At 38.7% G+C, this 57,671-nt stretch carries 50 protein-coding genes, 2 tRNA genes and 1 riboswitch (1 of these 53 running past the window's edge); of the genes, 13 read left to right on the forward strand and 39 right to left on the reverse strand.

Annotation, left to right across the window (positions count from 1 at the left end; translation table 11 throughout):
• Positions 1-180: 180 nt before the first annotated feature.
• From E7413_02900 to E7413_02980, 17 genes are all read right to left on the reverse strand, one after another.
• Positions 181-2,418, reverse strand: a complete 2,238-nt coding sequence (locus E7413_02900) for a hypothetical protein (GenBank protein MBE7018811.1) — start codon at positions 2,416-2,418, stop codon at positions 181-183.
• 57 nt (positions 2,419-2,475) lie between these two features.
• Complete coding sequence (locus E7413_02905; GenBank protein ID MBE7018812.1) at positions 2,476-3,513, reverse strand: S-layer homology domain-containing protein; 1,038 nt, start codon at positions 3,511-3,513, stop codon at positions 2,476-2,478.
• A 167-nt stretch (positions 3,514-3,680) separates the two neighbouring features.
• Positions 3,681-3,917 (reverse strand): YlmC/YmxH family sporulation protein, encoded by a 237-nt coding sequence (locus E7413_02910; GenBank protein MBE7018813.1) that lies wholly within the window; start codon positions 3,915-3,917, stop codon positions 3,681-3,683.
• A 100-nt stretch (positions 3,918-4,017) separates the two neighbouring features.
• Positions 4,018-5,406 carry an MATE family efflux transporter gene (locus tag E7413_02915; GenBank protein ID MBE7018814.1) on the reverse strand — a complete coding sequence of 463 codons (1,389 nt, stop codon included), beginning with the start codon at positions 5,404-5,406 and terminating at the stop codon, positions 4,018-4,020.
• Between the two features lie 101 nt (positions 5,407-5,507).
• Entirely contained in the window at positions 5,508-6,200 is a 693-nt protein-coding gene (locus E7413_02920; GenBank protein MBE7018815.1) for an N-acetylmuramoyl-L-alanine amidase, read from the reverse strand.
• Positions 6,201-6,280: 80 nt separating this feature from the next.
• A complete protein-coding gene (locus E7413_02925) occupies positions 6,281-6,907 on the reverse strand; it encodes an MBL fold metallo-hydrolase (protein MBE7018816.1) in 627 nt (208 codons plus the stop codon).
• A gap of 11 nt (positions 6,908-6,918) precedes the next feature.
• Complete coding sequence (locus E7413_02930; GenBank protein ID MBE7018817.1) at positions 6,919-9,501, reverse strand: GTP-binding protein; 2,583 nt, start codon at positions 9,499-9,501, stop codon at positions 6,919-6,921.
• Positions 9,502-9,612: 111 nt separating this feature from the next.
• Positions 9,613-11,034: a type I glutamate--ammonia ligase gene (gene glnA / locus E7413_02935; protein ID MBE7018818.1), complete on the reverse strand. Its 1,422-nt coding sequence runs from the start codon at positions 11,032-11,034 to the stop codon at positions 9,613-9,615.
• A gap of 70 nt (positions 11,035-11,104) precedes the next feature.
• Entirely contained in the window at positions 11,105-12,328 is a 1,224-nt protein-coding gene (locus E7413_02940; protein ID MBE7018819.1) for an MFS transporter, read from the reverse strand.
• 11 nt (positions 12,329-12,339) lie between these two features.
• On the reverse strand, positions 12,340-13,161 hold the full coding sequence (locus tag E7413_02945) for a vancomycin resistance protein (protein ID MBE7018820.1): 822 nt from the start codon (positions 13,159-13,161) through the stop codon (positions 12,340-12,342).
• A 141-nt stretch (positions 13,162-13,302) separates the two neighbouring features.
• Positions 13,303-13,815, reverse strand: coding sequence for a transcription repressor NadR (locus E7413_02950; protein MBE7018821.1), 513 nt, complete (start codon positions 13,813-13,815; stop codon positions 13,303-13,305).
• Positions 13,816-13,833: 18 nt separating this feature from the next.
• The gene (gene nadC / locus E7413_02955; GenBank protein ID MBE7018822.1) at positions 13,834-14,685 is read right to left on the reverse strand and encodes a carboxylating nicotinate-nucleotide diphosphorylase; all 852 of its coding nucleotides are present in this window, start codon (positions 14,683-14,685) and stop codon (positions 13,834-13,836) included.
• On the reverse strand, positions 14,678-15,952 hold the full coding sequence (locus E7413_02960; protein ID MBE7018823.1) for an L-aspartate oxidase: 1,275 nt from the start codon (positions 15,950-15,952) through the stop codon (positions 14,678-14,680). The genes nadC and E7413_02960 overlap by 8 nt, the downstream gene beginning before the upstream one ends.
• Positions 15,952-16,860 (reverse strand): quinolinate synthase NadA, encoded by a 909-nt coding sequence (gene nadA / locus E7413_02965; protein MBE7018824.1) that lies wholly within the window; start codon positions 16,858-16,860, stop codon positions 15,952-15,954. The genes E7413_02960 and nadA overlap by 1 nt, the downstream gene beginning before the upstream one ends.
• A gap of 335 nt (positions 16,861-17,195) precedes the next feature.
• On the reverse strand, positions 17,196-17,495 hold the full coding sequence (locus E7413_02970; protein ID MBE7018825.1) for a hypothetical protein: 300 nt from the start codon (positions 17,493-17,495) through the stop codon (positions 17,196-17,198).
• A 153-nt stretch (positions 17,496-17,648) separates the two neighbouring features.
• Entirely contained in the window at positions 17,649-17,951 is a 303-nt protein-coding gene (locus tag E7413_02975) for a hypothetical protein (GenBank protein ID MBE7018826.1), read from the reverse strand.
• A gap of 88 nt (positions 17,952-18,039) precedes the next feature.
• Entirely contained in the window at positions 18,040-18,576 is a 537-nt protein-coding gene (locus E7413_02980; protein MBE7018827.1) for an SHOCT domain-containing protein, read from the reverse strand.
• 667 nt (positions 18,577-19,243) lie between these two features.
• Between E7413_02980 and E7413_02985 the strand changes: the two genes are divergently transcribed.
• Positions 19,244-19,552 (forward strand): hypothetical protein, encoded by a 309-nt coding sequence (locus E7413_02985; GenBank protein MBE7018828.1) that lies wholly within the window; start codon positions 19,244-19,246, stop codon positions 19,550-19,552.
• 492 nt (positions 19,553-20,044) lie between these two features.
• Here the strand turns inward: E7413_02985 and E7413_02990 are convergent.
• Positions 20,045-20,121: transfer RNA gene (locus E7413_02990), tRNA-Pro, on the reverse strand.
• 165 nt (positions 20,122-20,286) lie between these two features.
• Between E7413_02990 and E7413_02995 the strand changes: the two genes are divergently transcribed.
• Positions 20,287-21,024, forward strand: coding sequence for a histidinol-phosphatase (locus E7413_02995; protein MBE7018829.1), 738 nt, complete (start codon positions 20,287-20,289; stop codon positions 21,022-21,024).
• Between the two features lie 113 nt (positions 21,025-21,137).
• Here the strand turns inward: E7413_02995 and E7413_03000 are convergent, their stop codons facing one another.
• Both E7413_03000 and ugpC read right to left on the reverse strand, forming a co-directional pair.
• Entirely contained in the window at positions 21,138-22,070 is a 933-nt protein-coding gene (locus tag E7413_03000) for a calcium/sodium antiporter (GenBank protein MBE7018830.1), read from the reverse strand.
• Positions 22,071-22,427: 357 nt separating this feature from the next.
• Positions 22,428-23,546 (reverse strand): sn-glycerol-3-phosphate ABC transporter ATP-binding protein UgpC, encoded by a 1,119-nt coding sequence (gene ugpC, locus E7413_03005; GenBank protein MBE7018831.1) that lies wholly within the window; start codon positions 23,544-23,546, stop codon positions 22,428-22,430.
• 247 nt (positions 23,547-23,793) lie between these two features.
• Here ugpC and rlmD point away from each other — a divergent pair, with 247 nt between their 5' ends.
• The 3 genes from rlmD (at position 23,794) to E7413_03020 (ending at position 27,396) form a co-directional block, all read left to right on the forward strand.
• Complete coding sequence (gene rlmD / locus E7413_03010) at positions 23,794-25,179, forward strand: 23S rRNA (uracil(1939)-C(5))-methyltransferase RlmD (protein ID MBE7018832.1); 1,386 nt, start codon at positions 23,794-23,796, stop codon at positions 25,177-25,179.
• Between the two features lie 46 nt (positions 25,180-25,225).
• The gene (locus E7413_03015; protein ID MBE7018833.1) at positions 25,226-26,191 is read left to right on the forward strand and encodes a hypothetical protein; all 966 of its coding nucleotides are present in this window, start codon (positions 25,226-25,228) and stop codon (positions 26,189-26,191) included.
• Positions 26,192-26,529: 338 nt separating this feature from the next.
• A complete protein-coding gene (locus E7413_03020; GenBank protein MBE7018834.1) occupies positions 26,530-27,396 on the forward strand; it encodes a hypothetical protein in 867 nt (288 codons plus the stop codon).
• Positions 27,397-27,610: 214 nt separating this feature from the next.
• Here E7413_03020 and E7413_03025 read toward each other — a convergent pair whose 3' ends face one another.
• Positions 27,611-29,029 (reverse strand): HAMP domain-containing histidine kinase, encoded by a 1,419-nt coding sequence (locus E7413_03025; GenBank protein ID MBE7018835.1) that lies wholly within the window; start codon positions 29,027-29,029, stop codon positions 27,611-27,613.
• Between the two features lie 29 nt (positions 29,030-29,058).
• The gene (locus E7413_03030; protein MBE7018836.1) at positions 29,059-29,730 is read right to left on the reverse strand and encodes a response regulator transcription factor; all 672 of its coding nucleotides are present in this window, start codon (positions 29,728-29,730) and stop codon (positions 29,059-29,061) included.
• Positions 29,731-29,838: 108 nt separating this feature from the next.
• Here E7413_03030 and E7413_03035 point away from each other — a divergent pair, with 108 nt between their 5' ends.
• Entirely contained in the window at positions 29,839-30,501 is a 663-nt protein-coding gene (locus E7413_03035) for an adaptor protein MecA (GenBank protein MBE7018837.1), read from the forward strand.
• Positions 30,502-30,605: 104 nt separating this feature from the next.
• Entirely contained in the window at positions 30,606-32,015 is a 1,410-nt protein-coding gene (pyk, locus tag E7413_03040; protein ID MBE7018838.1) for a pyruvate kinase, read from the forward strand.
• Between the two features lie 88 nt (positions 32,016-32,103).
• On the opposite strand, the gene E7413_03045 is transcribed toward pyk, so the two are convergent.
• A complete protein-coding gene (locus E7413_03045; GenBank protein MBE7018839.1) occupies positions 32,104-32,430 on the reverse strand; it encodes a hypothetical protein in 327 nt (108 codons plus the stop codon).
• 115 nt (positions 32,431-32,545) lie between these two features.
• Between E7413_03045 and E7413_03050 the strand changes: the two genes are divergently transcribed.
• Positions 32,546-33,433 carry a LysR family transcriptional regulator gene (locus tag E7413_03050; GenBank protein ID MBE7018840.1) on the forward strand — a complete coding sequence of 296 codons (888 nt, stop codon included), beginning with the start codon at positions 32,546-32,548 and terminating at the stop codon, positions 33,431-33,433.
• 98 nt (positions 33,434-33,531) lie between these two features.
• Here E7413_03050 and E7413_03055 read toward each other — a convergent pair whose 3' ends face one another.
• From E7413_03055 to E7413_03110, 12 genes are all read right to left on the reverse strand, one after another.
• A complete protein-coding gene (locus tag E7413_03055; protein MBE7018841.1) occupies positions 33,532-34,896 on the reverse strand; it encodes a hypothetical protein in 1,365 nt (454 codons plus the stop codon).
• 51 nt (positions 34,897-34,947) lie between these two features.
• Positions 34,948-37,320 (reverse strand): phenylalanine--tRNA ligase subunit beta, encoded by a 2,373-nt coding sequence (pheT, locus tag E7413_03060; protein ID MBE7018842.1) that lies wholly within the window; start codon positions 37,318-37,320, stop codon positions 34,948-34,950.
• A gap of 17 nt (positions 37,321-37,337) precedes the next feature.
• Positions 37,338-38,390 carry a phenylalanine--tRNA ligase subunit alpha gene (gene pheS, locus E7413_03065; GenBank protein MBE7018843.1) on the reverse strand — a complete coding sequence of 351 codons (1,053 nt, stop codon included), beginning with the start codon at positions 38,388-38,390 and terminating at the stop codon, positions 37,338-37,340.
• Between the two features lie 409 nt (positions 38,391-38,799).
• Positions 38,800-39,492 (reverse strand): noncanonical pyrimidine nucleotidase, YjjG family, encoded by a 693-nt coding sequence (locus tag E7413_03070; GenBank protein MBE7018844.1) that lies wholly within the window; start codon positions 39,490-39,492, stop codon positions 38,800-38,802.
• 126 nt (positions 39,493-39,618) lie between these two features.
• Positions 39,619-40,494, reverse strand: a complete 876-nt coding sequence (locus tag E7413_03075) for a hypothetical protein (GenBank protein MBE7018845.1) — start codon at positions 40,492-40,494, stop codon at positions 39,619-39,621.
• A 21-nt stretch (positions 40,495-40,515) separates the two neighbouring features.
• Positions 40,516-40,965: a D-tyrosyl-tRNA(Tyr) deacylase gene (locus E7413_03080; protein MBE7018846.1), complete on the reverse strand. Its 450-nt coding sequence runs from the start codon at positions 40,963-40,965 to the stop codon at positions 40,516-40,518.
• 24 nt (positions 40,966-40,989) lie between these two features.
• On the reverse strand, positions 40,990-41,514 hold the full coding sequence (locus E7413_03085; protein MBE7018847.1) for a GNAT family N-acetyltransferase: 525 nt from the start codon (positions 41,512-41,514) through the stop codon (positions 40,990-40,992).
• Positions 41,515-41,531: 17 nt separating this feature from the next.
• Positions 41,532-42,089: a TIGR00730 family Rossman fold protein gene (locus E7413_03090; protein ID MBE7018848.1), complete on the reverse strand. Its 558-nt coding sequence runs from the start codon at positions 42,087-42,089 to the stop codon at positions 41,532-41,534.
• A 126-nt stretch (positions 42,090-42,215) separates the two neighbouring features.
• Positions 42,216-42,291 (reverse strand) — tRNA-Thr (locus E7413_03095).
• Between the two features lie 137 nt (positions 42,292-42,428).
• Positions 42,429-43,139 (reverse strand): SDR family oxidoreductase, encoded by a 711-nt coding sequence (locus E7413_03100; GenBank protein MBE7018849.1) that lies wholly within the window; start codon positions 43,137-43,139, stop codon positions 42,429-42,431.
• 42 nt (positions 43,140-43,181) lie between these two features.
• The gene (locus E7413_03105; protein MBE7018850.1) at positions 43,182-43,883 is read right to left on the reverse strand and encodes a uracil-DNA glycosylase; all 702 of its coding nucleotides are present in this window, start codon (positions 43,881-43,883) and stop codon (positions 43,182-43,184) included.
• A 23-nt stretch (positions 43,884-43,906) separates the two neighbouring features.
• Positions 43,907-44,383 (reverse strand): hypothetical protein, encoded by a 477-nt coding sequence (locus E7413_03110; protein ID MBE7018851.1) that lies wholly within the window; start codon positions 44,381-44,383, stop codon positions 43,907-43,909.
• A gap of 147 nt (positions 44,384-44,530) precedes the next feature.
• A riboswitch (TPP riboswitch) is annotated at positions 44,531-44,640 on the forward strand.
• 84 nt (positions 44,641-44,724) lie between these two features.
• Between E7413_03110 and E7413_03115 the strand changes: the two genes are divergently transcribed.
• A complete protein-coding gene (locus E7413_03115) occupies positions 44,725-45,291 on the forward strand; it encodes an energy-coupled thiamine transporter ThiT (protein ID MBE7018852.1) in 567 nt (188 codons plus the stop codon).
• A gap of 60 nt (positions 45,292-45,351) precedes the next feature.
• Here E7413_03115 and E7413_03120 read toward each other — a convergent pair whose 3' ends face one another.
• Together E7413_03120 and E7413_03125 are read right to left on the reverse strand one after the other, a co-directional pair.
• Complete coding sequence (locus tag E7413_03120; GenBank protein ID MBE7018853.1) at positions 45,352-47,787, reverse strand: glycogen/starch/alpha-glucan phosphorylase; 2,436 nt, start codon at positions 47,785-47,787, stop codon at positions 45,352-45,354.
• Between the two features lie 167 nt (positions 47,788-47,954).
• Positions 47,955-49,790 (reverse strand): glycoside hydrolase family 13 protein, encoded by a 1,836-nt coding sequence (locus E7413_03125; protein MBE7018854.1) that lies wholly within the window; start codon positions 49,788-49,790, stop codon positions 47,955-47,957.
• Positions 49,791-50,176: 386 nt separating this feature from the next.
• Here E7413_03125 and glgB point away from each other — a divergent pair, with 386 nt between their 5' ends.
• From glgB to glgA, 4 genes are all read left to right on the forward strand, one after another.
• Positions 50,177-52,054: a 1,4-alpha-glucan branching protein GlgB gene (gene glgB / locus E7413_03130; protein MBE7018855.1), complete on the forward strand. Its 1,878-nt coding sequence runs from the start codon at positions 50,177-50,179 to the stop codon at positions 52,052-52,054.
• Positions 52,055-52,161: 107 nt separating this feature from the next.
• The gene (locus E7413_03135; GenBank protein MBE7018856.1) at positions 52,162-53,349 is read left to right on the forward strand and encodes a glucose-1-phosphate adenylyltransferase; all 1,188 of its coding nucleotides are present in this window, start codon (positions 52,162-52,164) and stop codon (positions 53,347-53,349) included.
• Positions 53,350-53,391: 42 nt separating this feature from the next.
• On the forward strand, positions 53,392-54,501 hold the full coding sequence (glgD, locus tag E7413_03140; GenBank protein ID MBE7018857.1) for a glucose-1-phosphate adenylyltransferase subunit GlgD: 1,110 nt from the start codon (positions 53,392-53,394) through the stop codon (positions 54,499-54,501).
• Between the two features lie 24 nt (positions 54,502-54,525).
• Positions 54,526-55,953, forward strand: coding sequence for a glycogen synthase GlgA (gene glgA, locus E7413_03145; GenBank protein MBE7018858.1), 1,428 nt, complete (start codon positions 54,526-54,528; stop codon positions 55,951-55,953).
• Between the two features lie 259 nt (positions 55,954-56,212).
• Here glgA and E7413_03150 read toward each other — a convergent pair whose 3' ends face one another.
• Positions 56,213-56,863: a hypothetical protein gene (locus E7413_03150; protein ID MBE7018859.1), complete on the reverse strand. Its 651-nt coding sequence runs from the start codon at positions 56,861-56,863 to the stop codon at positions 56,213-56,215.
• A 263-nt stretch (positions 56,864-57,126) separates the two neighbouring features.
• Positions 57,127-57,671 carry the 3' portion of a hypothetical protein gene (locus E7413_03155; protein MBE7018860.1) on the reverse strand. The gene runs 430 nt beyond the window's last position, so the window shows 545 of its 975 coding nt (coding positions 431-975); its start codon lies beyond the right edge, outside the window; it ends in the stop codon at positions 57,127-57,129.

Genomic DNA, 57,671 nt, shown 5'->3' on the forward strand with positions numbered 1-57,671 from the left:
TGATATTTTTTAGTAATGCGGTCGCCAAACCATTTACTATTATATCATGAAGGTTTTTCTTTTGCTAAAGCTTTTTTATCTTCCCCCAGTAGAACTGGGGGTTTATCTCCACGCCTAAAGACACCAAACAAAAAAACAGCACTCATAACGAGTGCTGTTTTTTGTTATCTTTTCTGAAAATCAGGATACATTAAATCTTTCTTCGTAGAAAATGTCAGTCCAAGTTTCAACATTGTTTTCTACTTTATGGTCATGCCAGTTACTTGCTTCCAAGATTTCGTAGTATGCCCAATGAGATTCTGCTAAATCAGGATAGGTCAGAACATCTTCGTAGTTAGCTTTGATGTATTCTTTATCTGCTTCACGGTTCAACATTCTGTTGATGATGGTAACCGCTTCAGAACGTTTGATCGGCTGATCAGGACGGAAAGTACCGTCTTCATAACCGATTAACCAACCTTTGATAACAGCAGAATCAATGTATTCTTTTGCCCAATGATTATCTGCAACATCGGAGAAGGTGTTGTCTGCACCGTCTTCTAATTCAAAGAATCTGGAAGCAATCGTAGCAAATTCTGCACGAGTAATATTGTTGTGGGGGCGGAAAGTACCATCTTCATAACCTTCAACAATATCAACTTTGCTTAAATATTTGATGTAGGGCGTTGACCATTCACCATCTTTTACATCGGAGAAGGTGCTTTCGCTGCCATCTAAGAATACCATCTTCTTCACGATTAAACGGGAGAACATTGCAGAAACTTCCGCTCTGGTAACATAATCGTCTGCATCAAAGTTACCGGTATCTCTACCGTGAACATAAGCGATATGTTCTTCAGTAAGGCCAGGAATGCCACCTTCTGCTAAATTAATGGTATCAGTGGTTACATAACTGTCAATCCAACCGGGTTTAGTTGCATAAGTTTTGATGGTGGTTTTATCTGCCACATTGAAGGGACCTTCGTATTTCGGAGAATTTTTGGTGGGAGTAGATCCGTCGGTGGTGTAGTAAATGGTAGCACCGGGAGTTTTGGTTTCTAAAGTAACGGTAATATTTTTATCTGCATCAACTTCAAAAGTAATAGTAGGAGCTTCTACACGCTGAGTAGCAGATGGACCGGACGGTGCAGGTCTGTGGTTTTCTTCAGACACTTTGATATCCAGCTCCATAAACAACTCTTTGGTATTACCGTTTACAGCACCTTCAAAATCGTTATTGGTATCTCTGTATAATTTTAAGATACCTTCGCCTACTTCCGCACCGGTTAATACTAACATACCGGAATCTCTGTCAACAGTTGCAATGTTGATCAAGGTATCCGCAGTATCGGTAACTCCTGCATCTAAGCTGGAAGATAAGCTGGGAACAAATACTAAAGACGCTTCTTCACCACGTTCAAACAGTTTTACCAGTTCATCGGAAATCACTTTTAAGTAAACAGTTTCGCCAACTTTAAAATCAACAACTAAATTATTAGGTTCTACCATATTGATTTTATTGGTACCTGCTACATCAGAATATACTTCCACTTTGGCATCCATAACGCCGGACATAATGGTGTTCATCACGGTTGCCATAACGTCTGCATCATCTGCTTTTAACGCATTGATAGAAGCAACCAGGATTTCAATAAAGGGAGAATTAGTGTTTACAGTGGTACCGGTAACAGTAACCATACCGTTACCAACCATCGCATTGGTAGCCAAACCTAACTGGTCCCCTGCAGGATTGGTCAGTGCAGCTGCAGCAGCATTTCTTACATAAGGATTGATTGCATCAACAAAATCAGCCGCATTGGGAGTGCAATATGCATTTAAGAAAGCTGTAATATTGCCTGCAGCCTGGCTTCTTAAGTTTTTCTGAAAATCAATTACAAATGCACCTAATGCATGTTTGGTCATATAACCATTAGCATCTGCAGGATCATCGAAAGTAACTTTGTTTAAAATATCAGCAGGTTTTGCAGTGGTAGCGCCAATGGTGACATCAGTATAGAAGGTTGCAGCAGCTCTGTTGATATCTGCATCACTGATGTTGTTATCTTTGGTGTTGGGGTCACCAACAGTTCCGTTTTTCGCATTGGTGAAAGTCATCAGTTTGATGAATCCGTATGCTAAAATCTGAGCTTCTTCGTCAGAAACTACAGCAGCATTGGGAGAAGTAATACCACTGACAACAGAAGTATCCACAGTATTGTGATAATTTCTCAGTGCAGTTAACTGATCGATAGACACATTTCTGTATGCACGGATCAAATCTGCACCGTAATTAGTTGTGCTAGGATGACTCTGCATACCTAACAGAACTTCTTTAAATTCCTGTTCCGTCATAGTAGGAACAGTTCCGGCAGCATGAGATACCAATGAAAAAATCGGTAACATCATGATTACCAAAAGCAAAGCAATGATTCTTTTCATAGTTTTTTGCTCCTTTTATAAAAATTATATTTTTAACAATTTAAAAAATACTTTTTGTTATTTGTTTGCAAACTGATAGCAACGGTACAGCATTTGGGCTGCTTCAGCACGGGTAGCCGACATTGTGGGGTTAAAACAATTGAGTTCATTCCCTTGAATAATGCCGTTTTCCTGCAGAGTAATTACTGCAGTTTTAGCATAAGATGCAATATACCTGTCATCTTCAAAGGTTGAATTTCTTGAAGTACTTCTATCAAACATACCGAGCATTTCACCAACACGGAACATCATCACAGCCATATCCTGACGGGTAATGTTGCGTCCAGAACCAAATTGACCGTCTCCGATTCCCAGTACCAACTGACGGCTTGCCATCGTGGTAACATAGGGATAAAACCATGCGTTTTCCGGCACATCAGAAAATGCCGGCTTTTCTGCTCCTGCTTCAATAGCGAAAGCGATACACATCATTTTCGCAAACTGTTCACGAGTAACATTGGATGCGGGAGCAAAAGAAAAATCACTTACCCCGTTGATAATGTCGCGATTAAATAAGTCGGTAATCGCTCCTTCTGCCCAACCATATCCGGCTAAGTCATCAAAAACGTGACTACGTTGACCATTTTCGTCAAATCCTAAAATAATATAGGCTTCCTTAATCAAAGCTTGATACAGTGGCTCAAATTCCGCCGGAATTTCACCGGTCAGCAACATTGCAACCGATTCCGAAGAAAAAGCATCGGTACAAAGCGCAATATATGCAGCCTCCATAGAGGTAGCAGTGTTGATCGTAGTAGTCTTCATACGTTGCTCGAAATTATCTTCCCGCAAAGTATCATTTGCCTTCTCAGCCTCTGCGATGGTCAACACAGTTTGAATCGTTTCTTTCATCTTTGCATCCACAGAAGCATTCGTAATAGAAAGTTCTCTGTACAGCGGAACCGCGCCATATAGCTGCGGTAAAAAATTGGGGTCCTGATATACTCTTTTGAACACTCGCATCACATCTGCATTAGTAATTGCAAAAGCAGGTGCTGTGAACACATTGACAAGCACAATCAGAATGCATAAGAAACGCTTACAAAACATCCTCATATAACGAACACCTCTTACAGAAACAAACACTTCTCAAAACTATCAAACTTCTACCTTCATATAGTAACATAAAAATTATCTAAAGTCAAGTTTTTTGTAGGAATCTCTTACAAATTTTATTGAATTTTATAAAATTGTGATATTAAAATCCTAAAGGATATTTCATCTCATTCCAATTCTACCAGAATAATATCATCCCCTATCTTTTTTATTGTTTCAAAATCAATAATCAACTCCTCATATTTGAAGAAAAAACGAAAAATAGAATTACGACATGGCACTATAAGACTTTTCAGTGTCCCTGTTTGCAAATCAATTTCTGCATCGTAAACAAAACCCAACCGTTTTCCGTTGGATAAATTGATTACTTCTTTTTTCTGAAGTTCTCTAACTCTCTCTGTCATGAAAATCTCTCCTTTTTCTATCGGTAATTCAGTGTATGAAAACAAAACCGATCAAAAGCATGTCCACATAAAAAAAACAGGGCTATACAAGCCCTATTTTTTAAAGAGAATGAATACATTTCCGATAAACACGAATCATAAACAAAACAGATAACAATAAAGATGCAATTTCTGCTACGGGGAATGCCCACCAAACTGCTCTCAGGCCAAACCACTCAGATAACATCCACGCTACGGGCACCAGTACGACAAGCTGTCTGCCCAGGGAAACATAAAGACTGTAGATACTTTTGCCAAGTGCCTGAAACACAGATAAGAAAATGATGCAAACACCTGCAAAAATATAATGCAAACTAATGATCCGAAAAGCCGAAACGCCAATGGCAAGCATTTCAGGCGAAGCACTGAACATTTTTAAAAGCGGAACAGGGAAAATCTGAAAAATTCCCATTCCGAAAATCATAATTCCGCACGCAATTAGGATGCTAAGTCGCATTGTTGCAAGAATACGATGTTTATTTTTGGCGCCATAGTTATATGCGATAATGGGAACCATACCGTTGTTAAGTCCTGTTACCGGCATAATGAAAAAGCTTTGCAATTTAAAATATGCACCAAACACCGCAACAGATGCAGCAGATGTTATAAGAATCTGATTCATACAAAGGGTCATCACAGTACCGATAGACATTAAAAGAATGGAAGGAACAGCTATAGCATAGATACCTCCAACAGTTTTCCTGTCGGGGCGGTAATGAGTGGGATAAATTTTAATTTCTTTGTTGCAACGGATATTAATGATAATCCCCAATGTCATAGATACGATCTGCCCCAGTACTGTTGCCAATGCGGCTCCTGCAATCCCCATTTTCGGAAAACCGAACAGACCGAATATTAAAATGGGGTCAAATATCAGATTAAAGATGGCTCCTGCTAACTGTACTACCATAGAAAGCAAGGATTTTCCGGTTGACTGAAGCAGTCGTTCCATAGTAATCTGCATAAAAATACCAATCGAACCGAAACAGATAACACGAAGATAATCCACGCAATACTGTGCAATTTCAGGATCCTTGGTCTGCAATCCGGAAAAGCCATCTACAAAGAAAATGCCAAATAACAAAAATGCCACATAGCTGAAAGCTGCCAGATAAATACCTGTGTTGGCAACCTTGTTGGCTTTTTCAAACTTTTTCTCACCCAAACTTCGGGACAACAGTGCATTAATACCAACACCGGTTCCTGCTCCCACAGCAATCATCAGATTCTGCACCGGAAAAGCAAGACTAACTGCTGTGAACGCTTTATTATTCGGGTCAATCTGAGCTACAAAAATACTGTCCACAATATTATAGCACGCCTGTACCAACATAGAAATAATAATCGGTAAAGACATACTGATTAACAATTTCGGGATAGGCATTGTTCCCATCTTATTTTCTTTTCGTTTTTCCCCTTCAACCTTTTCGTTGATTTCATTTTTTTCCATAACTTCGCTCATATGATATCCTCCGATTTGATTTACACACAAATAAGAATTCTATCATATAATTAAAAAAATGTCAAATAAAAACGAAAAATATGTGGTTTTTACGGAATATTTTTAATACCGCTGACAATTCCTTCCACCAGCTTTTGCTGATATGTTTCATCTTTTAATTTCTGGAGTTCTTCTTCATTGGAAATGAAACCGCATTCCACCAAAACTCCCGGAATTTGCAGTTTGGAAAAAGTAAGATTTTTATTGGGAAGAGGTTTCTCCATACGATGGTTTTTAGAATCGATTTTTTTCAGCTCCGTCATAATACTGCCAGCATACTGAGCTCCGGTAGGGTCATTTTTTCTGTAAAAAACCTGCGCTCCTTTCACATCGGGAGACTCATATTTGTTCATGTGAATGCTCACGAACAAAATTGCCTTTTCACTGTTTGCAATATTTGCTCTCTTTTTTAAATCCGAATTTTTCTGGCTACGAACCGTAGTTTTCCCCTCTTCATGCAAAGAAACATCTTCACATCTTGTCATGACAACTCGATATCCGTTTTGGGTCAGAACTGCTTCCAATTTTTTTGCAATTTGAAGGTTCAAATCTTTTTCGGGAGTTCCGTCAATCCCGACGCCGCCCCCATCCATACCACCGTGACCTGCGTCAACCACAATTATCTCCGGATTAAGACCTGCAGTGGTAATATCTGTGGGCATAGCTGAAATTACTAAAATACCGCTGACCAAAATTGCCAATAATAATCCAATAATCACATTTTTACGAAACACAAAGAACATAAAAATCCCCACCAGTTTTCCTTGATTTTTTAATAATACAGTATATCAAAGAAACTGTGGGGATATGCATTATTTCATATTTAAGGCAAGATTTTTATCACACGGACTATATCCTTCACCAACGGTTCAAAAGCACAAAAGTCCTCAGGAGTACCCACCAAAGTACCGTAATGGGTAGGAATTACCACTTTAGGTTTCATCTGATTCACCCACTCCGCCGACTCTTTGGGATTCATCGTGTAGGTCCCGCCAATGGGAATCATCGCAATATCACAGGAAATTTCTTCCGGCATTGCATCACAATCACCTGAAACATAGATTTTAGCACCATCGATGGTTATGATATAACCAAGCCATCCGTTTTCTTTGGGATGCATTGGTTTATCCACGTTATAAGACGGCACTGCCTTCACTAAAACACCCTGAACAGAAGTTTCATCGCCTGCTTCCATAAAAACGGCGTTTTCTTTGGTAAACCCATATTCTCCTACTTCACGTTCCATTGACTTCGGCATCACAAATACCGTTTTATCGCAACTGATTTTTTTGATATCTTCCGGAGAAAAATGGTCATAGTGGGCGTGTGTTATAAACACAATATCAGCGTCATTAGTTTCTTTTTGAATTCGAAACGGGTCAAAATACAACACCGGTTCTCCCTCAATACGGATACTGCTGTGTTCATTGATGCTGATTTTTTCTATCATTTTATTCATTTTTAGATTCCTCGTTCTTTCGTTTCTTCTAAAATACCGCGAATAGCGTCCTCGGTCGTTTTTACCTCTTCTAAAAAAGCATCAGCAGAAATTCTTAATGCTCCGTGACCGATAATAATCAGTTGCTCTAAATTATCAGAAGTAGCTACACGAACTTTATGATGTTTTCCAAGCTGCTTGGTCGCTTTTTCAATATACATATCGGCAGTTTCTGCTTCTTTGGTATATACGACACTGATATTGTGAATTTTTTCCACTTCTCCGGGGTTGTTTTTTACCTTGTAAGCATCAAACACCACAATCAGTTCGCATTGGGTAAACCCCTGATAATTGCATAAACGGTCAATCAGGTGTTCTCTTGCCACTTCCAGACTTTCTGAGGCAATTTTCTTTAAATCGTCCCAAGCAAAAATAATGTTGTAACCGTCCACCAATAGGTATTCAGGTCCCTTGGGTGCCTGTTTTACAGGTTTATATTTTGGGGTGGGATCCAAAGGGCGTTTTGCCGGATTTTTCGCTTCATATTCCCGACGGCGAATGGGTCCGTAAGTTTTTTCAAACACTGCTAAGAGTTCGTCATCGCCATATACCCGTTCCAAATACCGTCTGGCGCGTTTTTCGGTAGGTATTTCTCCCCCATCATCTTCATCAGAAATTTTAGCACCATCCAAATGCATATAATCACGAACCTGATTCCATTTAACATAAAATCCTGCTCCATGAGAACAAAACACAGAATCAGGCGTATTTTCGGTGTCATTTTCAGGATTATATCCTATTTCTTCGATAATAAATTCAGCATCTTTACATGGCTCGTACCCTTTCAGGTGACAAACCAACCGACCTGCGCCGTGGGTATAACGAATCACTTCGGTGTGATAATCTCGCATTTTAGAAACAGGTGCACTTCCCTTGAGAACTGCCTTTTCTTCCAAAAATCCTGTCTGCTGACAGTTACCGCCCATATAAGAAATATCGGTCATCGCTTTTCCGACTGAATCTGAGGGCAATTCCAGTTCAAATTCGTACCAAGGCTCTAACAAAATACTTTCCGCACACATGAGTCCCTGACGAACCGCCCGATATGTTGCCTGACGGAAATCGCCGCCCTCAGTATGCTTCTTGTGAGCACGTCCTGTAATCAAGGATATTTTCATATCGGTAATGGGTGAACCCGTGAGAACACCCAAGTGTGTTTTTTCATATAAATGCGTTAAAATCAACCGTTGCCAGTTTTTATCCAATTCATCTTCACTGCAGGAGGTGACAAACTGTAAACCGCTTCCACGGGGCAACGGTTCCAACAAAAGATGCACTTCCGCATAGTGACGAAGAGGTTCGTAATGCCCAACTCCCTCCACAGCGGATGCAATCGTTTCTTTATAGGTAATACTGCCTTGTCCAAAAGTTACATGCAATCCGAAACGTTCTGCAATGACACCTTTTAAAACCTCTAACTGCACTTCACCCATCAGCTGAATTTGAATTTCACGAAGACGCTGATTCCAAAAAATGTGAAGTTGGGGATCTTCCTGCTCTAATACCCGTAATTTTGCCAATGCGGATGCCACATCTGTTCCGTCCGGCAACTCTATACGGTAGCTTAATACCGGTTCCGTCCACATAGGAATACTGTTTCTCTCAAAACCAATACCATCCCCCACACGAAAGTTATCCAATCCTGTTACTGCACAGATTGTACCCGGAAAAACTTCGTCAACAGTCTGGAATTTCTGCCCTGAATAAATACGTATCTGATTGATTTTTTCATCAATTTTTTCGTGATTGGCATCTGTTGTTTGTAAAATGGATTTTACTTTCAAACTTCCGCCGGTGATTTTCATATGAGTTAAGCGGTTTCCCTGCTCGTCCTCAGATATTTTATACACTTTTGCCCCGAATTTTTTAGAAAAGACAGATTCCTCTGTTAAGGTAAGAACACCTTTGATAAATTCATCAATGCCTTCCATTTTTAAGGCAGACCCGTAAAACACAGGAAACCATTTTCGGTTTTTGATTGCTCGTTTTAAGCTTTCTTCCGATATAGTATCAGTTTCTAAATATTCTTCCAGCAAGGATTCGTCCGAACAGGAAATACTTTCTAAGTCTAAATCCTTACTATAATCAATCAAAGACGGATGGAGCCGTTCTTTTAAATTTTGAGACAATTTATCTCGGTCGGCACCGTCTAAATCCATTTTATTGACAAACACAAAAGTGGGAATATGATAACGTTCCAACAGTTTCCACAAGGTTTCGGTATGGCTTTGTACTCCATCGGTTCCACTGACTACTAAAATGGCATAGTCCAGCACACTCATTGTACGTTCGGTTTCGGTAGAAAAATCAATGTGACCGGGTGTATCCAAAAGAGTGATAATGGTATCTGAAAATTCCAAAATAGCTTGTTTGGAGAAAATCGTAATGCCTCGATCACGTTCCATAGAATGAGTGTCCAAAAATGTATCTTTATGATCAACACGTCCTAATTTTCGGATGGCACCGGAACAATACAAAAGGCTCTCGGAAAGTGTTGTTTTCCCAGAGTCAACATGTGCCAATATTCCAAAAACCAAACGTCTCATTGGATTTTTTAATCCTTTCATTATAATATTTTATATTATAATAAAAAAATTTCGTTCTGTCAATAAAAAAGGAGATGTAAAAATCAGGTTTTACATCTCCTAAAAACAGTTTTATAAATTATAATATTTTTCAAATTCTGCAGGATGCGGAATTTTGGATAATTCACTTACCTCTGCACGTTTTGCTTTGATGAAGTTTTTGATGAGTTCTTCGGGGAATACACCGCCTGCAGTCAGGTAGTCGTGATCTTGTTCCAAAGCACCCAACGCTTCATCCAAAGAGGTAGGCAGATGTTTTAATTTTGCTTTTTCTTCTTCGGGCAAGTGGAATAAGTTCATATCGTAGGGTCCCCAACCGTTGGCATGAGGATCAATCTGATTTTTGATACCGTCAATCCCTGCCATTAAAATTGCTGCATAGCAGAAATAGGGATTACAGGTTGCATCGGGGTTACGGAGTTCAAAACGGCGGAGAGTGGGTTCTTTCGCATAGGCAGGAATACGGATTACTGCGCTACGATTAGAGGTTGCATAGCCAACAGTTACCGGTGCTTCAAAGCCGGGTACCAAACGTTTGAATGAATTGGTGCTGGGATTAGTGATCGCACATAAGGATGCAATATGTTTTAACAAACCGCCCATAAACCAATGTGCTTCCTGGCTTAAATTGGAATAACCGTTATCATCGGAAAATACCGGCTGACCGTCTTTTAATAACAACATATGAACGTGCATACCGTTGCCTGCTTCTCCCATAATGGGCTTTGGCATAAATGTTGCAGACAACCCATATTTTCTTGCAACATTATGAATGATATATTTAATCATCATAGTGGCATCTGCCATTTTGGACATCTGGCCTAATTCGGGTTCAATTTCAAACTGTCCCCCCGCCCCAACTTCGGGATGGTGATAGTTTAATTTGATACCTGCTTCTTCCATTAAAAGACACATTTCACTACGTGCTTCGTAGGTGGTATCAAAAGGTTTTGCAATATGATAGTTTTTCTGTTTTGCCACCACATTTCCCAAACCTTCCTGATAACTGTTCCAATGTGCCTGCTGGGCATCCACGGAAAATCCCACGGAATTAGCAGAAACTTCCCAACCTGCCTGATTGAACAGATAAAATTCAAATTCGGGTAAAATGAGCATGGTATCTGCAATCCCGCTGTCTTTTAAATACTGCTCAGCAGCTGCCACAATATTTCTGGGATATTGGGAAAGCGGTCTGTTTGCGGGATTGTCAATAATCATCGCATTGCCTGTCATAGACAATGTGGGAATATCGCAAAACGGATCTACCTGAGCGGTATCGGGATCGGGAATAAATACCATATCACTTTTTTCCACCACGGCATAGCCATAGTTGGAAGCATCAAATCCAATACCATTTTTCATGGTTTTTTCAGAAAAATTCTTGGCAGGAATGGTTACATGGCGGAACTGACCGTTAATGTCCACCATTTTAAAATCCACCATCTTGATGCCATAATCATCAATCATTTTTAAGATATCGCTTACTGTTCTCATCGGGAATTCCTCCTATATGATATTTTTCAATCGCTTGGAATTTCTTTTATTATAGCATATTACTGCAAAATTAGCAAGATATATCAGGAATATTCTTTTGAAATTTTGGGCAAGAAATCAAAACACCCAACACCATTAGGCAAATCCAGATTAAAATGAGATTCCCCCAGCCAATGGACGATACTGCGGAAGAAAACACCACAGTGGAAACTGCTGCCGCAATATAACTGACAAAATCAAGAAATCCCGTTACGGTGGACACACGTCCCGTATCTCTAAGACTGGGGCAATAACGACTCCAGAGCATAGATGCTGCGCCGTTGGATGACATAATGGCAAGCATAAAGCAGATGATGTTTAAGACTGGATTTTTTACGAAATACAGCAACGTAAAGAAAATGGTTGCCGAAATAAACATATAAAACATAGTTTTATCCAGATCTCTTTTTAAAAGTTCATAAATACCAACCGAAATAAATGCCATCAGAGAAATAATAAAGGTGGAAACGGTAAAAATCATTGCCGCCTGATTTGGCGCAAAGCCAAGATGTTCGGAAATATAGGTAGGCATCCAAAATACCACAGTTGTACGGACGACCCCTGTAATTACAGAAATCAGTGTAAAACGAATAATTCGCCGGCGTACAAGCTCACGGATATTCAATTTTTCTTTTTCTTTGGTCTGATATTGACCGTATGTTACAATCCCCTGCTTTTCAAACAACAGAAAAAACAAAAAGACCAAAACCGCCATCACACCCAAAGCAATACTGCTGATTCCAAACACGCTTTGCCACACAAAGACGGAAGCAATCACCCCTGCTAAAGGAGAACCGAAGAAAGAGGCAAAGGTAAATCCCAAGCTGCAACGGGTAGCATATACTGGTTCTGTATTCTCCGCCACCACTTTCATCATAGGTGCATAAATCATTGCCAGAAAAAAGCCGGTCATTCCGTAAATATACTGAGCAATTTCAGGAGTTATTCCTGCCATTTTTGAAAAAATAAAATTGCTGATTCCAGCCATCAGAAGTCCGATACTAATCATATATCTTGCCTTTACACGATCTCCGATAGCTCCGTTAATCAGCTGACCGAAAGCGTAAAAAATAAAATATACGGAAGACACTTTTCCGATATATGCTTCCGAATAACCGCCTGCAATCATCTGAGGTGATACGGTACTTAAAATATTTCTTGCAAAATAGACCGCTAGATAGGACATAGAGCACAAGAAACCGATATAAACTGCATGCAGTGCTTTTTTATTTTGAAAAAGATTTTGTTTTTTCATAAAAATTTCCTTTAATATTCCTGAACATTCAAATGCTTGGTATCATATAACACTTTAGCGTGATTTTTTCGGATACATTCATCCCAAAGTGTGTCACCGGTTTTTCTGTCGACACACTTACGGTAAACATTCCCGATTCGGTAAACATCATCTGCTTCCTTAATAAAACATTCATCTTCCACACGAATTTCATATTGACAGCAAGGTAATTTTTCTGATCGCAATTCACCACAAAGTCGGATATCATTTGTCCACACACAAAGCTGAAAAGTGTCATCTGTTGGATTTTTAAAACGGTAATCCAAATAATTATATGCAATGGAAGTCCCCGTTCCGAAAGGAACTCTTCGGTCGCAATCCGGAAACAAATCAAATCCATCGTGATGATGATGCTCTACAATTTCTAGCGGAGAATGCAAAATCATCCAATGAATTAAATTACTCAGCTGACACATTCCTCCACCGACTCCGGAAGAAACATTGGAATTTGAAATGGTAACGCCGGGTAAATATCCTTGAGATTTCTTACATTTTCCCAAAAGTTTCCACAAAGAAAACACTTCCCCGGGACGAATTAAAATTCCGTTCACGTTGGGCGCAGCAAGCGACAGATTTTTTGCCTTGTTTTCCTGCAGCTTCATATCAACATTTCCCAATGTACGTCTGATAACTGACTGATGCTCTGCCACTAAAACAGGTAATTTATCTGCTGATTTTTTCTTGGCAAACTTCTGTTTGGAAACCAAATCTTTCAAATGTCTGGTTAGTATATTTTTCTGCACAGATAAGCAATAGGTTACAGGCGACAGTTCACAAAACAATTTTCTTTCCATATTAATTTCCTTTTTATTATTTAGGTATATAATATCATATTTTCATAGATATTCTTCTGTTTTCTTGGTATCTCGTCTAAAATATTTTTGTTGCATCCGTTCGGAAACAAAGTCTTCAATATCAAAAAACAAGTCCTCATTTTAAATCCCCGGTGCAATAAATCCTTTTTCCCGCAGAGCAATTTCTATTCTGTCCAACACTTCTTTAGAATCTGCTTTAACGGTATGGTAATGATATCCACCGGTGACCGCCATAAGCTCTGTTGATTTTCCGGTTCTTACCCCTTCTATAAATTGCGCTATGTGATGTCTTGAAGAAATATTAAGAGGTGCAGTCATTTTTCCATATACTTTATGCCATACAAAAACATTTGTAACAATACCGCCGAAATCAATGATGGTATTCAGTTCTTCTTCTGTCTGCTCGCTGGTGTGATACATCTTAAAAGATCTTTCACAATGCGGCGTAGTCTGCATAATGTATCCGCTATGTGTTGAAAGAATTGTATACCCAGCTGCTTTCAGCGCAGCAATATCTTGAACAATAATTTGCCTGGACACACCGAACTGTTCGGATAATTTGCTGCCGGATATTGCCTTTTGTTGCGACATCATATAGGTTGCGATTTCTCTTCTTCTTTGGTCAGCTTTCATAAAATTACCGCCCTTCTATCAGATTGCATGAAGATTTTTCAGTGAAAGGTCAAGAATTTTAGCTGAATGAGTTAATGCTCCGCTCGAAATATAATCCACACCAATATCCGCAAGTCTTGCAATATTTTCTTGTGTTACATTACCGCTGCACTCAGTGATAGCTTTCCCTGCGGTAAGTTTTACTGCTTCCTTCATATCCTCAATGCTCATATTGTCGAGCATAATAATATCCGCTCCCGCTTCTAACGCTTCTTTGAGCATATCCAGGTTTTCAACCTCAACCTCAACTTTGCATACAAATGACGCATATTTCTTGGCCATCCAAACGGCTTCTTTCACGCCGCCGGCAGCGCCAATGTGATTATCTTTGAGCAAAATGGCATCACTTAAATTATATCTGTGATTATGTCCTCCCCCCACCTTTACGGCATGCTTTTCAAATATTCTCATATTCGGTGTTGTTTTTCTTGTGTCAAGAAGCTTTGTATTTGAACCTTCCAAAAGGTCTGCAATCTTTCTGGTATAGGTTGCAATGCCACTCATTCTCTGCAAATAGTTCAGTGCTGTACGTTCCCCTGAAAGAAGAACACGGATATCGCCTCTTACAATACCGAGCTTTTGCCCTTTGGTAACCCTATCTCCATCCTTACAATTAAATGTTACTTCTGTGTTTTCATCAAGGAGTGTAAAAACCCGTTTAAACACATCAAGCCCTGCGATTACACCGTCTTCTTTACAAATTAAATCCACCTCACCTGCTTTGTATTCAGGCATAACGGAATTTGTTGTGATATCTTCACTTGTAACATCTTCTTGCAATGCTGATAAAATCAAATCATCTGCGTTTAATTTCATTGTAATATTATTCATGGCTGTTTTTCTCCTTCTCAATTGAGTTTAAAATTAACTCTTTGTATTCTTCACGATAGTTTTCATAATTCTCCGGGTTTATTTCCGGTAATAAATCATCTTTTAATGAATTGTGATTAAGGTTTATATCTGACGCTGCTCTCTTGGCAAAAACAAGACTTTCCAAAAGCGAATTACTGGCCAGCCTGTTTCGTCCGTGAACACCGTTACACGCAGTTTCTCCAACTGCATAGAGTCTGCCCATGCTTGTTTTACCAAACCCATCTACATCAATACCACCCATAAAATAATGTTGTGACGGAACTACAGGAATCGGCTCTTTGGTTACATCATATCCTTCGCTGCGGCAGTGCTGATAGATATTTGGAAAATGCATCTTGATTTTTTCTTCCGAAATAGGTGCAAATGAGAGCCACACATGCTCTGTTCCTTCTCGCTGCATTTCTGCAAATATTGCCTTTGTCACCACATCACGAGGCTGCAATTCATCAGTAAATCTTTTTCCTTCAGAATTAAGAAGCACAGCTCCCTCACCTCTTACCGATTCCGAAATCAGAAACTCTCTTCCATCTTTTTTGGTAAACAAGGTGGTAGGATGTATTTGTATGTAATCCATATGCTGCAACTGAATATGATACTTAATAGCAAGTGCCAGTGCATCGCCGGTTAAATGACGGTAGTTTGTGGAATGCTCGAAAAGTCCTCCTATACCACCGGTTGCAAGAACAGTATAATTTGCAGTGATTGCCTTGTAATTACCTTCTTCATCGTGACCGATAATTCCTCTGCACTCGTTATCAGCACAAATAAGATCAACCATTGTAAAATTCTCAATGAGTGTTATATTCTTACGGCTTCTTGCAGTTTCCAACAGATGCGAGGTGATTTCCTTCCCTGTTTCATCCTCATGAAAGAGAATTCTCGGTGCAGAATGCGCCCCCTCTTTGGTATAATTAAAAGTTTCTCCATTCTTTTCAAAACGAACTCCGAAGGATACCAAATCTTCAATTACGCTCTGCGATGAACGAATCATAATATCCACTGATTCAGGATTATTTTCATAATGACCGGCTTTCATGGTATCTTCAAAAAAAGCTTTGTAGTCCTCTTCATCTCTCAGAACACAAATACCGCCCTGCGCAAGATATGAATCGCTTTTTCTTGCTATATTTTTTGTTACGATTAAAATGTTTCTGTTTTCTGGAAAATTCAGTGCACAGTATAGTCCTGCAACACCGCATCCAACAATCAAAATATCTGTACTCATTACTTTGCACACTCCAGCATTCTGTCAAGCGGAACAAGTGCTTTCTTTCTTGTTGCTTCATCTATTTCTACAATGTTATTCTCTTTTTCCAAAACGGAAAGTATATTTTCAAGAGTATTTAATTTCATATCTTTGCAACATGGTGCAGGAGATACATAATAAAATTTCTTATCCAGGTTATCTTCTGTCAGTTTAAAATTCACTCCATCTTCCGTGCATATGATAAACTCTTTCTTATCCGACATTTTCGCATAATCTATAATACCTGCTGTACTACCTATATAATCGGACATCTTAAGAATCTCCGGTTCACATTCCGGATGAGTAAGAATTTCCGCTTCAGGATGCTCTGTCTTTATTATTTGTAACTGTTCTTTTGTAATTGCGGCATGAATCGGACAATATCCATCATTTAAAATAATATTCTTTTCGGGAACCTGCTCTGCCACAAATCTCCCAAGATTACGGTCAGGAATAAAGAAAATATTTTTGTTCGGCAGTGATTTAACGATTTTTACTGCATTCGATGATGTTACGCACACATCACTTTGGCATTTCAGCTTAGCGGTTGAATTGATATAACACACAACAGCAAGGTCTTGAAATTGATTTCTCATTTCATCAACGATCCCGGGCTTAACCATATGCGCCATAGGACAATCAGCAGACAAATCCGGCATCAAAACCTTCTTGTCGGAATTTATTATCTTTGCACTTTCGCCCATAAAAGAAACGCCGCAGAAAACAATAATATCTGCCGTGGTTTTCTTGGCAACCTTTGCAAGATAAAATGAATCACCAACATAATCAGCCACTCTTTGTGCTTCTTTTGGGGCATAGTAATGTGCAAGTATGATTGCGTTTTTTTCAGATTTCAGCTTCTCTATTTGTTTTTCCATAATACCAATTCACCTCATAAGCTTCATAAAACATTATTAAACATCTTAACATATAACTTTACATCTGTCAACTTATCTGTAAATTTTTTTTAAGTTTTACATCATGAAAAAAATCTGCCAAATCTGACAGATTCCTGTGAAAAAACCAAATGGTTTGGATATCTTTCTGTTAATATCTTAAACTATTGTAAAATCAAGGCTTTCAAGACTTTATTTTCTGCTGGACAGTTATTTGACAGTTGAGAAAATATTAACAATTTTATTTTCATTTTTATTATACTACATTTTATAATATAATTCAATAATAACAAACAAAAAACAGGGCGTTAAACCCTGTTTTCGTGTTATACGCATATTTTCAATTCTTCTTCATCTTCAAGACCTTTAATAATATGAGTATAGGTATTTATAGTTGTAGAAACATCTTTATAACCTAATAACAAACTGATTTTTTTCGGATTGATTCCAGCTTCAAAAAGCGTTGAACAAAATTGATGTCTAAGGGTATGTAATCCCATTCTTTCAATATTCGCATTTTTCAAGATAATATAAAATTTTTGGTCGCACTCGTTTTGATTAGCATAACCGCCTTTTTTACTATGAATTAAAAGACTTGTATCATCTTTATAAGTTTTCTTTTTCATTTCCAAAAATGCTTCAATGGCTTTTTTCGTTTAGTGGAACTATTCTATCTCTGCCACCTTTGGTAGTATGTTGTAATACAGGATGAAAACCCTTTATACGCTTTCCATCTTTATCTCGGTTAGAAACCCAAACTACATTTTTAGTAATAGATACTATTTTTTGTTCAAATCAACATCTCCATAGGGTAAAGCAATCATTTCGCCAAGCCTTAGTCCAGTATTCAACATAAACTGAAATACCCATCTTGAAGGATACTTGTAATTTCCGTTTTTGTATTGACTAAAACAGGCTGTTTTGAAGCGTTCTAATTCTTCCTTTGTAAAAATCCTTTCCTTTGGTTTGCTTTCTCTTTCTGCCTCAAGTTTATTCTTGTTTGGTTTATGGTCTGCTTCAATAACAGGACTTTTCCTAATTATATCTGTCTGGACTGCGTATAAAAGTAGATTGTATAATATAAAAACCGCCGTTAAAGGCGGTTAAATACAAGGGAAAGAAACAAAATGGCAAAAGCACCGCTTACAGATTGTAGGCGGTGCTTTATATTTATAACCCTAATAATTGTTTTTTCTTTGCGTTAAACTCATCTTCAGTTATAATTCCGTCGTCAAAAAGTTTCTTGTATTTCACAATTTCATCCGCAGCAGATGAGTTGATTTCTTGAACTGGTTGCGTTTGTGGTTGGCTATTTATAGCGGCAACATCTTTTTCGGGTATAACCATCTTAAAAACATTTAAATCTGTATAAGCAAACTTAATATATATTTGATTTGGTAATCTTAAATATACAGCTCGGGTATCGTGAGTTATATCTCTACTTTGTATAGATTTTGGCCCTTTGTTACCAAGAAGAAGTGCTCCAACAGTTCCGCCAACAGCCTTACCTATCATAGCTCCTGGAATAGATGTTCTACTGCCTCCACCGCCACTAATCTTTGTTTCGTGATAAAGTTCTCCATCAAGTTCATAATAAAGAATGTTTTTTAGAGCAATAGCTTTTAGGGGAGAATCGCCCGCTTCCATTTTTCCACCTATAGGGAACAATTTCAGTTTATCGTTATCTTTCCACATATAATATATCATATTCTTTTTTAGACCAAATGCCTTTGAATCCGCTATATTTGTTCCCAACACAGTAACCGTTGTCTGGCAACCAGCTGGAACAACGGACTGCAAAGTCTGTTGGAAGGTATCCAATGCTCTTTTTCGCAACTCATTGTTTATTGGTGCGAACTTACGAAGCGGAATAAACACATAGATAACAGAACCTACACAAGCTAATCCAGGAAAAAACATTCCTTCCGGTGAATCAGTTGAAATAAACCACACATAACTGATTACAAAAACCACTGCAGTAATTATTAATTTCTTCAATAATGGTTCTTTTAATTCTTTAAGTTCCTTATCTGTCATTTTTGAAACATCCATAGTTTAATCCTCCAAACCATAAATTAGTAATATTATATCATAAACATAGGTAAAAGTCCATAATTTAACAAAAAATTGTATAGAACACTTAAAAATTATAAACCCCTACTAAAAAAGCATACTGTATAAAAGGTTGAGACCTTTGGAACATTAGGTTAAAAACCTAATGGCACTTTCGCTAATGTGAACAATAAAAAATAAAAAGATACAGGAGGCTTACTACAAATGAAAAACACCCCCATATTAAACAGAGTAAAAAACAACAATTACACCTTAAAGCATATTTCACAAGCAGATATTGATAAAATAAGTCAAACAAACTTTGTTTGGTTTCTCTTTTGGCTTGATAATGATTATATCACTATCAAACACAATTATTATAGGTTTTCAAATGATGAGAAACAATATTTATTGTTGTCTTGATAACGATTATAAAGGGAAACAATCAACAGACCAAATTAAAAAGCAAATGATAAAAAACACTTATGATTTAAGGAGCATAATTCAAAACCTGATAAAATACAACAACGGGCATTTAATAAAAGATTGGAATGAGTGCTTAAAGTTTTCAAATTATATCGATGTTGATATAAAGCAGTTTTTAGGAATACAGGAAAACAAGCAATTATAAAATATAATGTAGCAGAACGCTACACTCTCTGACCTAAATCAAAGCAAATAACAGGGGCAGAAAAAGAAAGGCAAGAAACAAACAGGAACATAAAAGGCTATCTGTAATTTAAACGCAGATAGCCTTTTTGACAGTTGATTTGACAGTAAATAGAAGAAAAAGCAAGGGTAAATAAGGGGAAATAAGAAGAAACGCACAAAAAAAGAAAACTGCTTAATTCCCTTGAAATAAGCAGTTTTCAAGCACTTTTGATAAGAACACTCAAAATATAACAAATGGTTTAGATGACACTTTATTTCGGTGATATTAAAACTTCGTTGGAGTGTTATTTTTGATAAACCAAAAGTGATCTTGAAACCAATCGGTTTCAGTGATATTATATTGATTCCTTCAACTCAACGAATGGCAACATCATTTACGCAGGAAATATCACTTGTTCCGCAAGAAATAAATATAACTAAAAAAAGCATCGACAAAGTCGATGCTTTTTTCTGGTCGGGATGACAAGATTCGAACTTGCGACCTCTTGAACCCCATTCAAGCACGCTACCAAGCTGCGCTACATCCCGTTACCTAGGATATTATACAGTCTTTATCCCGATTTGTCAAGAGTAAAATTAAATTTTTTTTAATTTTTTTCACTTTTTTTATTTTTTATCGATTTCTTAGTTTTTTTCGCAAAAAGAATTGCCATTTGGCTGCATTTTTGTTATAATATCACCCGAGGTGATACTATGTTTAAATACGAAACACATCTGCACACAACACCCGTGAGCAAATGCGCCGTGGTAACTATACGGCAGATTATGGAATTTTATAAAAAAGTTGGATTTGACGGAATTTTTATCACCAATCATTTTATTGACGGCAATATTTGTCTTGATATCAGAAATGCATCTTACGAAGAACGAATCCGCTTTTATTTTTCCGATTATGAAGAAGCGCTGAAACTGCAAGATGAAATCGGCATCAAAGTGTTTTGCGGTGTGGAATCAACTTATATCGACGGAACCGATTTTTTAATTTACGGTTTGGATAAGGACTGGTTTTTAGCTCATCCTGAAATTGAAACTATGAAAATGAGCGAACTTCTCCCCTATTATATGGAACACGGAGCGTTAGTCATTCATGCGCACCCCTTCCGTGAGGCCGGCTATATTGACCATATTCGTTTATTTCCCCGTTGTGTACACGGAGTGGAAGTGATAAATGCTTCCCGCACCGATTTTGAAAACGACTCCGCAAAAAAATATGCCAAGCAGTACAAACTTTTAGAATTCGCAGGAACTGATAACCACGGTTTTACTTATGAGTATTTAGGCGGAATGCAGAGCAAAACACCCGTAGAAAGTGTGGCAGATTTTATCAATAAGGTAAAATCCGGACAAATGAAAGTGTTTACGCAAGAACTGCACGAACCATATTGCAATGCCGAATTGCACGAACTGGATGAATTTAAAAGTTTAGAATAATAAGAACCCGACCCGATAACGCAATCAAAGATTGCGGTCGGGTGCCCCGGAACCTTGTTGTATTCACAAAAATAAAAAAGCTCTCGGTTGAGAGCTTTTTTATTTTTGATATTTTAGTGTTGCATTGCAATTACTGCAAAGTATGCCGCATAGCTTAGAAGGAACAACCAACCACCCCAGCGATATAACTTTTTATCTTTTGCACAGCAAATCCACAATAACACAACAGCACCGGTTGCCACAAGGGTATCAAAAATAAATTTACTCTGGAACGGAACCGGAATAATCAGAGACGAAATACTAACCACAAAGAGAATATTAAAGATATTGCTTCCCACAATGTTACCGATCGCAATATCCGCATTGCCTTTTCGTGCAGCCATCACAGAAGTGAACAGTTCCGGCAAAGAAGTTCCCAAAGCAACAATTGTCAGACCAATAAAGCGAGGGCTCATTCCCCACATGGTTGCCAAAGCAGTAGCAGCATCAACAGTTACATTACTTCCCCATACAATCAGACCAAGTCCAACAACTGTAAAGATTAACGCCTTCCAAATGGATATTTCTTTGATTTCTTTCTGCTGGTCGTTTTTTTGTTTTAAGGTAGTTACAAATAAGTATACCATATATGCTATAAATACTGCTAAAAGCACCAGTCCTTCCCATCTGTTCAAGGAACCGTCCAGCCCCATAAATAATAGTAGGGATGCTAAAAGCACTACAGGAATATCTACTCGAACGGTGGACTTGGCAACCACCAAAGGTGTGATAACTGCAGATAACCCTAAAATAATCAATACATTCAAAATATTGCTACCAACAATATTACCAATCGTAATATCCGCATTCCCACCCAAAGCGGCAGAAATACTTACTGCGGCTTCCGGGGCGCTGGTTCCCATTGCAACAATTGTTAAACCGATTACCAACTGCGGAATTTTAAACTTAGTGGCAATGCCGGAGGCACCGTCCACAAACCAATCCGCACCTTTTACCAGCATTGTAAATCCGATTGCCAAAAGCAAAAACTGCAATAAAACTTCCATTTTTAAATCTCCTTTTGTATCTTTAGTTTTGAGATTGTGTCTGCAAGAAAGGCACAAAAAAAGGCAGACCTTTCCTGTAAATACTTACAGAAAAGTCTTGCCATTTCATTACAAACCGGATATTCTAAAAGAATATCGTACTGACGGTATCGTAACCATAATGCCAGAGCATTACGCCAGCTACTCCCTTTTCATATTCTCTTAATCAACAATTGTAAGAAACACTTACTTTACCATTATATCATATATTTTCCATTTTGCAAGTGTTTTTGAAATTTTTTTCAACTTTTTCAACGTTATAATAATGCCAATTGAAAAAAGGTCTGCCTAAAATTAGACAGACCTTTTACATTTCAATTAAGAATTTTTGGTCATAGAAAGTTCAGTTTCCGGATCAAACAGATGTAATTTTTCCATATCAAAACCAACCTTGATGCTATCACCAATTTTAGCAGTGGTTCTAGGATTAACTCTTGCAATAAATTTATTGCCGTCTGCTAATAAGTACAGATAAGTTTCTGCACCCATCAATTCGGAAAAGTCTACTTTTACATCGATAGTTGCATTCGGGAAAGCAGAAATGAAGGACTGTTCATCATGAATATCTTCAGAACGGATACCAAATACTACTTCTTTGCCAACATGTTCTTTTACAGCATCGTTAATTTTGCTTGCAGGTAAAGTCAGTTTATTGGAACCGAATACTAATACGTATTCGTTACCTTCTTTTTCCAATTTTGCAGTAGTCATGTTCATCTGGGGGCTTCCCATAAAGCCACCAACAAACATATTTACAGGATTATCATACAGATTCTGAGGAGTATCTACCTGCTGAACCACACCATCTTTCATAACAACGATTCTGGTACCCATAGTCATTGCTTCGGTCTGGTCATGAGTAACGTAGATAAAGGTGGTCTGTAATCTCTGATGGAGTTTACCGATTTCTGCTCTCATCTGTACTCTCAATTTAGCATCCAAGTTAGACAGAGGTTCGTCCATTAAGAAAACCTTAGGTTCTCTAACGATTGCACGACCTAACGCAACACGCTGTCTCTGACCGCCGGATAAAGCTTTGGGTTTTCTTTCCAACAGATGCTCAATATCTAAGATTTTTGCAGCTTCGGTAACTCTTCTTTTGATTTCAGCCTTCGGAACTTTTTTCTGTTTTAAACCGAATGCCATATTTTCGAATACAGTCATATGCGGGTAGAGCGCATAGCTCTGGAATACCATCGCAATATCTCTGTTCTTCGGAGAAACATCATTTACTAAATTATCACCGATATAGAGTTCACCGCTGGTGATTTCTTCTAAACCTGCGATCATTCTTAAGGTAGTGGACTTACCGCAACCGGAAGGACCTACCAAAATAATAAACTCTTTATCTTCAATGTCAAGGCAGAAGTTATCAACAGATTTCTGCTGGCTGCCTTCGTAAACTTTGCAAAGATTTTTTAAAATTAAACCTGCCATTTACAATTTACCCCCATGTTAAAGTTTTCTTACTATGCGACCATTATAACACAGTTGTTTCAAAAATAAAAGTGGTTAATTCACCAAAAATAATAATTTTATTTTATACAATTTGCATAGCACGTCAAAAATAGGGGTTGAAATTGGTCTGCTTTTGTGTTAAAATAACAAACAAGCTCGAAGATTCCATATTTTTTCCACAGAGTTTTCCATAGAACAATTACGAAAGGATAAAAAAGCACTGCTTTTGAACCGGTATATTATGCTAAAGAAAAATGATATTGCAACCATCACGGTAACTGATATTTCTCATAACGGCAGCGGCATCGGAAAAACAGAAGACGGTTTTGTTGTATTTGTGCCGGAACTCCTCATTGGAGAAACTGCCCAAGTGAAAATTTTAAAAGTTCTAAAAAATTCTGCCTACGGAAAAACCGAAAAGCTGGTAGAGACATCGCCCGAACGTATCAACACAGTCTGTTCCGTGGCGAAACAATGCGGTGGCTGTGTTTTTCATCATACTACTTATGCTAACGAATGCAATATCAAACGGCAACTTGTTAAAAACGCATTCCGTCCATTGGGAAACAACATCCCTGAGATTGCTCCCACCGAACCCTCACCAAAACAAGAATCCTATCGCAACAAAATGCTGCTTCCGGTGGGCTACGATAAAGACGGAAATATTGTTGCGGGATTTTATCGGGCAAGAAGTCATCAGATTATCCCCTGCTCCGCTTGTTATATTAGCTATCCTGAATTTTCAGAAATTACCGACTGCATTCTCTCTCATTTGAAAGAGTATAACATTTCTCCCTACACGGAAGAAACGCACTCCGGAATTGTCCGCCATATTTTTATTCGTCGCGGAGAGCATACCGGTGAAATTATGGTGGGCTTAGTTGTCAATCTGAACAAGAATTTAAAAGCCATTTTACATACAGACGAACTAACCCAAAAACTTCTCGCACAAAACCCTAATATAATTAGTATAGCAATCAATATTAACAAAAAAAAGACCAATGTGATTTTGGGAGACGATACCATAACCGTTTACGGTGAAAAATATCTGACTGACACTATGAATGATATTTCCTTTGGTATCTCTCTTCCTTCCTTTTATCAGGTAAACACACTGCAGGCAGAAAAGCTGTACCAAAAAGCACTTTCCCTGTTGGGAGATGATTTTGATACCGTGTTTGATTTGTATTGCGGCATCGGAACTATTACATTAAATATAGCGAAAAAAGCGAAAAAGGTTTACGGAATTGAAAGTTGCGCCCCCGCCGTGGAAGACGCCAAAATGAACCGCGATAAAAATGGTATGACAAATGTGGAATTCATCTGCGGAACTGCAGAGGAAGAAGCTCCAAAGTTGGTAAAGCAAGGAATTATTCCCGATGCAGTGGTATTGGATCCGCCCAGAAGCGGATGCGACGAATCATTGCTTCAAATGCTTAGTGAAATTAAACCTCAAAAAATAGTGTACATCAGCTGTAATCCAGCCACCCTCGCCCGTGATATGAAATATTTAACCGAAAACGGATATCGGGCAAGTACCGTTTATCCCTTTGATTTATTCCCAAGAACTTTCCATTGCGAATGTGTGGTATTAATGTCAAAAACGGAATAAAAACAGTGAAAATTCAACATAAACACACCAGAAAGGACGGTCAACAATGCAACAGTATTCAAATAATCAATCAAAAAAGACGCAACTAGAAAAAGAACTGGATTCCTATACACAACAGCTACTTTCAGAAAACGATCACTATAAAAGAGCGGAATTAGAACAAAAAATTGCAGTTATCAAGGATGAAATCAACAACTCACAGGGCAACAACTTTCCCCAGCAATCTCCCAATGCAGACAGAATGTATCAGGAAAATAAAAAATATAAAATGTTTCTGATATGCACATTAGCTGTGTTATTACTATTGGCAATCATTTGTCTGTTGACTGCTTTACGTTATAATCAAATGAAAAATGCATACACAGGAATCTCTAACCAAGCCGGTCAATACCAGAAAGAAATTGACGAACTGAACAAAAAGCAAGAATCGTCTGAAGAAAAGGAAGAATCTTCAACTCCTGCTCCCTCCTCAACAATCGAACCCAGCGCTGAACCTACCACTGAACCCGATGTCGAAACCACGGCTGAGCCTACTGCCAAACCTACCGCAGAACCCACAGCAAGGCCAACCGCCGCTCCAACAGCAGCACCCACTCCTGAGCCAACAGTTGCTCCAACTACTGCTCCCGCACAAACTTCTCAGCAAACAAGCACCGTGAAATATTATGTGCAAAAAATCCAAAATGGCAAGAGAATTCAGATTGGAGCATACAATGTTTATGATGCGGCAACCAACTATGCATACGAAAACCGCTACAACGGATACAAGGTGTATGATGCAAGCGGCAATTGTATATACGATCCGTACCCGGCATATTCCGAATCCACAACCACAACAGAAAGCAATCTTTACTATGTGCAAAAACCTCACGAAATAGATCCAAATAAAATCATTCTGTTTGGCACCTATTCTTCTTATGATGAAGCAAAAAACGCAGCCAATGCCAACCGCGGCGAAGGCTATAAAGTATATGATGCTAACGGAAACTGTATGTACGACCCCGGTTATTAATTGCAAATAGGAAAATCCAGTTATAAACATATCAAATATATTCCGCAAGATGGTTTTATCATCTTGCGGATTTTTTTAAATCAACTTTGTAACAAGAAAATTTACGTTAAAGTAATATGGGAGCCTTCTATACAGAATCGACAAATATCAACTTTTCTTTGTATAAAAGAGTAGACAATCAAGAAAAAATGTGTTACAATTATAAAGCTGGAGAATGGTATCATTGTAAATCTTTCATCAACCAAAGCGTCAGGACATTCCTATTTGATATCATACCAAATGAAAAATTGCAGACGGTAACCTCGTCATACAACACCCTAAAGAAAGGATAAATCATAATGTCGGAATTCCCTATTGATTCTAAAACAGAAGCAAAACTGATACAACTGGAAAGAGAATTAGACTATTATAACCAAGTACTTCTCACAGAAACTGATTATAAAAGAAAGCTGTCGCTGCAAAAAAAAATCACAAAAATCAACGATGAAATTGCCGGTTTAAAAATCAATACCATCCCCTATCGGCAGCGTTCCAGAGCAGACAGAATGTATCTGGAAAATAAAAAGTATAAAATGTTTCTGTTATGTACGTTAGCTGTATTATTACTATTGGCAGTCATTTGCCTGCTAACAGCTTTACGTTATAATCAAATGAAAGGAACTTATAGTAACACTGCTTACCAAGCTGATCAGTACAAACAAGAAATTGACGAACTGAATAATCAACTGGAAGAAACCGCGCAGTCTTCTTCCCAAACAGCCACACCGGAACCCACGTTGGAGCCGGCTCCGGAACCCACAGTTGATCCAACACCGGAACCCACACAATCCTCTCCTTCAACCTCCAACACAGGAGGCGGGCTTTACTATGTGCAAACAATCCAGGGAGGAAAAAGGGTTCAGATAGGCGCCTTCAAAGTGTATGATAATGCATCCGATTTAGCTTACGAAAACCGTTATAACGGATACAAGGTGTATGACGAAAACGGAAATTGTGTCTACGATCCATATCCCACAGCTTCCCAATTGTCTCCGGAAACAGGTAGCAGTTTATACTACGTACAAAAAATAGAGTATGGCAAAAGACTTCAGATAGGCGCCTTCAAAATTTATGATAACGCAACCAAATTGGCATATGAACATCGCCATGAGGGTTACAAAGTGTATGACTATGATGGGAATTGCGTTTATGATCCCGGTTACTAATTTCACACAGAAAAAATCTGTTGTTTCCTTAAAAAAATATCCACAGAAATAAGAAACCGACCATATAACACAATCAAAGATTTCGGTCGGGTACCCTAAAAACTTGTTGTATTCACAATCAAAAAAAGGGATTCAAGTCAGTTGTTTGACCTGAATCCCTTTTTTGAACCTTTAAAAGGTTTCCCTATCATTACCAACACCACAGAATTTTGAATTACAACTTGATAAAAAATTCCACGCCGTCATCCAGATAACGGAAACCATATTCTTTTTTGTGAGCTTCCATAATTGCTTTTACAATGGACAGGCCCAATCCATTTCCCTGGCTTTCATCGCTTTTATAAAAGCTGGTCCAGATTTTTTCCCGATCTAAAACCTTGGGCGTGGAATTATAAACGCCCAGATAGGAAAAATTTTCATCCTGATACAAAGAAACGCGGATTTCCTTGGGTTCCCCGATATGAGCAATGGCATTATTGAGATAATTGGTAATGACCCGTTCAATAAAGAAACGGTCCGCACACACAACTACATCTTCTTTTATGTTTTCCAGCAACGATATCTGTTCCTTGTCCATCTGTAAACGGAAGGTAGATATCACATCGCTCAGCAGCTCCGACAAATTGAATTTTTCCAATGTAATATTAAGCGTTTGGGATTCCAACTGTGCCACATTCAGAAGATTCTTGACGATATTACTCATTTTCTCGGTTTCATCATAAATAACATCATAATAATAATCCAGCTCGTCTTCCTCGGTAACCATTTTATCTTTTAGCATTTCTGTGTAGGAAGCAATTACCGAAATCGGTGTTTTTAATTCGTGGGAAGCATTCTGCAAAAATTCCTTCCTCATTTTTTCAATTCGCTCTTTGCGGTATAAATCCTGCTGCAGAGACTCATTAGAGGCAGAAAGCATCTGAATATTAGCATATAATCGATCCGACATCATATTGATTTGCTCGCCCAAAACATTAATCTCATCATCCCCTCGAATCTGAAATTTCCTGGAAAAATCCAGATTGGTGATTCGTTTGGAGATATCCAAAATGTCATAGATCGGACGCACAAAATAATTACCGATAAACAGCATAATAATAGCACCAATCAAGCCAATCGCAATCATCACAATCAAAAAGAACTCATGATAAATCTCCATACTTTTATGAATGGATGCAATCGATTTGATTAAAAACAGCTTTCCAAACGGCTCCAATTCAGCCACCATAACCAAATGCTCGGAATCCTCCGCATCCAACACCGTCTGAATAGCGTAATCTCCGCCCGGAACAATTGGAATACTCTGAGCAAAATGCTGCACCAATTGATGTGTAAAATATGCCTTCTGATTACTGTCCATACTGGAACTGGAATACAGAATATCGTGAAAACGATCAGTTACAATAATGGTCATATTAGAATTGGAGGCAGTATACGATAACAACTCTGCTAAATGATGAGGATTTCTATCTGCAGTGGCTTGAATTTTGTGATATGTTTCCCGAAATTCTACCTTTTCCTTCTCGGTATAATACGGCTCCAACAGCACCTTATTGGCAACCAACATTATCATTAAAATGGAAAACACCACCGCAAGAAGCATAAAAACCAATTTTGCTTTTAACGATTTCACAAGTGCATTACCGTTCCTTTTTTATTTTTTTACAAAGCAGCATCAAATTTATATCCAACACTTCTCACTGTTTGGATATAGCTGCCACAATCTAACAATTTTGCTCTTAATTTCTTAATATGAGTATCAATTGTTCTCACATCACCGAAATAATCATAGTGCCAAACATTATTTAAAATATCATCACGGGACAACACAATACCTTTATTTAAAATAAGATATCCCAAAAGTTCAAATTCTTTGTTGGTTAATTCCACTTTCTCTGCTTTGACACTCACTTCATAAGTGGCTTTATTATAGGTCAAATCCCCAATAGTAACTTCTTCAGACAAACCATTGCTGCGACGTAAAAGAGCTTCCACTCTGGCAGATAAAATTTTTAAATTAAAGGGTTTTGCCACATACTCATCAGCGTATAGTTCATAACCTTTTAAAATATCATACTCTTCCGATTTTGCCGATAAAATCATAACAGGAACATTAGAAACCTTGCGAAGCTCTTTTAAAGTTTCATAACCGTCCATCACAGGCATCATAATATCTAAAATTACCAGATCAATTTTGTTAGCATAAAACACATCAATGGCTTCTTCCCCATTTTTTGCCAATCGCACGTGATAATCCTGTTTCGTAAAATAATCATACAGTACTTTGCGGATACGCTCTTCATCATCCACAATCAATATGGTAGGTTGATTCACCATTATCACCTCATTTACATCTTATATTACTAAAAAACATTATATCATATTTTTTAAAAAAGGCAAGAAGATTCACAGAAATTACAAAAAAGCTTATTTTACCCTGTTATTACCACGAGAAAACGGAGATTTGGAAAAAACTTTGTCTATCTTTTTAGTATATTATCCGTTATAATAAACAAGAGCCTATTGTTTTTAAAGACACAGACGGCTCAATCTAACTCCAAAAAGGAGCTGAAAGGTGTGAAAATCGAAAAAATTGATGAAAATCAAGTAAAAATCACATTATCCTGTGCGGAAATGCTCACAATGAATGCAGAAAATTCAGAAAATGCATCTTCCAATCTTGTGATGGATCTTTTGGGTGCTTTGGAGGAAGAATTCCAATTTTCTATGATTCATCACGCAATTGTGTTGGAAATGGTACCATCTAAAAAAGACGGCTGCGAAATTTTCCTTACAAAAACAGAATCCAAAAATCATCCGAAAAAAGAAGAAAATCTGATTATTACTTCGTTTTCGGAATCCGAAGATGCACTTTACGCAGGGAGACTGTCCAAAAGATATATCAGCGGACAACTAGCAGTTTATCTGATGGATAATGAATTTTATCTGGTAATATCTTCCAACGAAAAACAAGCTTTACCCAAAATCAAACTTTTGCTCAGTGATTTGGGAGACAGTATAGAGAATCCACTCTTGATGGAAAGTGTACTAAAGGAATACGGAACATTGATTTTAGAAGAAGATGCCCCTCCCCTTCTGACCTAAAAGTTTTTTCAAAAATTATGAAAAAGATGGTGACAAACTGACTTTCTTGTGGTATACTATAAAATACGAGAATGTTTTTTTAAATACAGCAGAGGAGTTTAACAATGAGAAAGACTAAAATTGTTTGTACCTTAGGTCCCGCAACCGATGACGAAAACGTGCTCCGCCAAATGATCCTGGCTGGTATGAATACTGCCAGATTCAATTTTTCTCACGGAGACTATGAAAGTCATCAGAAACGGATTGATATGTTTAAAAAAGTACGGGAAGAAATGGGCTTACCTGTTGCAATGTTACTTGATACCAAAGGTCCGGAAGTTCGTATCAAAACTTTTGAAAACGGAAAAGTTATGCTGGCAGAAAACCAACTCTTTACGTTAACCACCAAAGATATGGTTGGAAACGAATCTATGGTTTCGGTCACCTATAAAAAACTGCCCTTTGATTTAACCGTGGGCAACAAAGTACTCTTAGATGACGGCAACATTGAAATGGTGGTTGAAAAAATTGAAGATACCGATATTATCTGCCGTGTACTGACCGGTGGCCCCTTAAGTGACAGAAAGAGCATGAATCTGCCCGGCATTGATTTATATATGCCCTATATGGACGATGTGGACAAAGAAGATTTACTCTTTGGTATCAAAAACGATTTTGACTATATTGCCGCATCCTTTGCACGCCGTGCAGATGACATTGTGGGTATGAGAAAATTCTTAGATGCTAACGGCGGTGAAGAAATTGAAATCATTGCAAAAATTGAAAACCGTGAAGGGGTTAACAATATCGATGATATTTTAGCAGTTTCCAGTGGTATTATGGTTGCCCGCGGTGATATGGGTGTAGAAATCGATTTTGAAGAACTTCCCTCTATCCAGAAAATGCTGATTAAAAAATGTTACAGCGCAGGCAAACGTGTTATTACTGCCACTCAGATGTTAGAATCGATGATTGCTAATCCTCGCCCCACCCGTGCAGAAACCTCCGACGTTGCCAATGCAGTATACGACGGGACAAGCGCTATTATGTTATCCGGTGAAACTGCTGTGGGAAAATACCCAGTAGAAGCGGTAAAGGCAATGTCTCGCATCGCAAGAAGTGCGGAAATGGATATTGACTATAAAAAACGTTTTACCCTGAGCACACTGTCTGCCCCCACCATTCAGGATGCGATTTCTCATGCTGCTTGCACCACCGCTCACGATCTCAATGCAAGAGTGATTATTGTGGTAACAAACTCTGGGCGAACCGCACGTATGGTCTCTAAATTCCGTCCCAATATGCCAATTGTGGCTACCACTCCCAATGAAAAAACTTACAGAAAACTGGCGCTCTCCTGGGGAGTATATCCTGTAAAATCCGAAGTGCAAGGCAATTCCGATGCGCTCTTTACCCACGCCATCAAAAGAACTCACGAGGAAAACTATATCACAAAAAATGATTTAGCTGTTATTGCAGCCGGTATACCGTTAGGGGAAAGCACCAATACCCTGCGAGTTATTACCGTGAAATAATTTTCAATTTAATCAAAAGTATGCCTTGGTATCGGAAACTATGTCGCACAAAAAAGCTGAAATCAAACTTATTTGATTTCAGCTTTTTTTATTGTGATACAGCGACTTTTGGCATTCTGTCGTATTTACAGTTTCTAAAATAGAGTGCCACATCAATAGAAATTTCCAAAAAATTCAAAATATAGAAAAAGAAACTTAAATAAAAAATTCCTCCGCTACAACCTAACTGAGTCAGTTGCAAAATTTTACGGAAAATTCCAAATGCATAACCAATCAGCAAAAACACCTCAAAGAACAAACTTTTCCCTTTTGCGGTTTTAGAAATATAAGACTTGTGAATCGAAATCGGCCACGATAGCCCGAAACAAAGAATTGTAACTGCTTCCATTAATTCTGTAATAAAAGAAATTTCCATTTTCCATTCCTCCGATATTGACTTCATTCACTGTTTGTATTATACTACATATCGAAGTATATGTAAAATACATATTAACTATATAAGATATATCGTTTTGATATGGAGGATTTTTATGAATATCAGCTATGATCACTATCGGATTTTTTACAATGTTGCCAAATATAAAAGCTTTACACGTGCGGCGGAAGTAATGTTCAGTAATCAACCGAACTTAACTAGAGCAATCAAAACACTGGAAAATGAACTTGGCTGCACTTTGTTTGAGCGCTCCAACAAAGGTGTCCGCTTAACAGAAGACGGCAAAGAACTTTATGAACATATCGCCATTGCATTTGAGCATATTCAGGCAGGTGAAGAAGCAATATCCGCCAAACACAGCTTGGATAGTGGCATGGTTTCCATCGGTGCAACCGAAATCGCACTGCGGTGTTGCTTATTGCCAATTCTACGCCGTTATCACCAATTATATCCGGGTATCAAAATTAAAATTTTAAATGTTTCCACCCCTCAGGCACTGAAAATGATTGACAATCAACTGGTTGATTTTGCTGTATTAACAACCCCTGCCGAGATTCACGGCAAATTAACAGCAAAAAAATTACTGACCCTGCAAGAGGTTCCCATCTGCAGTATCGGTTTTGAAGTCAAAGAAAACTTATCCTTGTCCGAACTGATGCAATATCCCATTATTTCGTTGGGGACCGGAACGTCAACCTATGATTTTTACGTGGAAGAATGTTTGAAACATAGTTGCAGTTTTGCTCCCGATATTGAAGCGGCAACCGCTGACCAAATTGTTCCCTTGGTAAAATATGATTTAGGAATCGGATTTGTGCCGAGACGTTTTTTGACATCAGAAGACGGCGTTCGGGAAATCCCACTGAAAACACCTATCTCCAAAAGAGAAGTCACCTTAATTCAAAAGAAAGGACATTCTCTTCCCCTACCCGCAAAAGAACTAATAACCATGATCAATCGGGAATATCAAATTGATTTCTAACAGAAAAGTATCACCCTACAGAAATAAGAATTCGCTATACCATAGAAAAAAACAGCAAATATCAAAGAACTGATATTTGCTGTTTTTTATCAATAAGTTTATTCCGTAATTAAAACTGTTCTGCCATTTTGGTTCCACTCTACATTAGCGCCAAAAGACTCAGCTATCACACGCACAGGAACCATAGTTCTGTCATTTAACAACCTTGCAGGAACATCTACAGGGATACTCTTTCCGTCTTTATACATTTCGTTTGCGCCGATTTGGATTTTAATTTCAACGCCGTCACGCTTTGCAATGGCTGTACTGGTGGACTGATCCCACTCTACATCCGCACCCATTGCTTCAAAAATGGAACGCAACGGAACTAATGTACGGCTTTCCAACAACTCAGGATTCTGACCGTAGGAATGGAAAGAAATTCTGGTACCGTTATAGAGAACGGTTATCACACTGTTTACCGATTCATCTGTGATATAAGAAATTTCATTCTTTTTACAAACTTCCTCTGCAACGGAACCGGCACTGCAATAGATGATACAGTTGTCCGAACCACCTAAAATACTGGGACTGATAGAGGTTACTGTATCGGGAATATAAAGACTTTTTAAATTATCGCAATCTCTGAAGGCATATCCAATGCTTTCCACACCATAAGGTATTACAACCTCTGTTAAACTGTCACAATCCCGAAACGCATCGCTACCAATCGATTTCAATCCGACAGGTAATATAATCTGCTTTAAAGAGGTACAATCTTTAAAGGCTTCCGAACCGATATCCGTTACGGTTTCCGGGATAACAACCTCCTTCAATCCGTAACATCTAACAAAGGTTTCATTTGGTATTTCTGTGTAACCAACGGCAAGGGTTGCTTTTTCAAGATTTTCACAACCGGCAAAAAGGCTTTCTCCTATTTGTTCGATATACGGAACATCGACTTCTGTTAAGCCTGAATCTGCAAAAACGCCATCCCCGAGGATTCTTAAATTTTTGGGGAAATTAACAGATGTGATTTTCGGACATATAGCAAAAGCACTGTCACCAATCTCTTCCAAAGAATCAGGAAGATAGACATTGGTAAGCTGTCTGCATCCTTCAAAGGCAACACTATCGATTTTTTTTAAGGTATCAGGAAAAGATACTGTTGTCAATCGCTCATTTACAGAACAACATACCTGAGCAGGAATTGTTTCCAAACTGGTCGGAAAAGTGATAGAGGTAATATCTTCATGGCTTAATAAATATGTCCAGCTTTGCATTTCGGTAACAGGAAAACCATATAAAGTTTCCGGAACGATTACGTCTCCGCCTTCTCCGATATAATCAGTGATTTTAACCTTGTTATCCAGCAATTTAAACTCCCAGTCACCCTCAGTTAATGCAAAGGCGCTCATAGTGAATAAAATCATGGCAGTGAAAACAATTGCCAATGTGAAGCTTAACCGCTTTAATACTTTCATTCAGTTCATCCTTTCATTTCTAAAGTTTTCTTCATAAAAGACTTATGAAAACTACATGGGTAAGCCGTTTTTCAGCTTGATTTCTTTGGCATCCAATTCTGCAACAATACCGTTTACAACCTGCAATACTTCCTCTTTTGTTAAAGTACGTTCAGGATGGGAGAATAAAATTCGTAAGGTAATGGATTTTCCTGTATCGTCGGTGTAGGTACCAACCACTTTTACGTTTTTAATCAACGGGCAGTTTGCATTTGCGATGGCATCTGCAATAGGCTGATAGGTTTCAGAAACGAAAGATAAATCAATTTCAATTTCCGGGAATCTGGAAGCTTCCTGATAAGCGATGCTTTTGTTTTTGATATCTGCAAAATCGGTCACATCAATTTCTGCATACACGATGTTTGCTTTTTTATCAATTTCCTTGGAAACAACGGGATTTACAATACCGATTTCACCCAGTTCTTTGCCACTGCAAATGATAGCATTTAAGTTCTTGGGATGCTGATAGGAATGAGTTGCTTCCTTGGTTTTAAATGTCAGAGCTTCGTGTTTTAAGTCGTCTGCAACTACCGCTAAAATATCGCGGAGTTCAAAATACAGAGCTTCCATTTCCTTGGTTTTGGAATACAGAGTGATTGCAAGTTTCTTTCTTTCATTGCAAAGACCGTCGTCTTTTAACCCTTCCACCACTCTGCCGATTTCAAACACTTTAAAATCAGGAGCATAAGCGGTGTTGGATTTCACCTGACAAAGCTGAGTGGGAACGATAGATTTACGGATGGTTTTGATGTTGGGGTTTACAGAGCTTACTAAGTTGATATTGTCTTCCACTTCCAAGCCCAGTGCTTTATATTCATCATAATATGCCCACACATAAGAATGAAGTTCGTGCATGGAATAACGTTTTACCAGAATATCTTTGATTCTGTCTTCATCGCTCTTTTCCTGTGCTGCTCTTACGGGATACAAGGGCACTGCAGCGGTGTTGATATCAAAGTTATCGTAACCGTAGATACGGGTGATTTCTTCGATGATGTCCGCTTTCATAGTGACGTCTTTGGTTGCACGCCAGGACGGAACTGTTACGCCGAAGGTATCGCCGTTTACGGTTACGCCAAAGCCCAAAGCTTTTAATGTTTTTTCGATGGTAGCGTTATCAATATTGATACCGGTGTATTTATCCACAAATGCTTTTTCAAAGCTTAAGCTGATGGTGTCATAATGATAGGGATATTCATCAGTTAAAGAAGAAACCACAGTTGCAGAGGGGTCAATTTCAGTTAAAAGTTTTACGAAACGAGCGATTGCAACGGTAGTCATTTCGGGGTCCAAGCATTTTTCGTAACGCATGGAAGCATCCGTACGGTGCGCCAGACGAACGGTTGATTTACGGATGGAGGTTGCATCAAAGGTTGCAGATTCCAAAGTTAAAGTGGAAGTGGATTCCACAATTTCAGAATCCAAGCCACCCATAATCCCTGCGATTGCAACGGGAGTGTTATCATTACAAATCATTAAGGTATCTTCGTCGATATCTCTTTCCACGCCATCTAAAGTCTGGAATTTAAAGGGGTTATCAAAACGTTTGATACGGATTTTTTCTACTTTACGAGAGTCAAAAGCGTGCATCGGCTGACCCATTTCCAGCATTAAATAGTTGGTTAAGTCTGCTAAGAAGTTAAGTCCTCTCATTCCACAGTAGAACAGACGGATTCTCATATTCATGGGGCTTACGTGCTTGGTGATGTTACCAAACTGTAAGCAGGAATATCTCTGACATAAGGGATCTTCAATTTTTAAATCCACTTTGGGCAAATTGTTGTAAGCTTCCAAATCCGCTACGGGCAGGGGTTTTAATTCTCTGCCTGCAATTGCCGCAAATTCACGGGCGATACCATAGTGACCCCATAAGTCGGGACGGTTGGTTAAGGATTTGTTATCCACTTCGAAGATAATATCGTCAATCTGATATAATTCTTTTAAGTCGGTACCCAATGCCACATCTTCGGTAATATCCATAATACCTGCATTTTCGTCGCTTAAACCAAGCTCTTTTTCAGAGCAGCACATACCGTTGGAGGTGTAGCCTGCCAGTTTTCTGGGGGTGATGGTGATATCGCCAATTTGTGCACCCAATTTTGCGAATGCGGTTTTCATTCCCACTCTTACGTTGGGAGCACCGCAAACCACGTCAACCAATTCACTTTCACCGATATCCACTTTTAATAAGTGCAGTTTCTTGGATTCGGGATGGTCTTCCACAGATTTAATTTCCGCAACCACAATCCCGGAAAGGTCGGAGCCTTTCTGATAGATATCATTTTCCACTTCGGCAGTGGATAAAGAAAATTTTGCAATTAAGTCTAATTTATCCAGTCCGGACAAGTCAACAAAGTCCGAAATCCAGTTCATTGATAAAATCATTTCTTCGCTCCCCTTTCTTATTTATCGTCAGTAAACTGAGACAGTGCTTTTAAGCTGCCGCTGTTTAAATCACGAATGTCTTTTACGCCGTATTTCATCATAGCAAGACGGGTTAAGCCTAAGCCAAATGCAAAACCGGTGTATTCTTCGGGGTCAATACCGCCTGCTTTTAACACTTCGGGATGAATCATACCGCAGGGGCATAATTCCAGCCATCCGCTATGCTTACAGGAAGGACAACCTTCCCCACCGCAAATCAGGCAGCTGATATCCAATTCAAAACCGGGTTCCACAAAGGGGAAGAAACCGGGACGCAGACGAACCTTAATATCCTTTTGGAACACTTCGGAAAGCATGGTTTTCATAAAGAAAATCAGGTTGGAAATGGAGATGTTTTTATCCACCATTACCCCTTCCATCTGGAAGAAGGTGTTTTCGTGGCAGGCATCGGTTGCTTCATTTCTAAAACATCTGCCGGGGAAAATCGCTTTGATGGGTTTTCCTTCATTGATGAGGGCATCCTTATATTTTTTATAAATGGCATTCTGTGCCGCAGAGGTATGGGATTTTAACAACTGACCGTTATCTAAATAGTAAGTATCCTGCATATCTCTTGCGGGGTGATTTTTGGGAATGTTTAATGCTTCAAAGCATTCGTAGTCGGTTACGATTTCACTGTAATCCTCAATGGCAAAGCCCATGGAACGAAATACTTCTTCACATTGACGCTGTACCAATGTAATCGGATGATAAGAACCTCTGTCCAACACGGGAGGCATAGACAAATCAAACAAAGGCATACGACTGTTTTCCAGTTCGATTTCCTTTTGTTTTAATTCTTCTCTTTTTTGGGTAATGGCATCGTTTACTTCGTTTTTTAAAACGTTTACTGCCTGACCGAATGTTTTCTTTTCTTCGGGACTTAAAGATTTCATTTCCTGCATAAGCTCGGTAACGAGACCTTTTTTGCCTAAGTATTCAACTCTTACTTTTTCAAGCTCTTCCATATTGGTAACACCTTGCAGTGCCAAAGAAAAGCTTTCTTTTAATGCTACGGTTTTATCAGCCATAGTTTTCAAATCCTTTCTATATCTTATGCTAATTTTAAAACAAATTTTTTAAGGGGACAAGGGCAATAAAAAAACAGCTCCGTCACCACAAAGGGACGAGCTGCAAACCCGCGGTACCACCCAATTTCAGATTCTTTTGATATGATTCAAAAAAACTGCACTTTTTAGTATCTTTTGGCGTGAGATACAACACCTGACTTATAATCTTAAACAAGAAACTTCGCCAAATACTCCAATGCTGAAATTCATCTTGTATCCTATCTTGGGAGCTTCCAGCCAATGGCTCCCCTCTCTTTTAAGAATCGGATACAGACTACTGACACATCTTCCTTGCATACCATAATAGTATAACAGTTCTTTTTAAAAAAGTCAAGTCCCGAAAGACATTTTCTTTTCGGGACTTTTTCCATTAGAGTTTATCCAAAATTGTTTCAATCTCAGAAAAATCAGATACTTCATATGTAACAGGAAGGTTCAATCTGTTTGGCACTTTTTTTGGATTATACCACATCGTGTCCAAACCCACATTTTCTCCGCCTTTCATATCGGAAGAAAGAGAATCACCAATGATGATGGCTTCTTCTAATGTAAAGTCCGGAATGTTTGGGAATACAGCATCAAAAAATGCTTTTTCGGGCTTTTGGTATCCGATTTCTTCCGAGAGAAAAATGCCGTCAGCCAAAGAATCCAGTCCCGAATTTTTCAATCTGGGATACTGCACTCCTGCGGTACCGTTGGTGACATAATGAATCTGATAACCTTTCTCCTTCAGCGATAACAAAAGTTCCTTAGCACCATCTATCAAAAAAGCGTGTTTGGATAAATCGGTGCGGTAATAAGCATCAAATTCTTTAGAATCAAAGCTGATACCAAATTCCGAAAACAAAATATCAAATCGACGGTATAAAATGGTTGCCTTTTCAATAGTTCCTCTTTCAAATTCTTCCCAAAGCATTTCGTTAATGACGGGATAACGGTTGCAGATTTCATCGGTTACGGGCAAGCCAAAATGACGGAGGGTGTTTTTAATTGCCTCTGCCTCAGAACGGTCAAAATCCAGTAAAGTTCTGTCTACATCAAATAATAAGAATTTCTTTTTCATCGTAAATCTTGTCCCTGATAATATTTTTTAGATCAATATGGTATGTTTTGTTGTCAGCACCGTTTCATACCATAGCTACACCTTATAGAATAATCAGCTCACTCATAAAAGTTCTGCGTTGGATCCTTATAAAAACAACAAGGTACCGAAAACGCAAATCACAACCCCAATCACTTGTCTTACGGAAAACTTTTCACGAAATACCAATACAGCGGCAAGAGAGGTTAAAATCACAGAACCCCCTGTCACCATCGGAAACAGAACAGTTGCGGGAATTGTTGAAGCACCAACCAATTGTAACATATAGGAAAGTCCATCTGAAACAGCTGCAAAAAATACAATCCAAATTGCTGACTTCCAGGAAATTGTTACAGAAGCTTCCTTGGAATCCTTTCCTCGATAAATCAACAATGCTATCGCACAAATCACAATCTTCCAACACACTACAAGGAAAGCATAATCGGAAGAAGTGATCAACTCACTCGCCGGACTAATCTGATGCAGCTTACTGATAATGCTGCAAAGGCCATTGAGCACAAAAACTAAAACGCACAAAAAGATTTGTTTCTTTTCCGGCTTGGTCACTCCGGTGTTGGAAATCGCAATTGATACAACAATTGCCACAAGACCAAGGGTGCGAAGGAATGTTAATTGTTCATTTAAAAACAGCACGCCGAATATGTACGGAAGAACCATACCTCCCGACATTAAAAAGAAGGTATATAATGACATACTGCCCATTTCCATAATTTTAAAGCCGATAAAAACATAGAGCATCCCTGTAATGGTTGAAAAAGCAGCCATCATAACGGAATAAGGCGTTAAGCTTACACGGCATCCATTGATGCAAAAAAACATCACCGCACAAAAAACGCCCATCAATAAGTTGTATACCAGCCCAGATTTTACAGCGGTTCCTGCTGCTTTTTGATAGTTCTTTTGGAACACAAAACTTGCAGCCAGGAAGATGTCGGCAATGATAATTAAAAAATACGGATTCACTGCATATATACCCTCAACCTTCTATAAGATTTCCTTACTATCCAGTACAATGGTAAACGGGCCGTCATTGACTAATGAAACCTTCATATCTGCACCAAACCGTCCGCACTCTACTTTGCCAAACAGTTCACGGCATTTATCCAGCATATAAAGATACAGTTCTTCTGCCATATCAGGTTTTCCAGCGTTAATAAAGCTGGGGCGGTTTCCTTTTTTACAGTCGGCATACAAGGTGAATTGAGAAACTGCAAGTACCTCACCGCCAACATCTGCAATGCTTAAATTTGTTTTGCCGTTTTCATCTTCAAAAATGCGGAGTTTTGATATTTTCTCCAGCATTTTATCTGCAATTTGTTTGGTATCTTCATTAGAAATACCGATGAGAAGCAGATATCCTTTGCCGATTTGCCCGTGAACGGTTCCGTCAATTTTAACACTTGCTTCCAAAACTCTTTGAATGACTATTTTCATTTTTTTGGTATCCTTTTTTCTGTATTATACTTTCTTTTCCAAAAGAACCATATTGATGCCCGTCATAGAATGAAACACACAGGGAACGATTCCGATTTCTTTGTATCCTAATTTTTCATACATCGTTCTGGCACGAACATTTCGCTCGTTGGTATCCATCCGAAGATAAGGGCATCCTTGTTTTTTCGCATACTGCTCATAAAATTCTACAAATTTTTTAGCATAGCCTTTTCGAGCAGCCTTTGTGGAGATAACCAACGTATGAAGCACCATAATTTCTTCGTCAGCGGCATCATACTGCCAATTACCTACGGGATACACATCCATTTGTTCCTGATTGATAACCGCCGTTCCCATTACTCCCGATTCGTCTTCCAAAACGAATAAATCATGTCGCAAAAGTGCCGCCTCTGCAGTAGCTTTTACGGGATAAATATTGCGATTCCAACCGATAACAGCCCTGCCCTCTTCTTCCTCAATATGATTTTCTAAATAAATTTGCCAAATTCTTTCAATATCTTTTTCTTCTGCTTTGCGAAATTGTAACATTGTTTATAATTCCTTGTTTACTTTTTGATTTCTGCTAACATAGACTGTAAGTTTTCGTCTTCAATATCGGTAACAACGTGATATAAAGTGCGGATTTTTTCTCCTGCTGCTTTTTGAGCAATCAAGCTATCCATCAGTGCCAGAAGACTATCATAAAAGCCATCTAAATTTAAAATCACAATGGGTGTTTCCATCTGTTCTAAATATTTTAGGGTTATAATCTGGAAAAATTCATCCATCGTGCCAATACCGCCGGGTGCAATCAGATATAAATCTGCGTGCTTTTCCATCAATGTTTTTCGTTCTGCCATAGTGTCTACCTTGATGGTATTATCACAGTCAAAAATATCTTCAAAATCGCCCATAAAGCGAGGTGTTACACCCATGATATAGCCGCCGTTTTCACGAAAACCTCTTGCAGCCGCACCCATACAACCGGTTGCACCTGCACCATATACCAGAGAAAAACCCTGTTTTGCTAAATTTCCACACAATTCTTTTACAGCATCCTTATGAACATCCGAGATATTGTCGGATGCACCGCCATATAAACATACAAAAAACTGTTTAGACATTTTTGACTCCTCCAATAATCATGTTTCCATGCTTTTATTATACCATTTTATGCAGCGAATTGCAAGATGTTGCAAAAACTTTTCTGTAAAAAGTAAAAGTCCCCACACTTTCGTGTGAGGACTTTTTGGAGCTCCCGATGGGAGTTGAACCCATGACCTCATCCTTACCAAGGATGCGCTCTACCTACTGAGCTACGGCAGCCAACCAACGAGTGATATTATAGCAAATAACTTTTCATTTGTCAATACATTTTTTCAATTTTTTTTATTTTTTTTTAATTTGTTTGTATTTTATCGAAAAACAGTGTTAAAAAACGCGTAATATGACGTATTTTAACCTTATTTATCAAGACACCAGCCAAAATCTCCATGATAAATCATCTGTTTGGTCATTCCTCCGTCGATACAAATATTTTCACCGGTGATAAATCCTGCACAATCCGAACACAGATACAATACCATATTGGCAATATCAGATGGATTCCCTACTCTGCCTGCAGGTTGTTGAATAGCATCAGAGCCTGTATAACAAGTTCCAACAGTATCAATCCACCCCGGTGAAACAGAATTTACTCGAACTTTCCCCGAAAAGCTGACAGCAAGTGCATGTGTCAGAGCAGAGATTCCACCTTTTGCCGCCGTGTAGCTTTCTGTTTGAGGTTGACTCATTCTGTCACGAGATGACGAAATATTGACAATGCTGGCTCCTTTTGTAAAATAAGGTGCAAACAGTTTTGCCAAATAAAAAGGTGCCGTTACCCCAACCTTCAGAGCATATTCAAACTCTTCGTAGCTTCCGTCCCCAACACCACACATTTTTGGTGCTGCATTATTGATCAGAAAATCCACTTTGCCAAAATCTCTAATTACTTTTTCACAAAAAACTTCCAATGTTTGTTGATTGGCAAGATCGCCTTGAAAATATTCGTTATCTTGAAGGTCGATAACACATACCGTGGCACCACATCTTGAAAATTCATCTGCAATATGCTTGCCAATTCCTTGTGCGCCACCTGTTACAACTGCCACCTTATTTTGAAAATCAAACATTGGATTCACCTCTTGCACTCTTTTGGATGGTATTATTCCATATTATATTAACAATTCGGGTAAACTATCCGCTTCGTCTTCAATCTGCCAATCAATGGGAGTCTGACCCGTCATTTTTAAAAACTGATTAGTTTTAGAAAAGTGTTTGCAGTCCCAAAAACCATTATACGCAGACAAAGGGCTTGGATGCGCCGCTTTTAAGATCAAATGCTGCGGTGCAGTGATCAGTTTTTCCTTTGCCTTGGCATTGGCTCCCCACAGAATAAACACCACAGGTTTTTCTCTGTCGTTCAATATGCGGATGACCTGGTCAGTGAACTCTTCCCAACCGCAACCTTTATGAGAATTAGGCTGATTTTCACGAACGGTCAGCACATTGTTCAAAAGCAGAACCCCCTGTTTTGCCCATTTTTCCAAAAAACCGTTTTTGGGAATTTTACAGCCTAAATCATTATGCAACTCTTTATAGATATTCATTAAGGATGGCGGAATATCAACTCCTTTTTTCACAGAAAAGGACAATCCGTGCGCCTGCCCCTTGCCGTGATAAGGATCCTGACCGATAATCACAGCCTTTACCTGAGAATATGCGGTCAGCTTCAAGCTATTAAAAATATCATACATATCAGGATAAATCACGTGATTAGAGTATTCTTCCACTAAAAAAGAACGAAGTTTTAAATAGTATGGTTTCCCGAATTCCCCTTTTAACGCAATATCCCAATCATTACCAAATTTCACCATATAACAATCCTCCGATTTTTGGATCAGTCTCTGTTTCTCATGAAGTTCATAACAAAGGATGCCACCGTTCCGATAACCGAACCTAATAAGAATACAAAAATGAAGTAGTACACACTGTCAAAGGTAGCAAAGGGACAATGCAAAACGGTTTTCATCATATCCCCAATCATATAATATGCTCCCAACGTTGTGCCATACAACCATACGCAGGCAATCAAACTGATGCCAATATAGGCAAAAGCATATTTCACTTTTTCATATCGCATTAAAAACACGGGAACCAGGGATGCTAAAACCAAGCCCACAATTGTTGATATTTCCCAGGAAATAATATTATGAGGTTGAAATCTAAGCACAGCACTTTCACCGGTAATCACCCAAAAGCTGTGCCATTTGGTAATATAACCGATACATAGCACAAATACCACATATAAGAGATAACTGCAGGCACCGGATAAAAGACCCATTTTTAATGATTTTTTAAAACTATCCATTTCCATAAACTAATTCCTCGCAATTTGCTTTTTGATATACTCCTATTATTGTAACACATCAAAATAAAAAAAGCAAGTCGATTTTTCAATAAAAAGTCTTGACAAACAATCCCTTTGGAGTTATAATGCAATTGTATTTCGAAATATCAAACAATTAAAAATTTGGGGGGCTGACCATAAGTCGGCTGAGAGTAAGTGTGTTGCACTTTGACCCGTAACCTGATTTGGATAATGCCAACGTAGGGAAAATAACGTGTTTTCTTTTTGTCCGAATCATTTTTTGATTCGGACATTTTTATTATTTTGGTATTATTCTTTTCTGAAAATTGAAAGGAGTAATAAAAAACATGTCAACAACCAAAAAACTAACCACCTGTGCCCTGCTGATTGCTTTAGCAACAGTGCTGATGTGGGTTTCCAAACTGATTCCTGCTCCCTGGCTGCAGGGCGGAAGCATCACCATAGCATCTATGGTTCCCATTGTAATTGCAGGGATTTTATTCGGCACAAAATGGGGATTATGCGCCTCTGTTGCCTATGCTATCATTCAGATGCTCTTCGGATTTTATCCCCCACCGACACAGACCTTCGGATATTTTGTGCTGGTGGTATTATTGGATTATATCATTGCATTTGGCGTTTTGGGACTTTCGGGATTTTTCTACAAACTGTTCGGAAAAAAAGAATGGGCAATTCCCGTGTCTGCAGCCATTGTCACTACCCTTCGCTATGTGTGCCATATTCTTTCGGGCATTTTAATCTGGGGTGTGTATGCAGAAGAGGGACAAAGCGTACTTTCCTATTCTCTCATTTATAACGGTACCTATATGATTCCTGAAATTATCATCACTACCATTGTAACTGCTTTGATTTTCAAAATGGGATTCTTTAAAAATCAAATTTCAAAAAATTAGAATACCGTAAAAAATAACCGCACAAATTGTGCGGTTATTTTTTTCATAAACCCTATTTTTTTACTTGATTTTGTTTTCTTTTAAGAACCAGATTTCGTTTGCATAGTTGCGGATGGTTTCGTCAGAAGAGAATCTGCCTGCCATCGCAATATTATATGCAGACATCGACAGCCATTTTTGCTGATTGGTGCGGTATAAATCCATTGCACGCTCCATAGTTTCTTTGTAAGAAGCAAAGTCTGCCAATACAAAATACTCGTCGTTCTGATGAATCAAAGAATCAAAGATGGGCATAAATTCACCGGGATGGGCATCTTTGAAGAAATCGCCTTTTAAAGTGTCTAAGATACGGCGGAGTTTGTAATCAGATTCATAAATGTTTCTGCTATGATAATCACCGTCTCTGTAGTGATTTAACACTTCGCTTACAGACATACCGAAAGTGAAGATGTTTGCATCCCCTACTGCTTCCGCAATTTCAATGTTTGCACCGTCCATCGTACCCATAGTTAAAGCACCGTTTAACATAAATTTCATATTACCGGTACCGCTGGCTTCTTTGGATGCGGTGGAAATCTGTTCGGATAAGTCAGATGCAGGGAAAATATGCTGTGCAAAGGAAACATTGTAGTTTTCCAAGAACAGAACAGTGATAATATCCTTGGTATCGGGGTCATTGTTTACCAAATTAGCAACAGAGTTGATAAACTTGATTACCAATTTTGCATAAGCATAACCGGGAGCCGCTTTACCACCGAATAAGAAGGTCATCGGCTGACGTACTTTGGTGGGATTATCTTTGATGTCAAAATACATATCCAGAATCTGGAACGCTTTTAAGAGCTGACGTTTGTATGCGTGAATACGTTTTACCTGCACGTCAAAGAGCGTGTCGGGATTCAGTAGGAAACCCTGTTTATCTTTAATGAAGTTCGCCAATTTAATTTTGTTGCGGTATTTGATTTTGCCAAGTTCTTCTAAGAATGCAGAATCGTTATGCAATCCTTTTTCCACGATTTTTGATAACTGGAGCGGTTTTTTGATAAAGTCTTTACCAATATTTTTGGTGATTAACTCGGTTAATTCGGGGTTGGAATCTACCAGCCATCTTCTATGGGTAATACCGTTGGTTTTGTTATTGAATTTTTCAGGAGTGGTCATATAATAATCGTGGAACAGTTCGTCTTTTAAAATCTGAGAGTGAACTGCTGCAACACCGTTGACGCTATGGCTACCTGCGATACACATATTCGCCATATTTACCACATCATTCTGAATGATTGCCATATAAGAAACCTTGCCGGTGTCACCGGGATAAATCTGATAGAGTTCTTCGCACAGACGACGGTTGATTTCCTCGGTAATCATAAAGATTCTGGGCAGAAGCTCACGATACATATGGATGGGCCATTTTTCTAAAGCTTCGGGCATAATGGTGTGGTTGGTATAGGACAGGGTTCTGGTGGTGATGCCCCAGGCATCTTCCCACGGTACTTCGTATTCGTCCACCAACAATCTCATCAATTCGGGCACACAAAGCGCGGGATGAGTATCGTTGATATGCACACCAACATACTGGTCTAATTTCCAGATGTCGTTTCCTAATGCCACATAGTCTCTCAAAATAGAGGTTAACCCTGCAGACACAAAGAAATACTGCTGTTTTAAACGGAGTAATTTATTGGAATAGTTGGAATCGTCAGGATATAACACGTCAGAAATTGCACGAACAGACTGACGATATTCCACTGCGCTGGAGTATTCCCCACGGGAGAATTTGGAAAAATCAAATTCATCTTCTTTCGGTTCTGCACTCCAAAGACGCAGGGTATTTACAATATTATTTTCGTAACCAATCATAGGAGTATCATAAGGTACCGCCATAACGGGATCGTAGTTCACCTGAGAATAGTAACATTTTCCGTTTCGTTCTTCACATACCACGTCACCGTAGAATTTTACTTCCACGGATTTGGAAGAACGGCGTGCTTCGTATAAGTTTTCGGTATTCAGCCAGTTATCGGATTCTTCCACCTGATAACCGTCCACGATTTTCTGTTTGAACAGACCGTGTCTGTAACGGATACCGTTCCCGTGACCTGCATAACCGCAAGCTGCCAGAGAATCCAGGAAACAAGCAGCCAGTCTTCCCAAGCCACCGTTGCCTAACCCTGCATCAGGTTCAATATGGGTAACTCTGGTGATATCAAAGCCCATTTCTTTTAAGATTGCAGTCATATCATCTAAGATATTTAATCTTCTCAAATCCTTACGGAGTGCCTTCCCCATTAAGAATTCCAAAGAAAAATAGTAAATCTGCTTTACATTATTTTCTTTATAATGTTTTTTGGTTTTTACCCATTCTTTCCCGATGAGTTCCATTACCAGATTTCCCAATGCAAAATACATATCACGTTCGGTTGCATCTTCCACGGATACGTTTCTTACACCTTCCAACTTATTGATTAATGCTTCTTTTAATTCTGCTTTGGTCATTTTTTTGGAAGCGGTGGTGGTTTCTTTTTTCGGTGCTGCTTTTTTTGCAGGCGCTTTCTTTTCAGCAGCTACCTTGGAAGTTGCTTTGGTAGTTGTTTTGGTGGTTGTTTTTTTTGCAGTTTCTTTCACTGCAGTCACTTTGGTCTCTTCTTTTTTGGTGCTCATATCTATTGCTCCTCCTTCAGATGTTTGAAGATTATATAAGATTTTGGTGGCATTAAAACGCCGTATTCGTTATACAACACCCCGTGGTGTGAAAATACCGATTCACCCGTAATTTCCTCTTTCCAAAGTGCTGTTTCCTCTTTGGCATTGACAAGCACTGTAAGGTTCCCGCGTTTTAGGCAGAGAATGTCCTCATTGTGGGTGATTTGGGTGGACGATGTTTGAAATTCGTCTTCATAATCAGTGTGAAATTTTGTGATTTTTTTGAAAAAATCCAGAAGTTCTGTGTCTTCTTTGCCGTAGGGATAGGTTCTTCTGCAATAAGGATCTGCAAAGCCTTGCAACCCAACTTCGTCCCCATAATAAATACAGGGAATACCGGGCAAGGTAAACTGCAGTACCGTAGCAACCTTCAGAAGTTTTTTTGATTCTTCGTATGCTTCTTCGCCCATACGGTAGGTCCCCTGCTCTTGCATCGGGATATCTTCTGATACACCAAGCTCTGTCAGAATTCTCTTTGTATCGTGAGTCCCCAGAGAATTCATCAGAACCAGTAACACTTCTTCAGGATAGTTTTCTAAAATCGGCATCACGCTATCTTCAAATTTCTTTGCATCGTGATGCTTCACATAATCAATGATGGCTGTGCGGAAGGGATAATTCATTACGCTGTCCAACTGGTCTCCCAGAAGATAACGGCGTTTCACACCGTAGCTTTCCTTGTTGGAAGCATCCTCCCACACTTCTCCGATGATAAATCCGTCGGGATTGACTTCTTTTACAGTCTTTCTCAAACGGTCAATAAACACATCGGGCAATTCGTCTGCCACATCCAGTCTCCATCCGTCTACCCCACGATCACTCCAGAATTTTAACACACCGTGTTCGGGATTGGTGATAAAATCCAGATAACATTCATTATCTTCCCGAACATTTGGCAAATTTTTAAATCCCCACCAACTTTCGTAGGTATCGGGATGTTTTTGAAAGGAATACCAGGGATAGTAGGGCGAATCTGTGCTTTGATAAGCTCCCACAGAATCATAATGTCCGAATTTATTAAAATAAACGCTGTCGGCTCCCGTGTGGCTGAACACACCGTCCAGGATTACTCGGATTCCACGTTTTTTGCACGCTTTGGTAAAATCGGTAAAATCTTTTTCTGTTCCTAAATAAGGGTCAATTTTTTTGTAATCTGCTGTGCTGTAACGGTGATTTTCTCCACTTTCAAACACGGGATTCAGATAAATAATCCCAACGCCCAGTTCTTTAAGATAATCCAGACGCTCTGTAATCCCCCGAAGGTTTCCGCCAAAATAATCGTTGGCAAGATAGGGATTCTGCTGGGGTAAAAAAATGGGAGTTTCATCCCAGTTTTCGTGAAAAATCCGTTCATTTTTGGTGGCAGGCAATTTCACCTTGACGCTCCGATTAAAGCGGTCGGGAAAAATCTGATACATAATCTTCCCTTTTGCCCAATCAGGTGTGGTAAATCTTTTCTGATACACCGTCTGCTGAAACATCGGAAGTGTTTCGTCCAAAACCAGTCTTCCATTCTGATTTCTGCCGATAAAGGTGCCGTGTTCCGTTTGAATCCGAAATTCGTAAAACACTGCTTCTGTTTCCGAAAACGAAATCTTCAGCTCATACTGACTATAATTGTCACGGCATCCTGCATAAGAAAAATCAAACTGATTTCCACAGGACGTTACCAGAGAAACTTTTTCCACAAAAATATCATTAAAAACAAAAATACGAAACAAAACCTCGCGGTTCGTCTGAACGGCACCGAAAGGATTTTTACAGAGAATATCGCGGGAATTAAAATAAATGTTCAACTGCTTTTTCTCCTTCAAAATATAAGGTATAGAAATACCCAATACATTATACCCTTTTTTCACCCGTTTGTCAACTGACAGAACAGTTAGTATTTTGTCTTGTTTGGGCTATATTTTTATGGATATTTACCAAGGAAACTTTCCAAATTTTGTAAAGAAACACAGTCTTTCTATTTTTTATATATTTTTTACAAAAAACACTTTATTTTTCAATCTGTTTATGTTATAATATAACAAAGTTATACAATTCGACAATGATCTTTTTTATTTTCGGCAAACCCCGAATAACCGAGAAATAAAAACGGCGGAGTAAAACCGCCGATTTTGTCGTGTTTTCGAAGCATACATCAGGAGGCAACAACATTATGCAAAAACCCAATAACCATATGGCAGAATACCTGTTTCACCAAGGGACCAACAGCCGTGCCTACGAATTTTTAGGAGCACACCTTCAAGGTAACAAGTGTGTATTTCGTACCTGGGCACCCAAAGCAAAGGCGGTCTATGTGACAGGTTCTTTTTGTAATTGGGATTACACTGCACATCAGGCCGAACGAATTACAGACGGCGGTATCTATGAATGTGTGATTGAAAATGTAAGTGAATTTGATGCTTATAAATTTGTGATTATCACACAATCAGGAGAAACACTTCTAAAAGCAGACCCTTACGGATACCATTCCGAAACCCGTCCCGGAGATGCATCTAAGGTGTATGATTTATCAGGATACCGATGGAGTGATAAAAAATGGCTGACAAAACGGGAAGCACCCTACCAAAAAGCCATGAATATTTACGAGGTGCATTTCGGCTCCTGGAAACGGTATGCCGACGGCAATAATTTCTCCTATCGGAAAATGGCGGAGGAACTGATTCCTTATGTGAAAGAAATGGGATATACCCATATTGAACTGATGCCTATGAGTGAATATCCCTACGATAAATCCTGGGGTTATCAGGTAACAGGCTACTATGCACCCACCTCCCGTTACGGAGAACCAAAAGATTTTATGTATTTTATTGACGAATGTCATAAAAATGACATTGGCGTTATTTTGGATTGGGTGCCTGCCCATTTCCCCAAAGATGCACAAGGTTTATATGAATTTGATGGAAGCTTTTGTTACGAATACGAAAGTTTATATAAAAGAGAACATAAAGATTGGGGCACCCGTATCTTTGACTACGGCAAAAACGAAGTAATTTCGTTTCTCATTTCCAATGCCTGTTTCTGGCTGGATAAATACCATATTGACGGTCTTCGAGTGGATGCAGTTGCCTCCATGCTATATTTAGACTACGGAAGAAAAGACGGCGAATGGGAACAGAATCAATATGGCGGAAACGGCAATTTGGAAGCGGTGGAATTTTTAAAGAAATTAAACACCCGTGTATTCTCCGATTTTCCCGGCATTATGATGATTGCCGAAGAATCCACCGCCTGGCCCATGATTACCTATCCTGTGGAAGACGGAGGATTGGGATTCAACTACAAATGGAATATGGGTTGGATGAACGATTCTCTTCGCTACATGGCAACTGACCCGTTTTTCAGAAAAGGCGTTCACAACAATATGACCTTTTCTTTAACCTACGCATTTTCAGAAAACTTTGTACTTCCCTTATCTCACGATGAGGTGGTGCACTTAAAATGTTCCCTGCTAAACAAGATGCCCGGTTACTTTCACGATAAACTGGCAAATCTTCGAGCGTATCTTACTTATATGTTTACCCATCCCGGCAAAAAGCTGACCTTTATGGGAGCTGACATCGCTCAGCAAAATGAATGGAATGAAGAAGCCCAGCTTTCCTGGGAATTGCTTCAGTATCCGGAACACAAAAAGCATCAGGAATTCGTGAAAGCGTTAAATCATTTTTATCGGAATGAACCTACCCTGTGGGAGAGAGACGACAGCTGGGAAGGATTCCAATGGACCAGTGCCGATGACTGTGATAACAATGTGTATGCCTTCTGGCGAATGGATAAAAAGGGAAACAAACTGTTAAGCGTGTTTAATTTTTCTTCCAACCGCTATGAAAATTACAAACTGGGAGTCCCCAACCGGGGTAATTATGTGGAAATTTTCTCCACCGACAAAGAAGAATTCGGCGGAAACGGAACACCTGCCCAGAAACTTACGTCAAAATCGGGTGCAATGCACGGTCAGAAACAATATGTTGAACTGACCATTCCCCCGTTCTCGGCGTTATGCTTTTATAAAAAAGCAACTCCAAAGAAAACAAAGAAAACAAAAAAAGCATAAATAAAATCACAAAAGCATAAATATCAGGGAGGAAATTTTGCTTCCCGACAAAAGAGTATTTTAATTTCAGCATATAAAATGCAACAGAACAAGAAAGGATAATTCTTATGATTGCAAAAAAAGAAATGGTCGCAATGTTACTTGCAGGCGGTGCCGGCAACCGTTTGTATGTTCTCACAAAAGAACGTGCAAAACCGGCAGTTCCTTTCGGAGGAAAATATAAAATTATTGACTTCCCTATCTCCAACTGTGTGAACTCCGGCGTGGATACCGTGGGTGTGTTGACTCAGTATCAGCCGTTGGAATTAAACACCTACATCGGAAACGGGCAACCTTGGGACTTAGACAGAATGTATGGCGGTGTGCACATTCTCCCTCCCTATCTTGCGGGAGCAACCGGAGACTGGTATAAAGGAACCGCTAACGCCATTTTCCAGAATATGCATTTTATGGATCAGTTTGACCCGGAATATGTGCTCATTTTATCCGGTGACCATATTTACAAAATGGACTACGCAAAAATGCTTCAGTTCCATAAAGAAAAAGACGCTGATCTTACCATTGCCGTGTTAAATGTTACCATGGAAGAAGCAACCAGATTCGGTATCTTGAATACCAATCCTGATTTGTCGGTGTATGAATTTGAAGAAAAGCCCGCAAACCCGAAATCTACCAATGCTTCTATGGGGATTTACATTTTCAATTATAAAAAATTAAAAGAATATTTGGTAAAAGACGAAGAAAACCCCAATTCTTCTAATGACTTCGGCAAAGACGTTATCCCCGCGATGTTAAATGATAACTGCAAACTGTTTGCATACCCCTTTGAAGGTTACTGGAAGGATGTGGGAACCATTGATTCTCTGTGGGAAGCCAATATGGATTTATTAAATCCCAAACTTCCTTTGAATTTAAGCGATCCCTTATGGAGAATTTACAGCCGTCACAATGCTACCACTCCTCATTATATTGATGAAAAAGCAACGGTGGCGGACTCTATTATTTCTTCTGCTTGTGAAATCTACGGCAATGTTTCTCAGAGTGTGATTTTCGCCAACACCACCGTGGGTGAAGGTACCGACCTGGAATACTCTGTGATTATGCCCAACGTAACAATCGGCAAAAATGCCAAAATCCAGTATGCAATTATTGCTGATGATGCAGTGATTGAAGATGGCGCCATCATCGGTGCAGACCCCAGAGACTGCAAAGAAGGCGAATGGGGTATCGCAGTAATCGGTCAGGGTGCCGTGATTAAATCCGGTCAGGTTGTATTACCCAAACAGATTGTATAGATTTCCAAACGAAAGAAACACAGAGAAAGAAGGATATAAACAATGAATGCATTCAGCATATTATTTTCAGATACCTTTTACTACGACAGAATCGGCGAGCTGACCAAAAACCGTAATCTGGCATCTGTCCCCTTCGGCGGAAGATACCGTCTGGTGGATTTTGTGCTCTCCTCGTTAGTAAAAGCACATGTGCCCAATGTTGGCGTAATTACCCGTAATAATTACAGTTCCTTAGTGGACCATTTAGGCAGCGGTAAGGATTGGGATTTAGACCGTAAAAACGGCGGTTTAAAAATCTTAACTCCCTTTGCCAACAATATGGGAAACTCCTCCTCCAAAAACAAATTTGAAGCCTTAAACAGCGTGAAAACCTATATCCGCCATAACCTGCCCGATTATGCGATTTTGGCAGATACCAATATTATATGTAATATTGATTTTAAAGCAATGGTGCAATTCCATAAAGATACCAATGCGGACGTGGTATGCTTATATAAGAAAAGAGATGTATACGAAGGAAGCACCAGCATTGCAGTAAATGAAAACGGTCAGGTAACCGGTTCCCGTTATCACGGAATCGCAAATGGCGAAGAAGACAATTTTGTGTTAAAAGTTTATGTGATGAAAAAAGACTTCCTCTTAAACTTGATTGACACGGGCATCACTTACGGATGGGAAGAATTCAACCGTGACTTTATCACCAAACACTTCTCCAATTACCGTATTTTCGCAATGGAACAAAAGGGTTATTGCAAAGTGTTAAGAAACATCAACGATTATTATCAGGCAAGTATGGATTTATTAAATCCCGAAATCCGCCGTGAAATCTTCCAGTCCGGCACCAACATCTTGACCAAAATCAAAGACAGTGTTCCCACCATGTACGGCTCCAATTCCAAAGTGAAAAACAGCTTGATTGCAGACGGTTGTAAAATTGACGGCACCGTGGAAAACTGTGTGATTTTCCGTGGTGTTCACATTAAAAAAGGTTCAGTTGTGAAAAACTCCATCATTATGCAGGGTGCAGAAATCTCCGAAAACTGTCAGATTACCAACGTGATTGCCGATAAAGGTATGGTCTTAAACGAAGGCATGGTATTAACAGGTTCAGAAAGTTTCCCCTTCATCATCGCAAAGAACACCAAAATTTAATCCCCTGAAAGGTAGCTAACATCTATGAAAGTTTTATATGCAGCAGCAGAAGCCACTCCTTTTATTAAGGTTGGCGGTTTAGGAGACGTAATGGGCGGTTTACCCAAAGCTCTTTGTGAGCTTGGTGTAGATGCCAGAGTGATTTTGCCTCTTTATTCCAAAATCAAAGACAAATATATCGACCAGTTGGAATTTATTGCCGACATTGGAATCCCGCTGGGTTGGAGAATGTGCTATTGCGGAATTTTTAAAGCCGAAATCGGCAAAGTGATATACTATTTTATTGATAACGAACTGTTTTTCAAACGTGATAACGTGTACGGAGAATTTGACGACGCGGAACGGTTTGCATTTTTTTCCAAAGCGGTTTTAGAAGCGTTACCCCACGTGGATTTCTATCCCGACGTGATTAACGCAAACGACTGGCACACCGCAATGGTGCCTCTGTATCTGAACGCCTTTTACAGAAATATCCCCGAATATATGTTTATTAAAACCGTTCTTTCCATTCACAACATTGAATTTCAGGGACAGTATGACCCGCTGATTATGGGGAACGTGTTCGGCTTGGATGTATCTTACCGTGAGATTATGATGTATGATGACTGTCTGAATGTGTTAAAAGCAGGGATTGAATCTGCAAACTTGGTAACCACCGTATCAGAAACCTATGCCAAAGAGATTCTGGATCCCTATTTCTCCCATAATCTGCATAACATTTTAATTCCCCGTCAGTATAAATTAAAAGGGATTATCAACGGAATTGACACCGAAGTGTTTAACCCCAAAACTGATAAAGCACTCCCCTATCATTACGACTATTCTTCCATCCGTATGAAATCCATGAATAAGACCGCTCTGCAAAAAGAACTGGGCTTAGAAGTGGATGCGAAGAAACCCATCATCGGTATGGTTACCCGTTTAACTCCCCAAAAAGGTTTGGATTTAGTACGTGAAGCCATGAGCGAGCTGACCAAGCACGATGTTCAAATTGTGATTTTAGGAACAGGATATCCCGAATATGAAGAATGCTTCCGCTACTGGGAAAATGTTTGTCACGATAAAGTTCGTGCCATCATCAAATTCTCAGGAGAACTGGCTTCCAAAATTTATTCGGCGGCAGACTTATTCTTAATGCCCTCTCACGCAGAACCCTGTGGATTGGCTCAGATGATTTCCATGCGCTACGGCACCATTCCGATTGTGCATACCGTGGGTGGCTTAAAAGACAGTGTAACCCCCTACAATCCCGAAACCAAAGAAGGAAACGGGCTCACCTTCCAGTCTTACAATGCCTGGGATATGTATGATGCCATTATGAGAGGATTAGAATTATATCACGATAAAAATCATTGGCGGGCGCTTCGTAAGAATGCAATGAATACCGATTTCAGCTGGGAAAATTCTGCGAAGATTTATAAACAGACCTACGAAGATTTATTGAATCAATAATACAAACAAAAAAGGAGTTGATAAAATCAACTCCTTTTTTAGTATAAAATATTTAAAATCGGCAAACTAATCTTTTAAATTGTATGTATCCTTTACTAAATTACAAAAATCTTCCATTTGTTTTTCAGTTTTTTCAGTGAATGCTTTTTTGCAGATTTTTTTCATTCAGTCTTTAATTCCTGCATTTTTACCAAATCTTTATTCATTGTGCACCTTCATTTCTGCTTTATTCAAATATAACACGTCACATGGTATATTTTTAGTACATTATTTCTTCTAAAAAATGTGTGTCGGTAAAATTGTTTTTATCACCCTTCCGTGACGGATGATAGTGAAAACGCACTTTTCTACCTTTGCATTGCTCTATAATATTTAACACTTCATCACGATTATCAAAAAACTCCCTCCCCAAAAACACAATTATTTCAGGGTCTAATATTTCTATTTGTTTATTGATTTTATCGCTATAAATATCAGCATATTGCAATAAATTTTCAAATTTGCAATTTCTGAATCCGCCTCGTTTATTTATGTTCATCATAGCAGCATACTCATACCACTTGGAAGAATCATCAATATCCAACAATTTTACAGTCAATTTTTTTAATCTTCTGGGAATTGCTTTTCTGTATTTTTCTCTGTTTTCCTTAAGCCAGAATATGGAGTCACCTATCACAAATTCTTTATCAGCCAATTCCTCTATGTTAGATTCTTTTAGTATAAATAATATCCTGCAAGTTGAATTGTCGTTCAAATAACCATCATTTGTCCAATTGTTCTTAAATTTATCGACGTCAATCACTTTATCTTTATACAGAGGGAATGTCATTTGACAAGAATCATCCCCCTCTTTAGCATGACATTCCTTCCACTCAGAAAACAGTTGGTTTAGTTCTTTTATTTTAGACATATCACTTCATACTCCTTATTTTGAACTTTATCTTTCGACAGTATTTAACATTTTCATATAGTTCGTGTCAAGTCAGGAGAACAGTGAATAATAGGACCTACTATTTTTTCCTTAATTTTTCACTGGATTTTTCTTAAACACTTTTCCTTAGAACCCGCGAGAATACTGAATTTTCTCACATCCGACAGTATATATAAATATCAAAATCAGCAAACTAATGTTTTAAATTGTATGGACTTGACACAAGTAAATTTTCATAATTATCAGTTATTTTTTTCTGTATCAATCATTATACCAATTTCAAAATAATTTAATAAAATAATACGTGCTAATGTAAATGCGTTTTCTGCATCATAAACCGATAATTTTAAAACATTTTCATTTATATTGTGAGAAGATAGATGACTTCTTATATAACTTAATTCTAGAATTGCATCGCAAATATTTATTTCAAAATCGCATATTACTTCTCCGTCACTCCACTCACATAATTTTTCAGTTTGGATAACTTTATCTTTGAATGGACGGATAAAACCATTTCTTGTTAACCAAGGAATCGTTTCATTGGGATTTATATTTTTTCTGAGCAATCGACTGTACAACTCTTCTTTTACGACTGGGTTCCACTCGTTGTTGATTACACTTGGATTGTCAGTATTTGCTTTAATTTGAAGATGTAGTTCTTCTAGAACAGAGTAACAATCTACTACCACATTTGCAATCCGTATTCTATCCGTCAAAAGATAATCTTTAATAAATGGATCTTCACACGGATGTAATTCCATAGGATGTAAAGCATATATTTCTT

The organism is Oscillospiraceae bacterium (assembly GCA_015068645.1).
Lineage (GTDB): Bacteria > Bacillota > Clostridia > UMGS1840 > UMGS1840 > SIG452.

Bases quoted from the DNA above. Each gene is read 5' to 3' on its own strand.
- E7413_03090 (MBE7018848.1), bottom strand. From the start codon at position 42,089: ATGTCTAAACAGTTTTTTGTATGTTTATATGGCGGTGCATCCGACAAT.
- glnA (MBE7018818.1), bottom strand. From the start codon at position 11,034: ATGAGAACAGTAAGCGATATCTTAAAAATGATTGATGATTATGGCATC.
- E7413_03055 (MBE7018841.1), bottom strand. From the start codon at position 34,896: ATGAAAGTATTAAAGCGGTTAAGCTTCACATTGGCAATTGTTTTCACT.
- E7413_03110 (MBE7018851.1), bottom strand. From the start codon at position 44,383: ATGGAAATGGATAGTTTTAAAAAATCATTAAAAATGGGTCTTTTATCC.
- E7413_02940 (MBE7018819.1), bottom strand. From the start codon at position 12,328: ATGAAAAAACAAAATCTTTTTCAAAATAAAAAAGCACTGCATGCAGTT.
- E7413_03045 (MBE7018839.1), bottom strand. From the start codon at position 32,430: ATGGAAATTTCTTTTATTACAGAATTAATGGAAGCAGTTACAATTCTT.
- E7413_02980 (MBE7018827.1), bottom strand. From the start codon at position 18,576: ATGATATATTATATGTGGAAAGATAACGATAAACTGAAATTGTTCCCT.
- E7413_02995 (MBE7018829.1), top strand. From the start codon at position 20,287: ATGTTTAAATACGAAACACATCTGCACACAACACCCGTGAGCAAATGC.
- E7413_03000 (MBE7018830.1), bottom strand. From the start codon at position 22,070: ATGGAAGTTTTATTGCAGTTTTTGCTTTTGGCAATCGGATTTACAATG.
- E7413_02905 (MBE7018812.1), bottom strand. From the start codon at position 3,513: ATGAGGATGTTTTGTAAGCGTTTCTTATGCATTCTGATTGTGCTTGTC.
- E7413_02960 (MBE7018823.1), bottom strand. From the start codon at position 15,952: ATGAGTACAGATATTTTGATTGTTGGATGCGGTGTTGCAGGACTATAC.
- E7413_03115 (MBE7018852.1), top strand. From the start codon at position 44,725: ATGTCAACAACCAAAAAACTAACCACCTGTGCCCTGCTGATTGCTTTA.
- pheT (MBE7018842.1), bottom strand. From the start codon at position 37,320: ATGATTTTATCAATGAACTGGATTTCGGACTTTGTTGACTTGTCCGGA.
- nadC (MBE7018822.1), bottom strand. From the start codon at position 14,685: ATGAATAATATTACAATGAAATTAAACGCAGATGATTTGATTTTATCA.
- E7413_02915 (MBE7018814.1), bottom strand. From the start codon at position 5,406: ATGGAAAAAAATGAAATCAACGAAAAGGTTGAAGGGGAAAAACGAAAA.
- E7413_02945 (MBE7018820.1), bottom strand. From the start codon at position 13,161: ATGGAAAGAAAATTGTTTTGTGAACTGTCGCCTGTAACCTATTGCTTA.
- E7413_02930 (MBE7018817.1), bottom strand. From the start codon at position 9,501: ATGAGACGTTTGGTTTTTGGAATATTGGCACATGTTGACTCTGGGAAA.
- glgD (MBE7018857.1), top strand. From the start codon at position 53,392: ATGAATGCATTCAGCATATTATTTTCAGATACCTTTTACTACGACAGA.
- E7413_03080 (MBE7018846.1), bottom strand. From the start codon at position 40,965: ATGAAAATAGTCATTCAAAGAGTTTTGGAAGCAAGTGTTAAAATTGAC.
- ugpC (MBE7018831.1), bottom strand. From the start codon at position 23,546: ATGGCAGGTTTAATTTTAAAAAATCTTTGCAAAGTTTACGAAGGCAGC.
- E7413_03070 (MBE7018844.1), bottom strand. From the start codon at position 39,492: ATGAAAAAGAAATTCTTATTATTTGATGTAGACAGAACTTTACTGGAT.
- E7413_03100 (MBE7018849.1), bottom strand. From the start codon at position 43,139: ATGTTTGATTTTCAAAATAAGGTGGCAGTTGTAACAGGTGGCGCACAA.
- E7413_02950 (MBE7018821.1), bottom strand. From the start codon at position 13,815: ATGAAAGCTGACCAAAGAAGAAGAGAAATCGCAACCTATATGATGTCG.
- E7413_03085 (MBE7018847.1), bottom strand. From the start codon at position 41,514: ATGTTACAATTTCGCAAAGCAGAAGAAAAAGATATTGAAAGAATTTGG.
- glgA (MBE7018858.1), top strand. From the start codon at position 54,526: ATGAAAGTTTTATATGCAGCAGCAGAAGCCACTCCTTTTATTAAGGTT.
- pyk (MBE7018838.1), top strand. From the start codon at position 30,606: ATGAGAAAGACTAAAATTGTTTGTACCTTAGGTCCCGCAACCGATGAC.
- E7413_03050 (MBE7018840.1), top strand. From the start codon at position 32,546: ATGAATATCAGCTATGATCACTATCGGATTTTTTACAATGTTGCCAAA.
- E7413_02900 (MBE7018811.1), bottom strand. From the start codon at position 2,418: ATGAAAAGAATCATTGCTTTGCTTTTGGTAATCATGATGTTACCGATT.
- E7413_02910 (MBE7018813.1), bottom strand. From the start codon at position 3,917: ATGACAGAGAGAGTTAGAGAACTTCAGAAAAAAGAAGTAATCAATTTA.
- E7413_03105 (MBE7018850.1), bottom strand. From the start codon at position 43,883: ATGGTGAAATTTGGTAATGATTGGGATATTGCGTTAAAAGGGGAATTC.
- E7413_03150 (MBE7018859.1), bottom strand. From the start codon at position 56,863: ATGTCTAAAATAAAAGAACTAAACCAACTGTTTTCTGAGTGGAAGGAA.
- E7413_02920 (MBE7018815.1), bottom strand. From the start codon at position 6,200: ATGTTCTTTGTGTTTCGTAAAAATGTGATTATTGGATTATTATTGGCA.
- E7413_03015 (MBE7018833.1), top strand. From the start codon at position 25,226: ATGCAACAGTATTCAAATAATCAATCAAAAAAGACGCAACTAGAAAAA.
- E7413_02970 (MBE7018825.1), bottom strand. From the start codon at position 17,495: ATGAAAAAGAAAACTTATAAAGATGATACAAGTCTTTTAATTCATAGT.
- glgB (MBE7018855.1), top strand. From the start codon at position 50,177: ATGGCAGAATACCTGTTTCACCAAGGGACCAACAGCCGTGCCTACGAA.
- E7413_03020 (MBE7018834.1), top strand. From the start codon at position 26,530: ATGTCGGAATTCCCTATTGATTCTAAAACAGAAGCAAAACTGATACAA.
- E7413_02925 (MBE7018816.1), bottom strand. From the start codon at position 6,907: ATGATAGAAAAAATCAGCATCAATGAACACAGCAGTATCCGTATTGAG.
- E7413_03135 (MBE7018856.1), top strand. From the start codon at position 52,162: ATGATTGCAAAAAAAGAAATGGTCGCAATGTTACTTGCAGGCGGTGCC.
- pheS (MBE7018843.1), bottom strand. From the start codon at position 38,390: ATGGCTGATAAAACCGTAGCATTAAAAGAAAGCTTTTCTTTGGCACTG.
- E7413_03120 (MBE7018853.1), bottom strand. From the start codon at position 47,787: ATGACCAAAGCAGAATTAAAAGAAGCATTAATCAATAAGTTGGAAGGT.